Source organism: Glutamicibacter sp. BW77, from assembly GCF_002332285.1.
Classification (GTDB): Bacteria; Actinomycetota; Actinomycetes; order Actinomycetales; family Micrococcaceae; genus Glutamicibacter; species Glutamicibacter bergerei.
This window is the reverse complement of sequence record NZ_NRGT01000075.1, coordinates 158173-215006: the sequence shown is the minus strand read 5'-3', so window position 1 is coordinate 215006 and position 56834 is coordinate 158173. Positions and strand designations below refer to the sequence as shown.

Below are 56834 nucleotides of genomic sequence, written 5' to 3'. Positions count from 1 at the left end.
TTGCAGGAAAATGAACTAGGGCGGTGACGGCTTCTCATGAAAACCAGCCAGTGCTACTTCTTCATTGACTGCGCAATCTGTGTCATCACATCAGCATCGGACAGCGTGGTGGAGTCGCCCACTTCGCGGCCTTCGGCCACGTCCTTGAGTAGACGTCGCATAATCTTGCCCGAGCGAGTCTTCGGCAGCTCCGGAACCACCAGTACGTGACGTGGTTTGGCGATGGGACCAATATCCTTGCCCACATGGTTGCGCAGGATTGCCACCACGTCTTCGCCCTCGGCAGGTTCCGTCTGCAAGATGACGAACGCCACCACGGCTTCGCCGGTAGTTTCGTCCTTCGCACCGACCACCGCGGCCTCAGCCACATATGGGTGGGCCACTAGCGAGGATTCGATTTCGGTGGTGGATAGACGGTGACCGGATACGTTCATCACGTCATCGACGCGACCGAGCAACCAAATATCCCCGTCCTCATCCTTCTTGGCACCATCACCAGCAAAGTACATGTCATCAAAACGGGACCAGTAGGTGGACTTATAGCGTTCCATATCGCCCCAGATGCCACGCAACATGGCGGGCCAAGGCTCACGGATGACCAGGAAACCGCCTTCGCCATCGGCAACGGACTGGCCGGCTTCATCTACCACGTCGATGCTAATTCCTGGAACGGCAACCTGAGCCGAGCCCGGCTTGGTCGCGGTGACGCCAGGCAGTGGAGTGATCATATGCGCGCCGGTTTCGGTCTGCCACCAGGTATCCACGATGGGGGTGGGGTTTTCCTTGCGTTCACCGTTTTTACCGTTGTTGGTGCCGATGACATCGCGGTACCACATCCACGCTTCGGGGTTGATTGGCTCGCCTACTGAGCCAAGCACGCGCAAGGAGGATAGGTCATATCCGTCTGGAATGTCGCGGCCCCACTTCATGAAGGTGCGGATCGCGGTGGGTGCTGTGTAAAGAATCGAGACCTTGTACTTTTCAATCAGTTCCCACCAGCGTCCCTGATGCGGGGTGTCTGGAGTTCCTTCGTAGATCACCTGGGTGGCGCCATTGATCAATGGCGCGTAAGTGACGTAGGAGTGGCCGGTAACCCAACCAATATCGGCGGTGCACCAGTACACGTCGGTCTCGGGATGCAGATCAAAGGTATCGCGGTGAGTGACCGCGCCCTGGACCAAATAACCACCGGTGGTGTGCACAATGCCCTTTGGGGTACCGGTAGTACCGGAGGTGTAAAGCACAAACAGCGGGTGTTCGGAATCGTGAGCAGGGGCCTCATGTTCGGTGCTGGCAGCGTCTACTACCTCATGCCACCACTTATCCAGCGGACCGAAGGCGGTCTGTTCGCCATTGCGCTTAACTACCACCACGTTTTCTACCGTGTGGCCGGGCTTTTCTAGCGCAGCGTCTACCGCTGGCTTCAGCGCGGATGGCTTGCCGCGGCGCCAGGTGCCGTCGGCGGTGACCACAAGCTTGGCATCCGCGTCGTCAATACGGCTACGTAGCGCGTCGGCAGAGAAACCGCCGAAGACTACCGAATGGATGGCACCGATACGTGCGCAGGCGAGCATGGTGATGACCGCTTCGGGGATCATTGGCAGGTATACCGCCACACGGTCACCCTTAACTACTCCTAAGGATTCGAAGGCGTTAGCTGCCTTCTTCACTTCTTCGGTGAGCTGCGCGTAGGTGTAGGTGCGGGTATCTCCTGGTTCGCCCTCGAAGTAAATGGCGACGCGGTCGCCGAGGCCGTTTTCTACGTGACGATCTAGTGCGTTGTAGGCGGCGTTGAGTTTTCCGCCGACAAACCATTTGGCTACCGGAGCCTCCGACCAGTCCAAGGTTTCGGCAAAATCTGTATCCCAGGTCAGTACGCTACGTGCCTGCTGCGCCCAGTAACCTAGGCGGTCTTCTTTGGCTGCCGCATACTGGCTGGCCTGACCGATGGCTTGGTCACTGAACTCTTTGCTCGGGGCAAAAGCTCGGGTTTCATGGGATAGATTGTCCAGGGTCTTGGAATCACTCACCGGTGATCGCTTCCTTTCGGTTAAACAAAATTTACTCTGTGACCAAAGTTACACGCCAACAAGCTAACACCTGTGGTTTGTGTCACCACAGAGGTGGCAGTGGGCAATTTCTGCGCTGAACGGTCATAGAGTGCGACGAAGTGCAGGTAAACAATGAAAAAATCGTCGGCTCATGGCACGATCATCTGGTGGCAACAAAAGTAAAAGTTGAATCTGAATTAGGTCTGAAACGGCGTGCACGCAAGATGCACCGACTCTTAGCCGAGGCATACCCGTATGCAGTCGCAGAATTGGATTTTGAGAATCCCTTCGAGCTGCTGGTTGCTACGGTACTTTCCGCGCAAACTACCGACGTACGGGTTAACTCAATTACCCCGGCACTCTTTAGCCGTTTCCCTGATGCGCTGGCAATGAGCCAGGCGGACCGCTCAGAGCTCGAAGCGCTCATCCGACCCACGGGCTTTTTTCGCGCCAAAACAGAATCGCTGCTGGGGCTTTCCGCGGCACTGGTCGAGCGACACGGCGGAGAAGTTCCTGCCAAGCTCGAAGATCTGGTGAAACTCGCCGGGGTGGGACGCAAGACCGCTAACGTGGTGCTTGGCAACGCGTTCGGCGTTCCCGGTATTACCGTAGACACACACTTCGGCCGGCTCGCTAATCGATTTGGCTGGACCGGACAGAGCGACCCAGTCAAGGTAGAGCATGAGGTCGGTGAATTATTTGAAAAGCGTGACTGGACCATGCTCAGCCACCGGGTAGTCTTTCACGGCCGCAGAGTTTGCCACGCCCGCAAGCCGGCGTGTGGTGCCTGCGTCTTGGCACAGCTTTGCCCCTCGGCAGGAATCGGTGAAGAAATTCCGGCCAAGGCCCAAAAGCTACTCAAATATGAATTGGCCCCCGGAAAAGAAGAACTACTGCAGAAAATGCTTGATGGAGCTACCCGTCGAGAACTGCGCGCCGAAGGATATGGATTAGACGCATGAGTGCACGCACAGAGTTGGCAAAGGTGATCGCCACCCACGAGCAAAGCAAGGGCTCCACGACCAAACTTTCCAAGGATTGGGTCTTTGCACAGCTGGATGCCAACAGCGTGCGTAAAGCGGCGGTACTCATCCTCTTCGGATCAGCCACCGCGGAGGCGGTGGGGGAAAATTCCAAGGCCCAAGACCTTGACTTGCTCTTTGTTGAACGCGCTTCAACATTACGCAAACACGCCGGGCAGGTCGCCTTCCCAGGTGGCGGTGTGGACCCGGAGGACGGTTCAGCGGTTGCTGCGGCCTTACGCGAAGCATGGGAGGAGACCGGAGTTCAGACCTCCGGGATTGAGGTGCTCGGTCAGCTGACCGAGACGGAACTTCCGGTATCGAGTTTCCTCGTCACGCCGGTGATCGGCTGGTGGCACACCGAATCCAAGGTTTACGCGGCTGATCTGCGTGAAAGTGCGGATGTGTTCCGCGTACCAGTGGCGCATCTGCTCAATCCGCATAACCGGCTGACCGCGGTAGTGCGCCGCGGTGCACAACGCTTCAAATCCCCGGCCTTCGAATATGAGGGCCATTTGATCTGGGGATTTACTGCCATTGTGCTTGATCGCTTATTTGATGAGTTGGGCTGGAACAAGCCGTGGAACAGGCAACGCGAAATCATGATGGGCTAGCCAGTTACTTGCCTTCAGCGTAGTTCTGCGAGATTCCGACACTGACCGGGAAGTTGGGGCTGTGCTCTCCAAAGAGAGTACGTCCGGCGAGCAATGCCGCGTGGCGCACTAATTCACCTAGCTGCGGAGCCAATTCCACCGGGCATTCAAAGACCGCTTCGTCATGAACAAAAAACACTTGCTGGCAAGTGTCGCCCCATCCGGCCTGCCGAATCAGATGCCGGGCGTGGCCTAGCCACACCAGAGCCCATTCCGCCGCGGTTGATTGCACCACGAAGTTCCGTGTGAATCTGCCGCGTGAACGTGCCGCCGCGTCCGCAGCTCGCTGCCCGGCCTCATCGTGGGTGGCTCGCTGGGCCTGTATCCAAGCTTCGTCCGCCGGTGGGCAGCCCCGACCTAACCAGCTTTGCACCCCTTGACCGCGTTCGCCGGCTTTCGCCGCCTGATCAACATAGGCCATCGCCTGTGGGAAGTTCTTCTTCAACGCCGCGCCTACCGCACCTGAGGTGCCACCACCGCCCCCGTAAATAACCGAGAGCATCCCCAACTTTGCCTCATTGCGGTCGGAGACAAGTTTCGCGTTGATAAGCCACTGATACAGGTCATCTTGTTGGCCTGCCTCTTGGAGCTGACGGTCTTGGGAGATTGCAGCAAGAATGCGTGGTTCAAGTTGCCGTCCGTCGGCAATGACAAAGGTTCGCCCCACGGGAGTTCGAACGACCTGGCGGATCGAGTGGGGGAGTTGTAAAGCCCCGCCGCCACTGGCAGCCCACCGACCAGAGGCGACCGTCCCTAAGATGTAATGCGGGTGGAAACGTCCCTCGGTGACCCATTGGTCTAGCCACTCATCTCCATGAGTACTAGCTAAGCGAGAAAGTTTTTTATACTCTAAAACCTGCTCGATAAGTGGATGTTTAAGTTGTTCTAATTCCCAGGCACGGACCGATTGAACCGCAAATCCCGCACGGTGCAGTGCACGAAGAAGTTCCTGTGGGGAATCGGGGTTCAGACCAGGACTGTTCAGCGCGTGGGCTAAAGACTGGGCTAACTGCGCTAGTTTTACCGGACGTGTCCCCTCGCCTACTGCGGGCCCCAGCTTCTCGCGCAATAATTCGCGATGTGCTTTTTCATCCCAGGCTAATCCCGTATGTTCCATTTCGCAGGCTACCAGCGCACCCACGGACTCGGCATGAATAAGTAGTTCAAGCCGTTTGCGCGCGGACTTCTCGGTAGGTAGCGCCTGGCGCTGGGCCAGATACATAGAAACGAGGTCATCGAGGCTTTCCCCGGTAACCGGAGAATCAAACAGTGCATCTTGATTTGGCCGGAGTATCGGAGCATTCGGGCTATCTACATCAAAATCATCTAACGCACCGGAGCTCAGTGGGCTGCGATGCAAAATCCTTTGGGCAAGCGAAAGAATATGTGCCTTGGCAAGGAAGACACCGTGCGCCAAAAGTGGCTGCATCCACGGGGTGGTGCGCAACATGATCCACCGGGGAGAATGCTCGTCTTCAATGGTGCGTACGGCCATTGGAAAATCCGTTGCGGACACCAACCTGGCCGGGATGACCGGTGCACCGTTGTGGGCCTGACGCAGTTCGAGGATGGCGTAGCCTTCGGGGTCTGCGCCGATAAAGGCAAGCATGCTCATGGCTCTATTGTGCATTGTCCAAGGACAATATCCCCAGTTTGCTAGGGGTGCGCCCGGCACTGTACAAAACGATGTCACCGTTCAACTATGAATTGGTTATCTTTCCCTGGTATTGGCATACCGCAGGTTCCAAGTGATTCACGCTTCGTGGCTACCGAACAAACGCTTCAGGACCAAAAACTTGTCCTGGTGAAACCAGAGCGTGAGCGGGCAGAAGAACTGGTGTGCACTTTGGTCAGTAACGATGTGCGGCTGATTGAAAGCTGTGCCTTGATCGCGTTGGGCGCCGCGGTGCGTATCCACCAGTGTGCCGAGCTGAAAGATCTGCCCGCTACAGGTCATGGCCCAGTGCTTTGGGGTGCTGATATGGCTGATGACGCGTTGGATTTTCCTGGACTATGTGACGTCATTCTTGGCTTCGAAGAAGATGACCAACAGCTCTGGTCGGTGGCAAGCAGGATTCCGCGCGCTCGGGTTGCCATTTTACCCAGCGCACACCATTGGTTGGGAGAATATCTAGGACTGTGGGGGATGCGATCGGGACAAGCTCACTGTCTGTCCTTGGCATCCCTTGCTGGAGGGGTAGGCACCAGCACCTTAGCTGCACTCATCGCCCATGCTGGCACGTTGAGTGGGCAAAAGAGCTTACTCATTGATTTAGATCCACATTCCACCGGGTTATGGCCTCGACTGACGTTGGACCCGCCTACAGGAATCGGGTGGGAGGAGCTTCGTAGTTCCGGTGGTGCACTTGCACCGCATCAACTAGTGGACACACTTCCATATTTGCAGGACACCGCCGTGCTGACATGGTCCCCAAACGCCAGTTGCGCCGGAGTGGATGAACAATTGGTGGTTCGCTTATTGGCCGCTGCCAGGCAAGGTTTTGACTTACTCGTCGTCGACACCGGACGCGCCTTACATCCACAACATGCGGTGATTGAACAGTTTATTGATCATGAAGTCCTTACCTGCGATGACAGTAGTAAACCCCCGAATACCTCCCACATTGTGTGCGGTGCGAGAAATCTACGGAACTCAATTCCGGCAAGTAGTGCATATCTAGGCCACTTTCTTAGCCTGCCAAAGATTACTCGCGTTCTTCAGCGTGGGGCGCTCTTTGATGTCTTGCGATCGCGAAAAGTCCGGCAGAATATCGCGGATCTGCGACTTTTACCGCAGAAAGAGGCGACTGAAACATGAGCCCGGGCAAACATAGTGCACAAGGCACGGGTCGTCCAAACCGGCGTGAAGTTGATGCTCGGATTCTCGAATCCGTACGGCAACGTGCGATGGCCAGCGGGGGACAGCTAGATGCTGTGGCGCTCGCCGGTGCCGTACAGGACTCTGGCGCTGCCTTGGGATCTTCTGGAGCTGCCGAATCGTTGAAGGCCCTTCAAGACGAAGTTACCGGGCTGTCCGTTCTTGAGCCATTCGCACAATTGCCAGAGGTCACCGATGTTCTGGTTGATGGGCAGGGCCGGGTATGGACCGACTCACCACGTGGTCTAGAACTGACCGACTATGTCTTTGGATCAGCAGAACAGGTGCGCAGGCTAGCCGTACACCTTGCGACGTTATCCGGGCGCCGACTAGATGATGCAAGCCCGTTTATGGATATGAGTTTAAAACACTATCGAGTCCATGCAGTTCTGCCTCCGATTGCGACCCAAGGACCCTTAATTTCGATACGTGTGAAGAAAACTCAGGCCTTAGATCTGAGCGGGGTGCTGGAAAATACTGCTAGTTGGTGGCGCCCTCTGCTCGAAGAAATCATGAGGCGAGAACTAAACTTTCTGATCACTGGCGGCACCGGCAGTGGCAAGACCACTTTGCTCCAAGCGATGCTTTCCTTAGCCCATCAGGGTCAACGCATCATCGTGGTGGAAGACTCCCAAGAACTCCAAGTCGATCACCACCACGTTGTAAGCATGCAAACCCGCGCAGCGAATGTCGAAGCCGCCGGCACCATCGAGCTACGCGACCTCGTGATCCAAGCCCTACGTATGCGACCTGACCGCTTAATTGTCGGAGAGTGTCGCGGAGCCGAAATCAGAGACTTCTTGGCAGCGATGAACACCGGACATCAAGGCGCGGCAGGAACATTACACGCAAATAATCCCAAAGCTGTTCCCGCCCGCTTGGCGGCCCTCGGTGCACTAGCTGGCTGGAACCTGCAAGCCACAGCCCTTCAGGCAAGCAGCGCACTTGATCTTGTGATCCATATGTCACGTGGCCCTCAGGGTCGGCGTGGCCCCGTGGCTCTAGGGATTTTGGGCACGGATCGGGACGGACATATGCGTGTGGACACGGTCATTGACACCCAACGAACTGATGCCATTGATAGTTCTTTTATGCCATTGCTTGAACAGAAAGTTGGGGCGAACACGTTGAAAGCGATTGTCGAAGCCTTAGCAGACGGCGCAAGGTGATTCTCGTGGTGATCTTTTTGTTAGGTGTGCTCGCTTTCTGGCTTTGGTTTCCGCGAAGTACCGAGCAGATCAAGTCCGGGACTATCCGGCGAAACTTCGACAGTCGAGGGCTTTTACGACGACGTGGCGAGCCAAAAAATTTGTTGGCTGAAGATGCCCGAACTATCCGTGAACTTGCAGCGTTGGTGCGCAGCGGACTGACTTTTTATCCAGCCGTTGACGCCCTACTAACCGCGGAACAAAGCCAATGCCCAGTGCATCAAGCGCTTCATCAATTACGAGCGATGCACCGACTTGGGGCCCACAAATCCTCCTCCAATAACCTTTCTGGCACCGAGCAATCGAGCGTGCGTCGCCTGCATTGGTGTTTACAAGTATCCGAACGTAGTGGCGCCAGCCTTGCCGAGGTACTCGAACGCTTGGCAGATGATTTGGAAGCTGATTTGGTTGCGTCTCAAGCTTTTGATGCTGCGATGGCCGGGCCCAAAGCAACCACCAAATTACTGACGTGGCTACCACTTGTGGGATTTGGTGCAGGAATGCTTTTGGGGATTGACGTACTCGGGGCGCTGAGCACATCGTGGGCGGCCCAACTGAGCGTGGCAGCCGGCCTGACCCTATGGTTACTGAACCGGCTGTGGTGTCGATACCTGTTGCGCACGACAACGAAAGCAGCACTGCAATGATTCTTTTCGCATGCTGTTGTGTTCTCGTTGCGGTACTGCTCCTATTCATCCCCTCAGCGAGCAAGGCACCGGCAAAAAACCTGAAGAGGGAGCGCAACAAGACCACGGAAGCTCACAATCACCCTTCCGAATTGATTCTGGATGTCAGCGCGAGCTTGCTGGATTCTGGCATGCCAATCAAGGAAATTCTGGACACGCTTGGCCGAAGCGTGCCACACAGCGAGCAGCTGTGCACGGTGGCGCGTTGTTTGGAAATGAACATGGAGTGGGACAAAGCCTGGCATTCGGTCCCGCCGTGGCTGCATCCCCTTGAAAAGGCTTTGCGTTTCGCTCACGTGACAGGGGCACCCACGGCAAGCCTATTGCGCAATGCGGCGTCCCTAAAGCGCCGCGAACGAAGCCAAAGAGTCGCCCGTCTTGGAGCACAATTTGGCACCAGACTTGTCCTGCCATTGGGCGCGTGCGCTCTGCCAGCATTCATTGCCTTAGGCGTCGTGCCGCTGATTATTGCCCTGCTGCCGGGGTTGTAACGAAGTAATCCCCAGCTTGGACGCAACCTAGGACGCCACCCGTAAATCTCACTCAAGCTGAAATCACTACCCCCAAATAATTCGCATTTGGGAACCAATGAAAGGACACATCATGAAACGACTGGAATCTTTAATTTCCGAGCGTCTCGCCGACGAAGAAGGTTCAACTACCGCAGAGTTCGCCATGGTTACTCTGGCCGCCGTGGCATTCGCAGGATTGCTGATCAGCATCTTATCTAGTGGGGATGTGCGTGGCATGCTCATGGGGCTGATTAGCAAAGCGTTGTCGCTCTAGGCCATGAACCTCAATGATGAGCGAGGCAGTAGTACCGCAGAATTTGCGGTACTACTGCCGGCCGTCGCCGTATTTTTATCGTTGTTATTGTGTCTCGGGGTGCTGGGTATGAAGCAAATCCAAGTGCAACAGGCCGCTGCCGCCATGGCTAGAGAGTTGGCACGTGGTGAGGAAAATTCGGTGGTGCGCTCCAGCGGTGTCAGATTGGCCGGTCACGACGCAACGTATTCGGTGTCCACCGCCGGCGGATACTCGAATGTTCACGTCACCAAGTCAGTAAGTATCCCGTTGCTTGGAGACGTACAGGTACGAGGCGAGGCAAGCGTGGTGTTGGAATGAGCGGGCTACATTTTCTGAAAGACGAGAGCGGCAACGGAACCGTGACGGTTACCGCTCTGGTCGCCGTGGCGATCATCCTGACTTGTGCAGTACTGCTTTGGACTGCGGCCACTCACGCCTCGATGCGCGCAGCATCTGCAGCTGATTTGGCTGCCTTAGCTGCCGCGGATACCGCCAGGGGACTGCGCGCGGGAGACCCCTGCGGTATCGCCGGGAGTGTTTCGGCAGAAAATGACGCCCTGCTCCAGTCCTGCGCGGTGGAAGCCGACGGGACTTCGGTGCGCGTCACCGTGAGCGTTCCAATGAACTTCACTGCCCTGGATGTGCAGTTGTTTGATGCCACGGCGCGCGCCCGCGCCGGAGCACCACCATTAGATCAGCGGTGATGAGCCGGTTCAATATCCCGCAGCACAATATTGAGCAAGAGTACCGCCCCGTGCTTGTCCAAAGGATTATTTCGATTTCCACACTTTGGCGACTGGACACAACTGGGGCAACCATGTGCGCATTCACAAGAGGTAATGGCGTCACGAGTCGCACGGACCCAATCGAGGAATCGTTCGAAACCGCGTTCAGCGAATCCAGCGCCTCCCGGTTGCGCGTCATAGACGAAGATCGTGGGATGACCGGTGTCCATGTGCAGTGCGGTGGACACCCCACCGATATCCCACCTATCGGAGGTAGCTACCAATGGAAGCAAACCGATCATTGCATGTTCGGCTGCATGCAGGGCTCCGGGGAACTGATCCACCGTAAGCCCTGCCTGGAGCAGGCGTTGCTCGGTGAGCGTGAACCATACTGACTTCGTGTGTAGCTCGCGGGCTTCTAATTCCAACGGTTCTTCGGAGAGCACTTCATTGGAGGCGACCGATTTACGTTGAAAGGAGACCACTTGCGTGGTGACGGTGACTTCTCCGAAGAATACGTTTAGTTCTTGATGTTTACTGGTGCGTTCCTCAGAATGCACAGCTACCGTGGTCAGGTCACGAGCGGTGGTGTAATAGTCAGGGTTCACGCGGCTGACTACGACCACATGATTTTGTTCGTCGAGTTCTTCGACATGGTAGCTTGCACCTTGATGAACATAGATGGCTCCCGGGTGAGCCTGATAATGCGTTTGAGGTGAATCCATCGTTCCCAGCAGGGCACCGGTATCAGCATCGGTAATATCGACCGGGCCCCCGCCATCGGCGCGTATCGAAAACATCGAAGCAGCATGTTGCGGATGAGTCCAAAACCATCCAGCCGGACGCCGACGAAGGTATCCACGCTGCACCAGCGAGTCCAATAATTCTTCGGTCTGTGGGCCAAAAAGTTCTAGCTCTTCGGGACGCAACGGATGTTCTTGCGCTGCGGCACAGAGGTGTCCGCTGAGGACGTACTTATTCTGTGGATCAAATACCGTCGCTTCGACTCCGAGCTCAAAGATCGCCTCGGGATGATGAACCAGATAGGTATCTAATGGATCTTCGGCGGCCACAAAAATTGCAAGAGCATCTTGTCCGCTACGCCCGGCACGGCCAATTTGCTGGAAGAACGAGGCGCGAGTACCAGGCCAACCGGCGACCACCACAGCATCCAAACCAGCGATGTCAATCCCGAGCTCTAAGGCAGAGGTGGAAGTCACCCCAAGCAGTTGACCGGAGCGTAGTTGCTTTTCAACTTCGCGCCGCTCGGCCGGTAGATACCCTGAGCGATAGGCTGCAAGCCGCACGCTAAGTTCCGGGGCAAACTTCTCCAGGTGCTTACGTGTTAACGTTGCGATGGTTTCAGCACCACGACGAGACTTGATGAAAACGATGCTCCGCACATGCTCAGCCATCAAATCTGTGAGGATCGAAGCGCTTTCGGCAATGGCCGTACGGCGAACTGGCGCCCCGTTTTCCCCAGTTCTATCGGTTAACGGTGGCTCCCATAGTCCGATGACCAGCTCACCTGACGCCGAGAAATCGTGGGTGACCGCGGTAGCTGGCGCCCCAATAAGCCGCGAAAATGATTGTTCCGGATCCGAGCTAGTGGCGGAGGCTCCGATAAATATCGGGTCGTTTCCGTAGTGAGTGCAGATGCGTCGTAGCCGGCGCATCAGGTTCGCCACATGCGCACCGAAAACGCCACGATAGGAATGTGCTTCGTCGATGACCACGTAGCGCAGTCGTTTGAAGAAACGTGACCAGGCCTGATGATTGGACAGGATCCCGCGATGCAACATGTCCGGATTGGTGAACACAAAATTTGCGTGTTGCCTGACCCAAGCGCGGGTGCCTTGGTCGGTATCGCCGTCGTAGCTGGACGCGCGAACCCCGGGCACGGCTAAGGCTTGGACTGAAGCTAATTGGTCTGCCGCTAACGCCTTGGTGGGGCAGATATACAAGATCGTTCCCTGGGCTGCAGCGTCATTCGCCCCGGTTTCTCGGGTGCGGTATAACAGATCGATGCCCGGCATCAGATAGGCCAGAGATTTGCCTGACGCGGTGCCAGTAGAAATGATTGTGTGGTTTCCAGCATGAATTGATTCTGCCGCTTGCACCTGATGAAGCCAGGGGTGCGCAATGCCAAGACCTTCGAAGGTTTCGCGTACCGAATCGTGGAGCCAGAGCGGCCAGGGCGCGGTGATTTCGTCTTTTGCCGCAACGGTTCTGCGGTGAATCACCGCTTCGGGATCGTTTTGGCGGTTAAACGGATCCAACAACGCATGTACTGACTTCACTTATAGGGCCTCTCGGAGCAGCGAAGAGTTGTTAAAAGCCTATCGCCGTCGAAAATGTTCTCGACGGCGATAGGTAAAAGCGTGTGAAGCTTACGCTTTGAACAGGACAACCTTGCCTAGCGAAGTCCAGCCCAGAGATGCGTAGAGCTCTTGGCCATCAACGGAAGCGATGAGGAGTCCTTCCTCAACATCGTGTTCCTGAGCCAGTGAAGCCAGCGCGCGCATAATCAGCGTGCCAAGGCCCCGACGTCGGAAATCTGGTCCGGTGATGATGCGGTCGAAGATCGCGAAACCGTCTACTGCCGAGACATGCCCCGACGCGGCGACGACTTCCTGATTATCTTCTGGATGAAGAGATACATAAGCATGGGTTCCGTCACGTTCAATCTGGAACACAAAGCCGTCGGCAGGAAGCGGTACCTCGACGTCGTGTACGGCCAGCTCGGTCACCATGAGTACTTCATCATCTGCAGATACCTGAAGACCAACTTCATTGGCGGTATTCAGCAAGTCATCAACAGAGTCGTTAAAGGCGGTAAGGCGGCGCTTTGGATGCTTCTTAAGCGTCTCAGCGACTGCTGCTAGCTCTTCCTTGGAAGGCTCATAAATAACGTATTCCCAGTCCCCGGTGGTGTCATGGCGTAGGGCAGCATGGACGCGCCCTTCATGGCGGATCTCGTATCCACGGACGCCTGCCCAACCATCGACCCAGGTACCAATCAGTTCATCGCTTGCGTTTGATGCCATGTTTTGACCCTACCCTGTCTTACCTAGGAATTAGCTGACGTTGAGCTAATCGTTGCTTACTTGAAACTATAGTCAATGCTGATAGCCGAGCAACGATCGAAATGAAGAATGTGACTTTCATCTTTTGCTCGGCGTTTTGAACTAAAAAGCTACTACCCTTATATGGTGTCCATTCATCGCATTGTTTTGTATTACGCTTTTACGCCGCTTCCAGACCCCGAAGCTATCCGCCTATGGCAACGCTCGTTGCTTGAACGCTGGGGCTTGCGCGGACGGATTATCATCTCCAAAGACGGCATCAACGGTACCGTTGGTGGTGAGATTTCTGCTGTCAAGAAGTACGTGAAAGCTACACGTGAGTTGCCTGCTTTTAACAAGATGGATATTAAGTGGTCCGAAGGTTCTGCAGAAGACTTCCCGCGTATATCCGTTAAGGTCCGCGACGAGATTGTTACCTTCGGCGCGCCGGGCGAACTAGAAGTAGACGAAAACGGCGTAGTTGGCGGCGGTGTACACCTGCGGCCCGAGCAGCTCCACGAGCTAGTGGAGACCAAGGAAAAGTCCGGCGAGAAGATTCATTTCTTTGACGGACGTAACGCCTTTGAAGCGCAAATTGGCAAGTTCAAGGATGCCATCGTTCCGGATGTCGAAACTACGCGCGAATTCATGGATGAGCTGGACTCAGGCAAATACGATCACCTGAAAGATCAGCCGATTGTCACCTACTGCACCGGTGGTATCCGCTGTGAAGTGCTTTCGGCATTGATGGTCAAGCGTGGGTTCCAAGAGGTTTATCAGATGCAGGGCGGAATCGTCCGCTATGGCGAGCAGTACGGTGACAAGGGGCTGTGGGAAGGGTCCCTGTACGTCTTCGACAAACGCATGCACACCGAGTTTTCCGAGGATGCAGTCACCATTGGTCAGTGCGTTGGCTGCCAAGGCGCCACAAATAAATTCGAGAATTGCTCGAACCCTACCTGCCGTAACTTGCGCCTGTTCTGTGAAGACTGCGCCAAGGACGAGGAACTTCGTCGGTGCCCTGACTGCACCGAGTCAGCTATCGAAGCATAAATAGTAAGCACAAAGCAGCGAGCGCAATGAANNTTCATTGCGCTCGCTGCTTTTAAACTGCGCTTAGCTGTTCGGCCACAAATCTAGCGATGCGTCGACCACTAGCGTTTCTTCTTCGAGCGTTTCATAAACACTAAAGCCACGTGCCTGATAGTTGGGGATAGCTGCTTCGCCATCCAGCGAACAGGTGTGCAGCCACACACGGCTCACCGGCGGGAGAATGTTCTCTCGACGAGGAATATCCCACGCCCTGCGGTTGGCTTCACTCAACAGAATTCCGCCCAGACCTTGCCCGATGGCCTCAGGAAATAGTCCGAAGTAATAGATCTCAACTTCACTGCGGCCCGCGCGGACCTCGGTGACCAGCTCTGCGTAGCCTTTGGGTGCGCCATCTTGGTAGAGCACATAGGTTTCCGAACCCGGTTTACGCAAGCTAGCGTCCCAGTCAGTACGGCTGATGCTCAGCCGGTCGGCCCAGTTCAGCTGGCTACCTACACACTGATAGAGGAATCGCGAGAATTCGGGCGTAATCTGCTCCACCTTCTCAATTCTGGCGTTCTCCGGCAACTGCCGGGTACTCGGGCGCATTTGGGATGGTGTGAGCTGTTGCAAATAGGTGATGGTCACAAGTGGCATACCGAATATCTTATGGCGGGAGGCGTTGGGTTGCGCAGTCTTGTAATGCTGGGGGACTCGTTAGACTGAGAGGTGTGAATGCCGCTGATTTTTCTGCCATAGAAGATGCCCCAAATAGTTATGACCTTGTGCTGGTGGACAAACTCCACACAGACTTAACCGAGATAAATTTTGGTTTTGATGCCATCACCGAATTGCTTGGTGTCGATGCGGTGGCCGCCTATGGGCGTGATCAGATCCACCCGGCACTTCGCGTTCTTGATAAGCAGCCGGTGGACAGCGCCTTGGGTTGTGCTATTCGGCTATTCCAACTGGGGCAAACCGAATCCGCTGGCGCGCTGGTTGAGGCATTTCCCACGGTGCGTGTTGAGGGGTTGCTGAAGCTGGGGCTAGTTGAGTCTTGGGCTTCGGGGTACCGGGCCAAGGTGGCGCTGGCGGTACATGCCTCCGATGCCGATGGGGAGATGTGGGTGGCCCACGATCTCGGATCCCATCAGCGTCCTGGAGTTTTGCGCACCGACCACGTTCTTGGAATCGGGCACGCCTCGCGTACGCTCGCGCAGATCACCATCCGCCACGAGGTGGACCGGGCACTGGATCTAGGCACGGGCTGCGGAGTGCAACTATTTCATTTGCTCTCGCATGCCAAACATGTCACGGCAACGGATCTTTCGGCGCGTGCATTGGCGTTCACTCGCTTTAACCTGATGCTCAACCACCGCATCCTCAAGCTGGATCCACAACGCCTCGACGAGCGCGTCACGCTGCTCCAAGGAAGTCTCTTTGATCCTGTGGCGGATCAGTGTTTTGACTTGATTGCCAGTAATCCACCATTCGTAATCACTCCACGTAAAAAGTCAGAACGCGAACAAGACCGATTCACTTATCGCGATGGCGGGATGGCTGGAGACTCGTTGGTGAGCACCCTCATTGCTCAGGCTCCGGTGCACTTGAATCCAGGGGCGCATATGCAAATGCTTTCCAATTGGGAGATTCCTCGCCTAGATGCGGAGTCGAATGAACCATGGGAGCGCCGAGTCTCCGGATGGTTCGCAGATGACTTGGACGTTTGGGTGATTGAGCGGGAGCAGACCACCCCGAGTGTCTACGCAGAAACCTGGCTACGTGATGCCTCGCAGAGTGAAGATAGTGCTGCTTACGCTCTGGCGTATGATGCCTACCTTGACGACTTTGAATCTCGTCAGGTGGGTGCCATCGGTTTTGGCATGGTGTATTTCCGCCGACCCGCGCACGGTGAGGTAACGCTTCGACGCTTCGAACAGATCCCGCACCAAATGGAGCAGCCACTGGCTCCCTCCTTGGATCGGGATATCCAGATGGCCGATGCTCTGCGTGAAGCGGGAGAAGCTTGGAAGCAATGGCACCTGCTGGTGGCCGATGACGTCACCGAGGAACGCCATCAGCGCCCTGGCGCCGAACACCCCGAAGTGATTCTTCTGCGACAGGGTGCAGGTGTGCGTCGAACTGAGATTCTGGACTCGGCGCAGGCCGGTTTCCTGTCTGCTTGCGACGGAGAATTGTCTGTAAGGCAGCTAGTTGTGGCGCTTGATTCATTAATCGGTGAAGGTGATGAATCCTTCACTGAAAGACTATATGAAGCAATCGCCCGCCTTCTTCGGCATGGAATGCTTCGTAAAATGTGAAACAAAGGCTAAACTTTTTCGTTATGACACGGAACACAGTCGAAGATGATGGTGCGCAACGCGCCGATGCGGAATATCAAGCCCCACAAGTTGTCTCGATCACCGACCCGCAGGCTATTCGCGCGCTGGCCCATGATGCTCGACTGATCGTACTCGACGAGCTCTTCGCCTCACAAACCACGCGTACCGCCACCGAGCTGGCATCGATGTGCTCATTGACGCCTAGCGCCATGAGTTATCACTTGCGAGCCTTAGAAAAATACGGATATGTAGCGCGCGCTGCCAGCGAGGGCGACGCGCGCGAACGTCGCTGGCGCGCCGCCGGTGAGCGTTTGGAACTAAACACTCAAATTGACTCGACGAATGCGAAGACCGCCTATCTTAACGTGCAATTAAACGCGTTCCGCACTCGGCTCAACACAGAAGTTGAACGCAGAGAGGCTGAAGCCAAGGCAGGAATCATGCCTGCGGCGGACCGTCCACCCATGCTGACTAGTGGTTTAGTCTTCCTTCCTGAGGCTAAACAGAAGGAGTTTAATCGGCGTTTATTGGAGCTCGTTTATGAGTATGAGGCAATGGCCACGGCCGAAGAACGCAACATCGACTCAAAGCGTATGTTCTACTTAATCTCATTACTACCCGAGTACCAGCACCTGGGTAGTGAGGTGAGCTAGAGAAAAGTTGGGCAGTTCTTCGGTGTAAGATCATCGGGAATTGTGACTGTCATCTGGTCGCAATCAATGGTGCTGCGATTGCCGCCCGAGAGCAACCTAGAGGGGAACTCTCGGAACCGCGTTGTATAAAAGGAGAGCTGTGCCCGCAAAGGCCAAGGAAAAGACCGGTAAGAAACTCGTCATCGTGGAGTCTCCTGCCAAGGTAAAGTCGATCGCCAAGTATTTGGGCGAGGGCTTCGACGTGGACGCTTCGGTGGGCCACATCCGTGACCTTCCGCAGCCCTCCGAGTTACCGACCGAGTTAAAAAAGACCTCGGTAGGTAAATTCGCGGTCGACCTGGATAACGACTTCGAACCGTATTACATGGTGTATCCGGATAAGAAGAAGCGTGTTGCCGAGTTGAAGGCAAAGCTCAAAGACGCCGACGAACTTTATCTCGCAACAGATGCGGACCGCGAAGGTGAAGCCATCGCGTGGCATCTGCTCCAGGTGCTTAAGCCCAAAGTTCCGGTACGCCGTCTGGCCTTCACCGAAATCACCAAGGAAGGCATTGAGCGTGCCTTGGGCTCAATGCGCGAGCTGGACACCGACCTGGTTGACGCGCAGGAAACCCGTCGTGTCCTAGACCGCCTCTACGGTTACGAAATCTCCCCGGTCCTCTGGCGCAAAATTGCCCGCGGTTTGTCCGCCGGCCGTGTGCAGTCCGTGGCCACCCGCCTGGTCGTGGAGCGCGAACGTGAACGCATGGCGTTCATCTCTGCCGGGTACTGGGACATCAAGGGAAACTTCGCCACCGCCGGTTCGGAATCCTTTGCTGCGAAACTTTCTTCAGTGGATGGCAAGCGTGTGGCTTCGGGACGTGACTATGATGACCGCGGTCAGCTGAAGTCCACGAAGAACCCACTGACGCCACTGAACCAGGAAGCCGCCGAGTCCTTGGTTGCTAATCTGGCTAACTCTGACTTTGCCGTCACCTCGGTCGAAGACAAGCCGTACACCCGTCGCCCGGCTGCTCCTTTCACTACCTCCACCTTGCAGCAGGAAGCCAGCCGCAAGTTGCGCTGGAGCTCAAAGCTGACCATGCAGATCGCTCAGCGTTTGTACGAAAATGGTTACATCACCTACATGCGTACCGACTCGGTCTTCCTCTCCAATGAAGCCGTGCGTGCCGCCCGTGCACAGGCCACCGAGCTTTACGGGGCAGACTCGATTCCGTCCAGCCCGCGCGTGTACAAGGGGAAATCTGATTCCGCGCAGGAAGCCCACGAAGCAGTCCGTCCGGCCGGTGACATGTTCCGCCGTCCAAAGGATGTGCGTTCACAGCTTTCCAAGGATGAATTCGTCTTGTATGAGCTGATCTGGAAGCGCACCGTCGCCTCCCAGATGGCTGACGCCAAGGGTTTCACCGCAACTATTAAACTTTCCGGTACCGCCAGCGATAGCCGCGTTGCCGAGTTCTCCGCCTCGGGCACCGTGATCACCTTCCGTGGTTTCCTTTCGGCCTACGAAGAGGGCAAGGACAGTGAAAGCGATGCGGCAGAAAAGGCCGAGAACGCCGAAGCACGCCTGCCACAGCTCACCGTGGGACAGGGGCTGACCGGTGATGAACTGATCGCGCTGGGCCACGAAACCACCCCTCCGGCCCGGTACACCGAAGCGTCTATCGTTGCTGAGCTTGAAAAGCGCGAAATTGGCCGCCCGTCGACCTACGCGCCAACGATCTCCACCATCATGGATCGCGGCTACGTGACTAAGCGTGGTGGCGCCCTGGTGCCAAGCTGGATCGCGTTCTCCGTGATTCGACTGCTCGAAGAGCACTTCGCAAAGTACGTGGACTATGACTTCACCGCGCGCCTAGAAGATGACCTGGACGAAATTGCTCACGGCAACCGGGCACGTACCGACTGGCTGAACATGTTCTACTTCGGTGGCAAGGGCGAAACTCGCCCTGAAGGTCTGAAATACGTGGTGGATAACTTGGGTGATATTGATGCCCGAGCTATCAACTCGATCAAGATCACCGACGACATCACCTTGCGTGTGGGCAAGTTCGGCCCGTATCTCGAACGCGCCCTTCCGGAAGGCGCCGAGGAAGGCACCGATCCGCAGCGCGCCAACGTTCCTGAGGAACTGGCACCGGATGAGCTGACCGCGGCGAAGGCCGAAGAACTGTTCGCCACCGCCCAGGTATCCGAGCGTGAGCTGGGAATTGAAGAGGCCACCGGGCGAAAGATTGTGGCCAAGGATGGCCGTTACGGTGCCTACGTCACCGAGATCATCCCGGAAATGACTGAAGAAGAAATCGCCGCGCAACCGGTGGAGTACTACAAGAACGGCAAGCCAAAGCCGCCTAAGAAGCCGGTGAAGGTTAAGCCACGCACCGCGTCGCTGTTCAAATCCATGACCGTGGAAACTGTCACCTTGGATGAGGCGCTGAAGCTGATGAGTCTGCCACGCGTGGTGGGCGCTGATGCTGAGGGCGAAGAGATCACCGTGCAGAACGGCCGCTTTGGTCCTTACCTGAAGAAGGGTAGCGATTCGCGTTCTATCGAGAGCGAAGAGCAGATCTTCAGCATCACCTTGGACGAAGCACTGGCAATTTATGCACAGCCTAAGCAGCGTGGAGCTCGGGCCGCGGTGCCACCACTGGCAGAATTTGGTGTTGACCCGACCAGTGAGAAAAACATTGTGGTCAAGGACGGCCGTTTCGGTCCGTACATCACCGATGGCATCACCAATATCACGGTGCCTCGCGCCACCTCGCTGGAGGAGCTCACCCGTGAACAAGCCATCGAAATGTTGGCAGATAAGCGTGCTCGCGGTCCGGTGAAACGAACCGCGAAGACGGCTACTGCGAAGAAGCCCGCTGCTAAAAAGGCTCCGGCCAAGAAAGCTCCGGCTAAAAAGGCTCCGGCCAAAAAAGCCACCGCAAAAAAGAGTGAAAAGTAGACCTTGTCTGCTGAGTTGAGGAGCGCATCATGAGGCTTGGCGTATTGGACATTGGCTCAAATACGGTCCACCTATTACTGGTGGATGCCTACCCGGGTGCCCGGCCGGTATCTTATGCCTCGCATAAGCGGCCGTTGTCCTTGGTGCGTTACCTCAACGAGTACGGTGCAATCACCGAAGAAGGCCAGCAGGAGCTGATCGCCTTCATCAAGGAGGCCGCCGAATTCGCGCAGAGCCACCGAGTCGAAGACTTTATGGGTTTCTGCACCTCGGCTATTCGCGAGTCATCCAACGGCGCGGCGGTTCTTGAACGAGTCACTGCCGAAACCGGGGTGAGCCTGATGGAGCTTTCCGGTGAGGAAGAAGCCGGAATGACCTTCTATTCGGTGCGCCGTTGGTTTGGTTGGTCTTCTGAATCGATCCTGAACTTGGATATGGGTGGCGGTTCACTGGAGCTCGCGGTGGGCACCGACGAGTTCCCACAGGTCGCCTACTCGGTGCCACTGGGCGCGGGCCGGCTGACCCGCGAATGGTTGCCCAATGATCTACCTTCGATCAAGGAAGTCAAAGAGCTACGCACCTACGTTCGTGATGTGCTGACGGACCCCACCACCGAACTACGCCAATACGGCAAGCCCACCTTGGCTACGGCCACGTCAAAAACTTTCAGATCACTGTCGCGAATTACCGGGGCCGCCCCCAGCGGTGAGGGGCCTTACGTTAAACGCGTATTGCACCGTGACTCGCTGAAACTCTGGGCCAACCGATTGACCGCGATGAGCTGGGAAGAGCGTGCCGAGCTTCCTGGGGTCTCGGAAATTCGTGCACCGCAACTGCTTGCTGGCGCTATTGTGGCCCATGAAGCGATGAGCGCACTTAAATTAAAAAGTGTCCGTATCTGTCCTTGGGCGTTACGTGAAGGTTTAATGCTGCGACGATTTGATCACGTGATGTTTGACTCTTCGACACCGCTCAGTAGTAGCGTGGGGGTAGGAGAGGTTGCGTTAGGCTCACTCAAGACCGTCAGTCTGAGTGAACCTTCGGCTTAATACTTCATTGAAAGATGCGCCGGCAAGCGACGGCGCGGCGAGGAGGGGTCGAAGATGCAAGACCAACAACGGGTGCCTCGGGTACCGGTGACACTATCTAGTGCCTCGGTTTATCCGCTGACCGTGCATGATGCCTTCGCGATGGCTAAGGACGTGGGTTACGACGGGCTAGAGGTATTAATTACCGGTAACCAAGCGAGCCAGTCCGCCACCGCACTGATGGCCCTCATGGATAAGTACCAGTTGCCAATTATGGCGATTCACGCACCAACGTTGCTGCTCACCCAGCAGGTCTGGGGTTCGGCGTGGGCGAAGATTGAGCGCTCGGTAATCCTGGCACAGGCCGTCGGAGCGAAGGTGGTTGTCGCGCACCCGCCATTTCGTTGGCAGGGGACCTACGCGGAGAGCTTCGTCGAGGGCGTGCGTCGCATCACCGCATCGACGGGGATGAAGATCGCCGTGGAGAACATGTACCCATGGCGTAGCCGGGGACGCGAATCCTCCAAAATGTACCTGCCACACTGGAACCCGGTTCCGGAAGACTATAAGCATGTCACCTGGGACTTCTCCCATGCGGCGATCGCCAATATGGACTCGCGCCAAGCGCTTGAAGACCTAGGCGACAGATTGACTCACCTGCACCTTTGTGATGGGTTGGACAATGGCAAGGACGAACACTTGGTGCCTGGATTAGGCACCCAGCCGGTGGCCGAATCACTGAACTTCTTGCGAGATTCACAGTGGGAAGGCGTGGTTGCGGTGGAAGTATCCACACGCAAGGCCAAACATGCTGGACAAAAGGAAGAATGGCTCGGACGCACACTGGAATTTGCGCGCGAGCATCTGACAATTAATCAAGACTCTGAACGGGTGACAAAATAACTATATGAGCGAAGCGACAAATCATCTCAAGCTTGCATTTTTAGGTACCGGCTCCATGAACGGCGCGATTCTGCGCGGAATTCTGGGCGCTGGGCATGACCCGAAAAACATTACTGCCACCCTGCGCAGCGATAATCGCGCCGCGCAATTGCGTGAGCTAGGCATCAACGTGCTGATCGGGAATGAAGACCCGGAAGCCAATAAGAAAGCTACGGCCGCTGCAGACATTGTGTTCCTCGGTGTGAAGCCGGTGGGCATTACCGCACTGTGTGATGAGATTTCTTCGGCATTAAACGAATCAACCGTCGTGGTGTCGGTGGCTGCTGCCATCACCTTGAGGACCATGCAAGAACACCTTCCTGCCGGCCAGCCGGTAGTGCGATCCATGCCAAACACGCCATTGATGGTCGGTGCTGGCGTGGTCGGTCTGAGCGCCGGTGAAGCGGTCAGTGACCAGCAAATTGAACGAGTTGCTGAGCTATTCTCCGGTTCCGGCGACGTACATGTGATTGATGAGTCGCAGCAAAACGCACTGTCGGCTATTTCCGGTTCCGGCCCGGCGTACGGCTTTTATCTTGCCGAAGCGATGGCCAACGCAGGTATCACCATGGGACTTGACGAAAAGCTCGCTACTGACTTGGCTCGTGCCACCGTGGCGGGTGCCGGAAAGATGCTTGCGGATCCGGAAGCTAACCCGGCTCAGATGCGTCGTGCGGTGACCAGCCCGAAGGGCACCACCGAACAGGCGATTCTGACCTTTGACGAGCAGGGGATCCCGGCGATCATTGAAGCCGGCGCCAAGGCCGCTGCGGCTCGTGCTGCGGCTTTGAGTGATGAACTGAGCTAAACACCTGAAGCGTTAAGTACCGATGGCGTCAGAACCCCAGCCAAGGGGCACTGACGCCATCGGTGTATCTGCTAGGCCTTAGGGGCGAGCAGCGAAGCGTTCAAGTAGGTCTACATGTCCGGAGACGATCAGTACGTCGCGGCGGGTGACCATGGTATTTGGTACCGCGTAGGTGAAATCTTCGCCGGGGGACTTCACCCCAACGATGGTGACCCCGTACTTGGAGCGCACCTGGGACTCGGCCAGCGTGAATCCCTGTGTCTCCTTGGGCGGGTACATCTTCACGATTGCGAAGCCATCATCAAATTCGATGAAGTCCAACATTCGGCCACCGACCAAGTGGGCGGCACGAACTCCGGCGTCTGCCTCGGGATAGATCACATGGTTTGCGCCGATGCGAGTGAGGATCTTGCCGTGCGAGGGAGTAATCGCCTTCACCCACAGGTGTTCAATGCCTAAATCGACCAGATTCACCGTAATCAGCACGGAGGACTCAATCGAGGTACCCACACCGACCACCGCAGAACTAAACTCTTGAGCGCCAAGTTGGCGTAAAGCATCGATATTGGTGGCGTCGGCCGCGACCACGTGGGTGAGCGTGCTGGCCCACTGCTGAACGAGTTCGGGACTACGCTCGATGGCTAGCACCTCGCGGCCCTGTTTCACTAAGGTCTCCGCAACCGAGGCGCCAAAACGTCCCAGACCAATGACGAGCACCGGGGCGTTGTGCTCAATGTTTTTCTCAGCCAATGATCGGCCTTTCTTCGGGGAGGCTATACAGCGTATCGCGATGACGCATGGTCAAGGCGCTGGCTAGGGTAATACTTCCAATGCGTCCGGCGAACATCAATGCGCTGAGCACGTATTTACCGGCTGGGGGCATCTCTGCGGAAACTCCCATGCTCAGCCCCACCGTACCGAAAGCAGAGATTGATTCGAACAGTGCCCGGGAGAACCCGACCTGCTCGTCAATGGCTAAGAGCAACCCGGTGGCCACCATGACCAGTGTGGCGCCCATGGCCACTACCGACACGGCCACGCGCATGGTGCCCTCGGGAATACGCCGCCCAAAGGCCTTGGCATCACGTTCACCACGGACCTCGGCCATGATCGCTAAGAACATCACCGCGATGGTGGTGACCTTGATGCCGCCAGCGGTGGAGGCCGAGCCGCCACCAGCAAACATGAGCGCGTCAGTGACCAACACGGTGACTTGTCCAATGTCATTTTGATCCACCAGGTTAAACCCGCCAGAGCGGGTCATCACCGAAGCAAAGAGGCCGTGGATGAATTTGTCTCCGGAATTCAGCGAGCCAATGGTCCGTGGATTGTTCCACTCGACCAGTAGCCACAACGCGGTACCTGCTACAAGCAAGATGAGCGTCACCAATATGGTGAGTTTGGTGTGCAGGTTCCATTTTTTGACGTTGAAGCGGTGGGCCAGTAACACCATGATGACCGGGAAACCTAAGGATCCTAGGAACACGCCAAGCATCAGTGGGCCTAAGATCCACAGGTCGGTCTCGTAAGGAACTAACCCGTCGGAGTGCGGAGTGAAGCCTGCGTTGTTAAACGCGGAGACCGCGTAAAAAACTCCGTGCCAAATGGCGGAGAGAAAGTCTTCACCCAGCAAAATAAAGCGTGGAATGAGCAATGCCGCAATGAGCGCCTGCAGGCTGACCGCCGTGAGGATCACAATACGCAGCAGGGAACCGACCTCACCTAAAGCGGAGGCTGCATTGGTATTCATGGAGTTCTGCGCCATAAGTTTGCCACGCACGCCGAGCTTCCGAGAGACCGCAAGAGAAAAAATTGAAGCGAGGGTCAAAATTCCCAGGCCACCCATGAAGGTACCGATGAGCATCACCAATTGCCCGGCAAAAGACCAGTGCACCGCAGTTGAGACGGTCGTCAGTCCGGTCACACAGACCGCCGAGACCGCGGTAAACAAGGCGTCATGCAACGGTGTGGGCTCTCCGCTGGCCGAGGAAAAGGGCGCGGCGAGCAATGAGGTGAATAGGGTGATGGCGACCAGAAAGGCACCCAAGGCTAAACGAGCGGGGGAGCGGACGGTGAAATCGGCGATGCGTACCCGCAACGCCAGCCACTGTTTACGGCGTTGGCCGCGCGACTCAGCAGCCCTTGCCGGGTGACTCGGTTCGCTTTGGGTGCTCATCGCGTTAAATCGCCATTTCGTGGTGTGGACTGTTCTCCTTGTAATTTACGCGGTCAAAGCACAATGTGCTCGTCTTGGGGCCTCGAAACACGAGCAAAATGCCCAAAAGGCAATAAACGGGTTAGTTGAATCACCATCAGGTAGCCTACAAAGGTGTTAGAACCTCAACATGCGCCGCAACCAACGCTCGTGCTCTGGGATGAGCAATACCTGAAATACAAGTTCAGTGACTATCATCCAATGCACCCATCGCGGCTAGAGCTGACCCATCGACTCAGTGAAGCCCTCGACGTTTACGCCTCTCCCAACGTGAGCCTGAGCGCTCCGGAGGTTGCAGAGGAACACATCCTCTTGACGGTGCATGACCAGGACTATTTGGATCAGGTCAAGGCGGTCAGTGAAGACCCCGGCTTGCAAGCCGTGGACTTTGGTTTAGGAACCGAAGATGACCCAGTCTTTGCTGGCATGTATGAGGCGGCCGCGCGCATTGTCGGCGGTTCGGTGATCGCAGCGGACGCCATCATGGATCAGTCGACGGTTCGCGCAGTGAACTTTGCCGGCGGTATGCATCATGCCAAACGCAACAAAGCCAGTGGGTTCTGCATCTTTAATGATGCAGCCGCAGCCATTCACCGGATGCTTGAACGTGGTGCCAAACGCGTGTGTTACATCGATGTGGATGCGCACCATGGTGATGGCACCGAATCAATCTTCTGGGATGACGAGCGGGTTCTGACGATCTCCATTCATGAATCCGGGCTGTCGCTCTTTCCCGGCACCGGGTTCGCCAACGAAATTGGCGGCCCACGTGCCGAAGGTAGTGCGGTCAATATTGCCTTGCCGGCGATGACCGGGGACGCCGGATGGATGCGAGCCTTCCACGCAGTCGTCCCACAGCTGGTCCGCGCATTTGATCCGGAAATTATCGTCTCTCAGCATGGTTGTGATGCACACCGCGATGATGAGATGACTAATCTGAAACTTTCGGTAGATGCCCAACGCCAAGTTGCCTTGGATATCGCGCAACTGGCCGATGATGTGTGTGATGGACGTTGGCTTGCGACCGGAGGCGGGGGATATAACGTCACCGCGGTGGTGCCGCGAACGTGGACACATCTGACCGCAATCGCCGCTGGGAAACCAGTACCACTGAGAACTTATGTGCCCGAGCAGTTCCGCCGCTATGTCCTTGAAACTTACGGACGAGCGATGCCATATCTCATGGGTGATGACGCACAATTATGGTGGCGAAATTGGGAGGTCGGCTATGATCCCGCGGATCCGGTGGACCGTACGATTATTGCCACGCGCAAAGAAGTCTTTCCGCTCTATGGTCTGGACCCCTGGTTTGACTAGAATTTTTGACCATCTGTGATCAATCTGAAGCCTTGACCGTGGTGGGAAATCTGCTGCTGTCAGGTCATATGCCGATAGGGTTATGTCTGTGGCTATTGATGAAGTGTTTTCTGCGTTGGCAGAACCAACCCGACGTAAGATCATCGAAGCGCTGAAGGCCGAACCCATGGCCGTCGGCGCACTGGTGACACAACTGGAAATTTCGCAACCGACGGTCTCTAAGCACCTTAAGGTTTTGCGCGAAGCAAATCTGGTGACCATGAACGCCCAAGGACAGCGGCGTATTTATAGCGTGCAGTGCGAAGCCGTTGAAACTTTGGTCGCTTGGTGTGCCGAGATCCTGCCGGCCTTGGAACCCGTCCCCGAGATGGTGTCCGTGGATCTGGACTTGGTGCAGGATCCGCAAGATGCCAATGCACTTCCGGCTGCCGCGCATCAGCTCGGCCGCAGTGTAGGGCGGGGCTTGGAACAAGTCACGGGCAGAGCTCAAGAGATCTTGGAGCGTTTCCCTCGTTTTGGTCGTCGTCGATAACCCTTTGACTTCGGTAAAGACTGTCTGAGCCGTTCTTCTACGCGACTTTTACGTTACGTACAAGTACGCGTTTTATAACAAAGAATTTTCGCTAAGAATGTCAGACATGGCATTCTCTTGCGTGGGGCAGTGTTGCCGGGCCGGTGGTCTTTTGTGCGCCCCTGCTGCCTGCCCCAAGTGATGAGGAGAGAAACTTGGACAAGCAACTAGCGACTATTCGCGACGAAGTCTTCCGCCGTAACCCCGGTGAGGCAGAATTCCATCAGGCAGTGACCGAAGTTTTCGAGAGCCTCGAAGCTGTGTCAATTAAGCATCCTGAGTACGCAGAGGCTGCTATTCTTCAGCGCCTGTGTGAGCCAGAACGCCAGATTATTTTCCGCGTTCCTTGGGTAGACGACGCTGGTCGTGTCCAGATTAACCGCGGTTTCCGTGTTGAGTTCAACTCTGCTCTGGGCCCATACAAGGGCGGACTGCGTTTCCACCCTTCGGTGTATCTGGGTATCGTCAAATTCCTTGGTTTTGAACAGATTTTCAAGAACTCCCTGACCGGTATGCCAATCGGTGGCGGCAAGGGCGGTTCCGACTTTGATCCACGCGGTAAGTCCGATGGCGAAGTGATGCGTTTCTGCCAGTCGTTCATGACCGAGTTGTACCGCCACATTGGCGAGTACACCGACGTTCCAGCCGGTGACATTGGTGTCGGCGGTCGAGAAATCGGTTATCTCTTCGGCCAGTACAAGCGCATCACCAACCGTTACGAGTCTGGTGTACTCACCGGTAAGGGCTTGAGCTGGGGCGGTTCCCTGGTTCGCCCCGAGGCAACGGGCTACGGTGCGGTGATCTTCACCAACGAGATGCTCAAGACTCGCGGTAAGAGCTTTGACGGTCAGCGTGTGGTTGTTTCGGGCTCGGGTAACGTAGCCCTGCACGCCATCGAGAAGGCTCAGGATCTGGGCGCCAAGGTAGTAACCGCCTCGGACTCGGCCGGATTTATCGTTGACGAAAACGGTATCGACCTTGAGCTGCTGCGTCAGATCAAGGAAGTTGAGCGTGGCCGCATCAGCGAATACGCCGAACGCCGCGGAAGCAAGAAGGTCTCCTACGTAGCCGATGGCAACGTGTGGGATGTTCAGGGTGCTGTGGCGCTGCCATGTGCCACACAGAATGAACTTGGTGTTACCTCAGCGAAGAAGATGATTGCCGCTGGCACCATCGCCGTCGCCGAAGGTGCGAACATGCCAACCACGGCAGAAGCTACCTCGGTCTTCCAAGACGCTGGCATCCTCTTCGGTCCGGGCAAGGCAGCTAACGCCGGTGGCGTGGCGACTTCCGCGCTGGAAATGCAGCAGAACGCTAGCCGCGACTCGTGGACCTTCGAGCACACCGAGCGCCGCTTGACGGAAATCATGGTGGGCATTCACGAACGCTGTGCAACCACTGCTGATGAGTATGGTGTGCCGGGCAACTACGTGGCTGGCGCCAATATCGCCGGTTTCGTGAAGGTTGCCGACGCAATGCTGGCCCAGGGTCTTATCTAAGCTTTTTGGTTAAAACGCACTTTTGGACGCCTGTCTCCCACCTTTTTTGGTGGCAGACAGGTGTCCAAAGCACTTTAAATGTCACAATCGAGATCTAAGCGTGGTTCTGGTGTGTTCCGTGATGCAAAAGTTACGTAAGTGCGACTAGACTGGAACCGAGCGAACGTGAATATGATTGCAGATGTTGATCCCAAGTCGTATTTGTTCACGCGAGCAAAATACACGACGAATCAGAGATCAGCGTCAGGAGAATTTCCCCTATGGCGGATAAACAGAATTTTGCAGGAGCCCGTTTCATGACGGTCGCCGAAGTGGCCGAAATGATGCGTGTTTCCAAAATGACGGTTTATCGCTTGATTCATGCAGGCGACCTGCCTGCTGTTCAATTCGGTCGCTCCTATCGTGTTCCTGAAAACGCAGTGGAAGCATACCTGCAAGCTGCGGCGATTGATCCGCAGCGTGGAACGGGTTCCCTCGGTCGATAGCCGCGCGATGGTCAGAGCATGACCGAAAAGCGGGTAATCTGTTAAGGAACGTTTAACGTCCGGTCAACCTTGTGGCTTAGAATAGTTTCAAGGCCTACATTTTGGTTGACATATTTAATTAGTTTGTGAGGAACCACTATGGGCTCTGTTATCAAGAAGCGCCGCAAGCGTATGTCGAAGAAGAAGCACCGCAAATTGCTTCGTAAAACTCGTCACCAGCGTCGCAATAAGAAGTAAATCTGCTTCAAGCAGCTTTTGCCTCATGGCAATTATCGCCACCGTATCAAGGTTTGACCTTGACGGTGGCGATTGCTTTTTCTGGAACTATCGGCCGCGCCGAGCGAGCAATGACCGCCTGGCGGCCCACAGCGCGCCTAGAACGCCCGCAAGGCGCAAACTGATCCGTGCTGCACGCTGACCGGTGCGGAAGTCGTAGACTTGCCAACCACGGCGTTTAGCGTAGGCACGGAGCCGGGCGTCGGGGTTGATCGCCACCGGGTGGCCTACGGCCTCTAACAGCGGCACATCGTTATAGGAATCAGAGTAGGCCCACGATTTCGAAAGCTTGATCCCGCGTTCTTTAGCTAGCAATCGAATAGCTTGTGCTTTTTCGGCTGCATGCAGGATCGGGGTGGCCAACGCACCGGTGTATTTTCCGTCTTTACGCTCCACAACCGTCCCCAAGGCACCGGTTAATGTCAGCCTTTCGGATATGACGTTCGCTACTTCCAGGGGAGTTGCCGTCACTAGCCACACCTCACGCCCTACGGCTAAATGCTGATGGGCAATCGAGACGGTACCTTTCCAAAGTTTTGGTTCGATGTACTCGTCATAGATCTCTTGGCCAATTTGGGCCATCTCGGCCACGGAAATACCCTTGGCCATGAGTAAAGCACGGTCACGAATCTGGTGGATGTCGCCAATATGCTCGCCACGGGCGGCAAAACGTAACTGCTTGAGAGCAAACCATAAAATTTCACGAAACTGAAAGAACCGGCGCTGATGCATTTTTCGGGCCAGCAAATATAGGGTGGCACCGCGCACCATGGTGTTATCCACATCGAAGAAGGCGGCAACGACATCGTGTGGCGTCGTGGTGGGCTGCTCGCTGAGGTGCTCTGATGACTGCATTTGATTCAGTTTATTTCATTCTCGACTTAGACGCTGGTTGCGGCTCGTGAGATTATTGAAGGGTGAGTAAATTGCATGAGATTCAGTTGTTGGTGCGTCAAGGATGCCACCTATGCGCGGCGGCCCGAGCCACGGTCAAAGACGTCACCGAACGAATGAACATGGAGTTCTCAGAACTCGACATTGATGAGCACCCAGAACTACTGGCCAGGCACCACGAAGAGGTGCCGGTGTTGCTCATTGACGGTCAAGTGCGCGACTTCTGGACTGTTGACGGCCAACGCCTCGAACGTCTGCTGGGTAGCTAACCGTATGAAGACCCCAGAGACATGTCCTGCGCTCACAAAACCTGTTCGAACTGCTGCTCATGACTGAGCCTGAGCCGCGGGTATTGCCCGAAGCAACATTGACCCGATTGACCCAATACCTGCGCGCCCTGAACGCATTCGAAGCGCAAGGCACCGAACGCACGAGTTCTGGTGTGCTGGCCAAAGAAGCCGGCGTTAATCCGGCGATTCTGCGTAAAGATCTCTCACTGCTTGGGTCCTATGGAACCCGCGGCGTGGGATATGTGGTGACCGAACTGGCCGAACATATCAACCGGACGCTGGGATTGACCAAGGACTGGCGGGTAGCCATCCTTGGTGCAGGTAACCTGGGACGCGCCTTGAGCGGTTATGCCGGCTTTGCCAGTCGTGGATTCAAGGTCCGAGCAATTCTTGATACGTCTACGAACTTAATCGGCAGTGGCGTCGGAGATCTTGTGGTTGAGCCAATTGGCACCCTGGGCGAGGTGATCCGCCGAGAACAAATCAATATTGCGGTTCTCGCCGTTCCGGGGGAGGCCGCCCAAGAATTGATTGATGCACTGGCAGCGCATGGGGTGAAGTCGGTACTCAGCTTCGCTCCTCGCCCCTTGCGAATTCCCGCTGGGATGATTGTGCGCCGCGTGGATCTGTCAACCGAATTACAGATTCTGGCCTATCACGCGGTTCAAAGCTAAAGGCGAAGCCTAAAGAAACAACCTAGGTCACGACTTNNAAGTCGTGACCTAGGTTGTTAAGGCTGAATCAGAATGCCCGTACGGCTTAGCGGTAACCGGCGCGGCGGGCCATGCGGCGCGCAACGATGTACTTCGAGGACTCAGGCAACCAAGCAAAAACTACGCCCCCGATACCGAGCAGCACACTGAGGGTGAATACCACGTTGACCATCATGGTGTCCGAGGAGTTCGCGTACATGCTGATCATTGGCAGGTACATCAGCAAACTGATGATCGAAAGAACAGCAAAGATGGTGGCGATAATACGCATCGCGCCGACGCCACGACCAACAAAAAAACCGACCAAGAAGTAAGCCAGCAAGCTGATAATCATGCCAACGATGGTGAAGCTGGTCATCGATGAGGAGATCTGAGCCATAAATGCGTCGGGATTGGCGAGCATTTTTTCAAGCTCTGCATTGACTGCGGGGTCGCTGTTCGTCTCCATCGAGGCACGCATCTGCTCTTCAAATAGCGTCCACTGAGAAGTGATGACGTTACCAATGAGATTGGTGCTGTTGATGAGCCAGCTTGATGCGGCGTTAAACACTCCGGCGAGCATGATCAATATAAACGCGATCTGCAGCGTTTTGGGACGCTCGGTCGGTGGTTGCACCGGCGCGTATCCACCTTGCTGCGGATACTGCTGGAACTGTGGGGGCTGCTGTTGCCCCGCATTTTGGCCATAAGGGTTGGGCTGACTGCCGTATGGATTCTCGCCGTAAGGGCTCGGGTTCGAATTTCCGGAGCCCGCCGCAGGGTTGTACGGCTGGCCCGGCTGGTTTGGATCGTTGGTGCTCATAACCATCCTTTGCATGTTGCTGAGCTATCAAATTTCTCTATCTTCTAGCCTAGTTGGTGGCGATTGTGATCAGGCCCTCCGAAAGGATGGTTTTTTGATATGGGAATCCCATGCGGATGCTGTGAATACTTGATCGTGGCCACAATTTTCATCTTTTAGGTTGATTGTTTGAGAGACTGTAACCATGCCAGTTTCAACCGTTCATTTGTTGCGCCACGGGGAAGTTCTCAACCCGGACCGCGTGTTGTATGGCCGCATCCCAGGATTCGGACTGTCCGAACTGGGATTCCAGATGGCAGACCGCGCCGGAGAATACTTCGCCAAGCGGCAGACCGAAGGCGCAAACGTAGTTCGTTTAGTCGCCTCCCCGCTAATCCGGGCCCAGCAGACCGCGCAACCAACCGCGCAGGCACTGGACTTACCAATCATCACCGATGAACGAGTCATCGAAGCCGGAAACAGGTTTGAAGGTTTAGCGCAGATGAAGTCGCAGCTGAAAAACCCGCGCTATTGGCCGCTACTGCGTAACCCACTGAGACCCTCGTGGGGTGAACCTTATGTGGAGCAGGTTGCTCGAATGCGCCTGGCCATGGACGAACAACGCCACGCTGCCCTCGCCGAACACGGAGATGGTGCAGAAATCATCATCGTCAGCCACCAGCTGCCTATCTGGGTTACCCGCCGTGACGCAGAAGGCAAACGTCTTTTCCACGATCCGCGAGCACGCGAATGCACGTTGACCTCAATTACCAGTTTTGAATTTGACGGAGACGAACTTCGCTCCGTGAACTACACCGAACCGAGCCCAGACCTGCTGGCTGGCGCGGCGAACATCCCTGGAGCTTAAAGTTGATGAATGAGTCCTCACAGAATCCTCGCTTCCTAAATCGACGCACCATTTTGCGCTCGATGTTGGTTGCTGCGGTCGCTGTGCCACTGGCCGCCTGCACGGTCACCGAGGATCCGCTTGCTAAACAGGCGCGCTCCGGAGACAACAAGAACTACATTGCCGGCGACGGCGCCGTGGAAGAATACACGGTCGAAAAACGTACCGAGCCAATCGAGATCAACTCCAAAACCTACCAAGGCACCACCGTTGATCTCAGCGCGATGCGCGGCAAACCAGTGGTCATCAACTTTTGGTACGCTGCCTGCGCCCCGTGCCGCATCGAAGCACCACATCTGAAAGAGCTATCCGAAGAATTTGGTGACAAGGTTCCATTTATCGGGGTCAACGTCCGTGACGAAGCCGAAGCATCACAAGCCTTTGAACGCAGCTTTGAGATCCCCTACGAGTCGATTCAAGACACCGATGGCCAGATTCAGCTGGCAATGACCAAATATGTTCCGTTACAGGCGGTACCTTCCACCTTGGTACTTGACCGTAAGGGACGAGTCCGTGCCCGTGTTATCGGCGCGGTTGACCCTAGGATCCTGAAGACACTGATCGATACAGCACTCACCGAAGAATTGTGAGCAACCTGTTGACTACGTCGAATCCCTTTGCCGACATTGTGCTGGACGGCTCTTTGCTGTTGGCCGCGCCGGTGGCTTTATTAGCGGGTCTCGTTTCATTCCTATCTCCCTGTGTACTTCCGTTGGTCCCCGGATATCTTGGCTACGTCACTGGGCTGACCGGCGCTGACTTACGCGAACACCGCCGTGGGCGGGTACTACTTGGAGTGCTGCTCTTTGTCCTTGGATTCTCGGTGGTTTTCATTGCCATCGGAGTACTTTTTAGCCAGGCTGCTGCTTGGTTGAGATTTGAAGGTGCCTGGGTGACCCAGGTATTGGGCCTTGTGGTGGTCATTATGGGTGTCGTCTTCATGGGCGGTATTTCATGGTTGCAACGTGACCGCAAGATTCACCGGAAGCCTCCGGCGGGCCTGTGGGGAGCACCAATTTTGGGGTTCACCTTCGGGCTTGGCTGGGCCCCCTGCATTGGTCCTACGCTCAGTGCCGTACTGATCATGTCGACAGGAACCGATCCGAATGTGGGTCGTGGAACGTTATTAACCGCGTTTTATTGTTTGGGATTGGGGCTTCCCTTTATTGGGATTGCCCTAGGACTACAGCGTGGCATGCGGGCGCTGGCGTTCTTCCGCCGCCACCAACTGCTGGTCATGCGTTTGGGTGGCGGAATGCTGATTCTGCTTGGTGTGGTCATGATGACCGGACTTTGGGGAAGCTGGGTCGCAGAACTACAAAACTGGTTTGCCAATGAAGTGAGGTTGCCGATTTAATGGCGAAAAATAAACGCACTGCTAAAGGCCGCAGCGATGCACCAGCCTTGGGCTTGCTTGGGTCCCTACGGTGGATCTGGACGCAACTGACCTCCATGCCGACGGCGCTCTTCTTGCTGCTGCTGCTCGCGGTCGCAGCAGTTCCAGGATCAATCTTCCCGCAGCGTTCAATGAACCCGGAGACCGTCAACGAATACCTGGAAAATAACCCGGTCACCGGCCCCTGGCTTGACCGGTTCCAGCTTTTTGATGTGTATTCTTCCGCGTGGTTCTCAGCGATTTATATCTTGCTGTTTATCTCGTTGGTCGGTTGTATTATTCCGCGGGTGAAAAAGCATGCGCAAGCCTTGCGTACCCCTCCGCCACGTACCCCTTCCAGGCTTGACCGTCTGCCCCAGTACACCTCCCTGTCGCTGGTTGAAAATGAAGTAGATACTCCCAGCGATGATGAAGTCATCGATGATGCCTACAAGGTGCTGCGTAAACGTGGTTACCGAGTCGAACGTCGCTCCGATGCGACCGGTCGTTCGGTGGCCGCAGAGCGTGGCTACACTCGTGAAATTGGAAACCTAACCTTCCACATTTCGCTGATCGGTGTGCTTCTTTCGGTAGCTATTGGTGGCGCCTTCGGTTACAGCGGACAGCGAGTCATCGTGGAGGGGGAGACCTTTGTGAACTCCCTCGTTTCCTATGACGCGTTCACCCCTGGGACAAATTTTGATGCCGAGAATCTCACGCCGTACTCGGTGAAGCTCAACAAATTCGACATTGTTTTTGACCGTGAGTCCGAGACCCACTTTGGCCAGCCGTTGGACTTCACCGCCCATGTGGAAACCCGGCGTTCAGCCGATGCGGAGCCTGTCGAAGAAGACATCAAGGTGAACCATCCGCTACGCATTAACGGTGCCGATGTCTACCTAGTAGGTAACGGCTATGCACCGGTAGTGACCGTCAAGGACGGCAATGGCGATGTGGCTTTCTCCGGACCGGTAGTTTCCGTTCCGCAAGACTCGGTGTATACCTCGATGATGGTGATCAAGGCTCCGGACGCGAAACCAGAACAGTTGGGATTCCAAGGATTCTTGTTGCCCACCGCACTGGTGGATGAAACAGGGTTTGGTATTTCAGGTGACCCGAACGCGATCAATCCGCAGCTGCACCTGAACTCCTTTGCCGGAAATTTGGGTCTGGACGACGGGGTACCGCAGAACGTCTACGTGCTTGATACCGACAACCTCACCGAGGTGAACTCACGGAAACTAGACGCCGGTGGCATCGTGTTGGAAGCCGGACAGACCTATGAGCTCCCCGACGGCAAGGGCAGTATCACCTTCAATGATCTGAAGCGCTATATCGCCGTTGACGTGAATTATGATCCGAGTAAAACACCGATCGCCATCTTCGCGTTTTTGGCTCTGGCCGGACTGGCAGTTTCGCTGTTCACCCCGCGTCGTCGCGTCTGGGTGAAGCTGAAGAATGACAATGGCCAGCGCAGTGTCGAATACGCGCTGTTGGCCCGCGGCGAGGATCCACGTCTTGAACGTGAGTCCACAGAATTGCACAATATCTTTGATAGCAAGTGGCCATTGGCCAGTCAGAAGCAGGACCAAGGAGAAGTAAATGCCTAACGGCTCAAATCTCGCGCCAATCAACGAAACACTGGGCAATTACAGCCAGCTGTTTATGTTGCTTTCGGCCTTTGTCTATATGGTTGCCTTCATCCTCTTCGCACTTGATCTGGCCAAGAGCAACAAGACCATCAGTGAAATTGATGCGGCAGCGCTTAAGCGCGACTCCGAAACGCTGGTGGGTGCGGCAGCGACCTCCGTGTCGACTTCACGAAGCACCAAGCGTGGGGCACCGGCGCCACGAGCGGACAACGTCAGCGAAAACGTTGTCAACGACAAGATGAACTACACCGAACACTCCTCGAACCGAAATATGGCTCGAATTGCCTTGGTGCTCACCTGGCTTGCCGTGGCCATGCATGGTTTCGCGGTCATCGGCCGAGGTGTGGCAGCACACCGTGTGCCGTGGGGCAATATGTATGAGTTCCTTTCCACCGGCGCATGGGTGGTCGCCGTGGTTTACCTGGTGGTGCTGTTCTTCAAGGACCTGCGCTTCATGGGTAGCTTCATCATCGGTCTAGTGACCTTGATGCTCTGCGGTGCAACGATTGGCTTCCCAACCCCCTTGGGCCATCTGGTGCCAGCCTTGCAGAGCCCATGGATCGTCATCCACGTATCTATCGCGGTACTTGCCTCGGCATTGTTCTCCATCAGCTTTGCCATGAACGTTCTGCAACTGATCCAGCACTCGCGCATGAACAAGATTGCAAGCGGTCTACCGGACAAGCTTCCATTCATGCGTCTGGTTCCTGGCGCCGGTGCTTTGGAAAACTTCGCCTACCGCATCAACACCATCGCATTCGTGATGTGGACCTTCACCGTCATGGCAGGAGCTATTTGGGCAGAAGCTGCCTGGGGCCGCTACTGGGGCTGGGATCCAAAGGAAGTCTGGTCATTCGTGATTTGGGTGGTCTACGCGGGCTACCTGCACGCACGTGCCACCGGCGGCTGGACCGGTCCTCGCTCGGCCTGGTTGTCCATCATCGGCTACGGCTGCGTGATCTTCAACTTCACCATCGTGAACATCTTCTTCAACGGACTGCACTCCTACGCCGGAGTCTAAAGTCTGCTCGATTAGAGTTCTAGAGATCCCCGAGGGAAAAGCCTGACTGGCTTATCCCTCGGGGATCTTTTCTTTCCCGCCTAGTAGGGGGACCCGCGTGCACTTATCGTCCGGCTCGTAAGAGGCCCGACCTACGGACGAGATACCTTCGATGGCTTAGATACGTGGGTGCCTGCGTGAAACGGCCTTTAAAAGCCTTGTAGGGCCCGGCGTATGCCGGGCCCTACAAGGTGACGAAGCCAAAGGTTCTAAAGATCTTTGGGCTGAGTATCTGAGTCGTCCGAAGAATTATCCTTCTTCGGCTTCTTCTTATCGTCTTCTTTTCGTTTGAGTTCTTCCTCACGTGCCTTCAGCTCAGACTCACGCTGTTGCTGGCGACGCCAGATTTCAAGTTGACGCAAGAAATCCTCGTCGTCATCTGGGGCGCTTTGTTTGTTAGCGGGGCCAGATGAAGCGGCCTGTGGGCGTCCTAGAACAAACCACAAACCCGCCCCGATCAGGGGAAGCACGATGATAATGATGATCCATGCCGTCTTAGGCAAGGAGCGTACCCGATGTCGTTCGGTGCGAGCACACTCGATCAATGTATAGATCATGAGTGCCACCGAAATGAGTGCAGCAAAGATAATAAAGCGGACCATGACTCTAGTCTAGTGACAATCTGGCTCACAGGTTCATCGGTAGACTTTAACGTATGCAGTTTCTGAAATATTCGGTGATTCGGTTGGGCTTGTTTCTCGTTGTCTTCTTGGCACTGTGGAAACTGATGCTCTGGCCGATCTTCACCGCAGGCCTCATTGCCCTGGTAATCGCTTTTGCCGTGACCTATTTGTTCTTTAACAAATTACGTCTGGCAGCCAATGATGACGCACGCAAGGCGTTCGCCAAAACCTCAGCGTCGAAGACCGATTCTCAGCTGGCCGAAGAAGCCATCGAGGACGCTTACGATGAAAAACTCCGTTCAGACGACAAATAAAAAAGAAGCCTTCCAAATTCAAAATTGGAAGGCTTCTTCGTTATAGCCAGGTGTTCAGCACGATGGCTAAGGTAAAGAGCACGGCATAAACCACGTTGACGATGCCGGTCTGTTTGAGCACCACAACCAGCTTCGGTAGCGACTGCTCGCGAAGCATCACCCAGCTCGGTGCCGCGGCCGGAACGAAGGTCAGCAGGATCAGCCACATCCACGGATTAGATCCGGTCAATAGCAGTGGCAGGACGATGGCGACACTGAGCATCAGCACATAGCTCAGGCGAGCCAGCTGCTCGCCTAGACGCACCGCCAGCGTGATTTTTCCAACCTCACTATCGGTGGGAATATCTCGAACGTTATTTGCCATGAGCAAGGCACAGCCAATAAAGCCGGTGCCGATGGCACCGAGCAGTGCCGCGAACGTGAGCTGACCACTTTGGGTATAAGTGGTTCCCAACGTGGCAACCAGACCAAAGAAAATGAACACGTACACGTCGCCCCAGCCACGGTAACCGTAAGGGTTCTTCCCTCCGGTGTAACCCCATGCGGCGAAAATCGCGGCCACACCGACTAAGAGCAGTGGCCAAGTTGAGGAAAGTATTACTAGCAGCAGGCCGAAGATCGCGGCGAGCCCGAAGCACCCAAAAGCGGCATTTCGTACCTGTGTGGGAGTGGCTAGCTTGGAACCGGTCAAACGCACCGGACCGACGCGTTCATCATCGGTCCCGCGGATTCCATCTGAGTAGTCATTAGAGTAGTTCACGCCGACTTGGAGCAGCAGCCCTACTAAGAGGGCGAGCACAAAACGGAACCAGGAGACTTGGCCAGTCTGACCCACTGCAGCCGCGGTGCCGATGACTACCGGGGCAATAACGATGGGTAGGGTGCGCAGGCGCGCGCCAGCGACCCATTGGGAAAGCGTTGCCACTTCTCGTTCCTTTCGGCGTGGATAAAAAACTCGTACCCTCTAGTTTCCCGCGAAACCACGGGCAAGGCGAATCGGATCAGTGTGTGGCGAGCAGTGCAGCCAGAATTTTACGCCGATCAAATTTCCCGTTAGGCAATTGGGGAAGCCCCGCCGGGTAGTGCTGTACATATTTGGGTACCGCAGCTGAACCAATAGTTTGGCGCACAGCGTCGAATGCTTCTGCCGTATTTGTGGGGCCTGAATAGGCCAAACCTACACTTTGACCCCATTGCGCGTCGGGGACCGGCAGGATCAGGCTCTGCGTGAAGAACTCATCTAGCAGCCCCTCAATCTTCCCTGCGGAAAGTTTGACGCCGCCGGTATTAATCACATCGTCGATACGCCCTGCAATTTCTAAACGATTTCCACGCACGGTGCCTAGATCATCGGTCAGATACCAACGCGACCCCTCATGAAGGATAAAGTGCTCGGCAGTAGCTTCGGGATTATTTGCATAACCATCGGCAAGCATTGGGCCGGAGACCATAATCCTGCCTTCACGTTCGGCAAGCTTGACCCCTGGAAGCGCGGTGCCGTTGTACACCAAACCGCCGGAGGTCTCTGAAGAGCCGTAGGTTTGGAAAATTTTCAAACCTAGATGACGTGAATTCTGGAGCAGGTCTTTGCTGGCACGCGCCCCGCCAAGCAGAATCGCATCAAATCGTTTCAACGCCGCCACCGTGCGTGGCTCTGGGTTGTCGAGCAACCGCGCCAATTGGGTGGGAACCAGCGAGGTCAGCCGGCGGCTCTCCACCATTTGTTCGGCCGCGTCCACGAATTTCTCCGCGGAGAAGCTACCGGATAGGTCCATACTCACCGGGTTGGTGCCGGCGAACAGCGAACGGGTGAGCACGCTGAGCCCGGCCACGTAGTGCACCGGTAAAGCCAGCAGCCATTGCCCCTCGAACCCTAGATATTCGGCGGTGGCTTGAGCGCTAGCTGCCATGGCTGTCAGGCTCAGCACCGTGCGCTTAGCCCGGCCGGTTGACCCGGAGGTGCGGACCACCACCATGGTCTGTGCAAAGCCCGGTAGGTCTTCGTCACGCAGATGTTTGATCTGCACGCCATCAGCTGACGCGGGATCCGCGAACACTTCTATTGCGGGCCCGGAGTCATTGGCGTTAGCGGCCAAAGATTGCAACAGGACATGGTGGGGTGCCAGCATACGAAGAACTTCTCCTTGGCTTAGAAGTAGTACGGGTGGTTGGACCAGTCTGGGTCGCGCTTAGCTAAGAACGCGTCGCGGCCTTCCACCGCTTCGTCGGTCATATAGGCCATGCGGGTAGCTTCTCCAGCAAAGACCTGCTGACCGGCCAGTCCGTCATCGGCGAGGTTAAACGCAAACTTCAGCATTCGGATGGCCTGCGGGGACTGCTTGGCAATATCGGCTGCGTATTCCAGCGCCACTTCTTCCAGTCGCTCGTGTGGAACTGACTCGTTCACCGCGCCCATGCGCACCATGTCATCTGCCGAGTATTCGCGGGCCAGGAAGAAAATCTCGCGGGCGGTCTTCTGACCCACCTGGCGGGCTAGTAAGGCCGAGCCGTAGCCGGCATCAAATGAACCAACCGTTGCATCGGTCTGCTTGAATTTTCCATGCTCAGTGGACGCGATGCTCAGGTCAGAGACCACGTGCAAGGAGTGTCCGCCACCGGCTGCCCACCCATTGACCACACACACTACGACCTTTGGCATGGTGCGCATCAGGCGTTGGACTTCTAAGATGTGCAGACGTCCGGCACGGGCTGGATCAATGGATTCGCCGGTCTCACCTTCAGCGTAACGGTAGCCGTCACGACCACGGATACGCTGATCTCCGCCAGAGCAGAACGCGTGTCCACCGTCCTTCGGGGAAGGTCCGTTACCGGTGAGCAAGACCGTAGCCACGTTACTGGTCATGCGTGCATGATCCATTGCACGGTAAAGCTCATCTACAGTGTGCGGACGGAAAGCATTGCGTACCTCTGGGCGGTCAAAGGCAATACGTACCGTCGGCAGGTCACGGACAATCGTTCCGGCTTCATCACGTTGAACCTGACGGTGGTAGGTGATGTCGGTGAAATCGAACCCTTCGACAACGCGCCAACGCACGGGATCAAAAATGTCGGAGACCTTTTCGGGCAGGACTGAATTATTTTGGCTACTCACCCTCTAAATGCTAGTCCAACGCTCACGGAACTTAGCGTAGGCGTCCGCATCCGGCGATATTGAGCAATGATCTCTCACCTCAATGATTGGTGCTTTGCGGTCAGATGGGAGTAAATTTGCCCCGTGCCTTCCGCCAACGTGTAGTAGCTGGCAAGTGAAGGTCCTATTTTCAGGAGTGTAGTTAAGTGTCGTCAAGCCAGCACCAGCAGGGCACAAAAAACGCTGAGATTAGTTCCGAAGGTTATAAGAAAACTCTGGGCCGCCGACATGTGCAAATGATTGCCATTGGCGGAGCTATCGGGGTGGGCCTGTTTATGGGCTCTGGCGGACGACTTGCGTCTACCGGGCCTGCACTGATCTTCTCCTACGCCTTAGCTGGTGCTATCGCCTACCTGCTGATGCGCGCCTTAGGCGAGCTGATCATGTACCGGCAAACCTCTGGTTCCTTTGTGTCTTACGCCGGGGAACTTTTTGGTCCCAAGGGTGCCTTTATTTCGGGTTGGATGTACGTGCTGAACTGGGTGATGACCGGAATCGCGGAGCTGGTCGCGATCGGGCTGTACTTCCAATACTTTTTCCCACAGCTTCCGGTGGAAGTTTCGGCAATATGTGCGCTGGCAATGCTGGTGGCAATTAACCTGTTCAGCGCCAAAGCCTTTGCAGAATTCGAATTTTGGGCAGCTTTTATCAAGGTCACCGCGATCTTGTTGTTCCTCGCCGTAGGCACCTACATGGTGGTGACCAATGCGCAGGTGGGGGAGCACACCGCCTCGGTCTCTAATCTTTTTATTGGTAATGAAAACGGCGAGGGCGGCATGTTCCCGCGTGGTTTCTTCGTTTCCATCCTGGTGCTGAACTCGGTGATCTTCGCCTACAACGCCATTGAACTGGTGGGTATTGCCGCCGGAGAGATGGAAAATCCGGAGAAAGAGGTGCCTTCGGCAATTCGCGCGGTGGTCTTTAGAATTCTCGTTTTCTACATCGGTAGCGTCAGCTTGCTCGCGATGGTCTTGCCGTGGAACGAATATGAGGCTGGGGGCAGCCCGTTCGTGACGGTATTCGACAAGATGGGCCTAGGCTGGATTGGTTCGGTGATGAACCTCGTGGTGATCACCGCTGCACTATCCTCATGTAATTCGGGGCTGTATTCTATTGGTCGAATCTTGCGCACCATGAGCGGCAACGGTCACGCACCACAGTGGTTATCCAAGATGAACAAACGTTTTGTCCCGTCCACAGGAATTCTCACCGTAGGCGTGATCTACCTGTTCGGTGTGGTGCTTAACGTCTGGCTTGGTGGCACTTTCGCCTTCGACCTGGCTCTGAACACCGCATCAATCGGGGTGCTGTTTACCTGGGCGACGATTTTCGCCTGTCAGCTGATGCTACGTAAGAAAAAGGGAAAGATCTCAAAACTACCCATGCCTGGTGCACCGGTGACCGGATGGATTGGTCTGGTGTCCTTGGTGATCATTACCGCGCTGATTGCCTTTGACACCTTGACCGGTGACGACGGCGAGGTCTTCCCTATCGGGCTTTACACCATTGCGGCCATCCCGGTGTTTGCGATCCTGTTGTTTATTGGATGGAAATTTGTTGGCAAGAAAGCCAACGGCCCGGTTGATTTCTAGGATCTACTCTTCGGCAGATAAAGCTAGGGGCTTGGGTCCCGCCAGCGATGGCGGAAACCAAGCCCCTAATTTTGTGTCGGTGTTGCTTACTTTTGCTCGGTAGTCTTTTCATCCGCCGAGACGGTGGCCAGAATACCGGTATCCAGAGCATCTGGAATGTCGGTGCCGCGCAAGGAAGCACCAGCGGTTTCCGGCATGAAACGGATCGCGATGAAACCGATCACACAGGCGATCATCATGTAAACCGCCGGGAAGAGCAGGAACCCGGAAGCATCAATTGCCGCCTCGTTCACAATGGCCGCGGTACCACCGAAGATCGCCGTGGACACGTTGTAGGTGATGGCGAACCCGGCGAAACGTACGTGGGATGGGAACATCGCTGGGAAGGTCGCGGTAATCGTTGCCAACTGCGGAATGTACAACAAACCGAGGACGGCGAAGCCAACAATCGCCCACAAAAAGCTTTGGCCCATCAGCCAGAACATTGGCAGTGCGAAGACAAAGAGCCCAATCACCGAGGTGTACCACATGGGTTTTCGGCCGACCTTATCCGAGAGCGAACCGGCAAACGGGATCACCGCCATCATCGCCACCTCACCGATGAGGATGGTGGCCAGAGAAGCACTTGGGGCCAAACCGATCTGCGTTTCCAGGTAGGTGGGCATATAGCTGAGCAACGTGTAGTTCACGACGTTCAACGCGATCACCAAGCCACTCATCACCAGCATGGGGCGCCAGTAGTCAACGATGAGCTGCTTGAGCGTTCCACCTTCTTGAGTTTCTCCGGCTGCTTCCATCTCCTGGAACACCGGAGTGTCCTCGAGTTTGCTACGTAGGTAGAGGCCAATGAGGCCCATTGGAAGTGCGAGGAAGAATGGAATACGCCAGCCGAAGTCCATCATCGCTTGCTCGCCGAGAATCACCTGCAAGAACAGCATCACCGCGGTACCGAGGGCGAAACCGCCCAAGGTGCCAAATTCAAGGAATGAGCCAAAGAAGCCACGCTTTTTATCCGGGGCATACTCGGCCATAAAGGTGGCTGCGCCACCGTACTCGCCACCGGTGGAGAAACCCTGGACCATGCGAAGCAAGATCAGTAGCACCGGAGCGACAACGCCAATAGATGCATACGTTGGCAGCACACCGATGAGGAATGTTGCCAGCGACATCATGATGATTGTCAGTGCCAGGATCTTCTTACGTCCGAGCTTGTCGCCCAGTGGACCCCAGACTAGCCCGCCTAGCGGGCGAACGAGGAAGGAAAGCGCAAACGTGGCCAGAGCCATGAGCGTTCCACCCTCGGTGGGGAAGAAGTGTGCGGTGATATAGGTGACCGCCACGGCGTAAACGCCATAGTCGAACCATTCGGTCATATTACCCATGGCCGAGGCTGCGGTGGCTTTACGCACTTCTCTTCGTCCATCGGCGGTGGTCATATCGGGGCCGATATCGTGACTGAGATCAGGAGTGAAATGATCGGTAGATTGATTACTGTTTTGGTTGCTGTTTCCCGGTGGCATGAGTGCTCCGTAACTCTTCAGCTTTCCGTCGACCAGATGCCCAAAGCCTTCCGAACTACATGGCCTTGGTGACGGTCCACGATCTGGAATTTCCCCCAGAGTCGGTCAGTTACCAAAGATTACGTTAGTGTCATTCGAGATTCAACCTCCTGACATGGATATCTACCCGCAGTGGATATTTATAGGAAGCAGAAAAAGCTTTGAAGTGAGCAATTTAGGCCATTACCGACGTAGCTTTCTTGACGCTGAGCGAACATTTCTGTGATTCTATTAGTGAACGAATGGTCGGTAAGTTAGCGTGGTGGGTGTCACTGCGCCAGTACGGATAGCTTTCCGGGTACGTTTGGCGCGAAAGAGATGCCAGAACTGAACCCGGAGTACGAAGGAGTAATCATGGCTGAAGCATTCTTGGTGGGCGGAAAACGCACCCCGGTTGGTCGTTACGGTGGAGCGTTGAGCGGGGTTCGGCCCGATGATCTGGCCGCCCTCACCATCCGCCAGCTCATCGAAGATGCCGGCATTGATCCGGCCATGGTTGACGAAGTGATCTTTGGCAACGCCAATGGTGCAGGCGAAGAAAATCGCAACGTGGCCCGCATGGGCTGGCTGCTTGCCGGATTCCCCGACAGCGTTCCAGGGATCACCGTGAACCGACTCTGTGCCTCAGGCATGAGTGCTATTACGATGGCCAGTCACATGGTCAAATCCGGTGCCGCAGACATCGTTGTGGCAGGCGGTGTGGAATCTATGTCCCGTGCCCCCTGGGTTATGGAGAAGCCTGACAAGGCGTTCGCTAAGCCCGGTGCGGTATTCGACACTTCCATCGGCTGGCGCTTCAACAACCCAAGTTTCCTCTCCGGTGAATTATCCCGCGACGGTAAGGCCACCTTCTCGATGTCGGAAACCGCCGAGGAAGTTGCCCGCGTTTACAACATCTCCCGTGAAGCGGCAGACGAATTCGCCGTGCAGTCCCACACGAAGGCCATCAATGCCATCGAAGCCGGACGCTTTAAGGACGAAATCGTTGCGGTGACCGTCAAAACCCGCAAGGGTGAAACTGTGGTGGACACCGACGAAGGGCCACGCCCCGGCACCAGCATGGACGTACTTTCCGCGCTGCGCCCAGTGGTCAAGGGTGGAACAGTGGTGACCGCTGGAAACGCCTCCACACTCAACGACGGCGCCTCGGCAATCCTCGTTGTCTCCGAACGTGCCATCGAACGTTTTGGCCTGAAGCCCCGCGCCCGCATTATTGACGGACAGGCAGCTGGCCTGGCCCAAGAAATCATGGGTATGGGCCCGGTTCCTTCCACCAACAAGGTGCTTGACCGTGCCGGCCTGTCCATCGGGGATATCGGCGCCATGGAAATCAACGAGGCCTTCTCCTCACAGTCCTTGGCAAGTATGAGCGAACTTGGGGTGAATCCTGAGATTGTGAACCGTGACGGTGGAGCGATTGCACTGGGTCACCCGCTGGGCTCTAGTGGTTCGCGTATTGTGATCACCTTGCTTGGCCGAATGGAACGCGAACTGACCGGTGCCCAGCGCAAGCTCGGTGTCGCCACGATGTGCGTCGGTGTCGGCCAGGGAACCGCACTGCTGATCGAGGGTGTCTAACCCATGACCATGAATGCTAGTGACTTTAGTACCCTGAAGATTTCAGAAAGCAGTGACCGGCTCTGGGTTAGACTCCACCGCCCAGAGGTGCGCAACGCCATCGACCAGCAGATGGTCGATGAGCTACACGCGGTATGTAGCTATCTGGAGCGTGTTCCTAAGATTCTCATCTTGGCTGGAACCCCAGGGCAAGCTCCAACCAAGGACAAACCGAAAGGTTCCAAGGGAATCTTTGCCTCTGGTGCAGATATCGCGCAATTGCGTGAACGCCGTCGCGATGATGCACTGGCCGGGATCAACTCCTCGATCTTTGACCGGATCGCAAAGCTGCCCATGCCGGTGATCGCCGCCCTCGATGGGTACGCACTAGGTGGGGGAGCCGAGCTGGCTTACGCCGCAGACTTCCGTTTGGGTACCGAGGCACTACGCATGGGCAACCCGGAAACTAACCTGGGTATTATGGCCGCGGCCGGAGCAACCTGGCGGTTGAAGGAACTAGTTGGCGAGCCAGTGGCCAAGGAGATCCTGCTAGCAGGCAAGGTACTTACCGGCAGCGAATGCTTAGCCGTAGGACTGATTACCGAGCTACACGACGCAGCAGAGCTGGACACGGCGGTGGATGCACTAGCCGACCGGATCGGTGCACAAGATCCCTTGGCGGTACGGATTACCAAGGCGGTCTTCCACTCTCCACGTGAAGTTCACCCGGTCATCGACACGCTCGCGCAGGGCATGCTCTTTGAGTCCCAAGCAAAATTTGACCGGATGCAATCGTTCCTTGACCGAAAGAAGAAGTAAGCACATGAGCAATGATGTGATCCCAAATAATTTGCCAGAGCACGTTGGAGTGCTCGGTGGCGGGCGCATGGGCGCGGGTATTGCCCACGCGTTCTTGATCAGCGGAGCCAAGGTCACGGTGGTTGAACGTGATCAGCCTTCGGCGCAGGCCGCTTATGAGCGCGTCGCGCAGTCGGTAGATAAGTCGTTGGCTCGCGGCGGGGTATCAGAGACCCGTGAGGTATTGCTGGCACGGTTTGCTACCAGTACCGAGTACGCCGATTTTGCGGCGGCCGGATTAGTAGTTGAAGCGGTTCCCGAAATCTGGGATCTGAAGATTTCTTCCTTGCAAGCGGTAGAAGCGGTGCTTAGCCCACAGGCCATTCTTGCGTCGAATACTTCTTCGTTGTCTGTGTCGGGACTCGCCGAAAATCTGCAGCGCCCAGCAAACTTCATTGGTCTGCACTTCTTCAACCCGGTACCGGCCTCGACACTTATCGAGGTTGTTATCGGCAAACAAACCGACGCGGCTCTGGAAACGGCAGCGCGCGGTTGGGTTCAGTCCCTGGGCAAAACCGCAGTGGTGGTCAATGATGCCCCAGGCTTCGCGTCCTCACGTTTAGGTGTGGCTATCGCCTTAGAAGCAATGCGCATGGTTGAAGAAGGTGTGGCCAGTGCCGAGGATATCGATAACGCGATGGTGCTTGGCTACAAGCACCCTACTGGTCCCTTGAAGACCACCGACATTGTCGGCCTGGATGTGCGCCTAGGTATCGCCGAATACCTGCATGAGACGTTGGGGGATCGGTTTGCACCACCACAGATCCTCAGGGATATGGTGGCCGAGGGCAAGCTGGGGCGCAAGAGCGGCCAAGGCTTCTACAGCTGGTAGGAAACCCGCCATATAACCTTCAGCGACAATGGCCTCCGCCGGTCAGGAATGACTGGCGGAGGCCATTGTCCCTCTGGATCCTAGAAGAGATGTCCTAGCAGTGAAGCAAAGAACTCATCTGGATCATGTGACAGTCCCTTGGAATCAAACCACTCGCACAAATTGACGCAGTCGCGGTGCAAGAAGTCCATGCCTTGCGGATTGCCCGCCAAATCCACGCACTGCGGAACATCGATGACCACTAGGCGCTCGCCGGAAACCAGGAGGTTGTAGGCGGACAGGTCGCCATGGGCAATGCCCAATCCAGCGAACTTCTCAAGGGCGTCAGTGAGTTGATCCCATAGTGCGGGAAGCCGTGAATCAAAGCGCGCAAGCTGTTGCAGGCGGGGTGCTGCCGCCAGCGAATTGTCCGGGTCGGCAATGAATTCCATGAGGATTTCGGTGCCGTCAATCTGTACCGGATACGGCACCGAAATGCCGGCTTCGTAACAGCGCAAGAGGTAGGTCCATTCCGCGTTGGCCCACTGCAAAGCGGCGATGTCCCGGCCGTAGGCGGAATTGTTGCTGATGGCTCGATTATCGCGCGAGCGCCGGGCAGACCTGCCATCGCTATAAGCTTGCGAACGGCTGAATTGAAGGTGGTCGCGGGAGCGATAGCGTTTGGCGGCCAGGAGCAATACACGCACCCGTTCCGCAAGTCGCTGGCCGAGCTGCAAGTAGGCGATGGCTTCGCCTCTGATCTGCGCGTAGTGAACCTTGAAGAGATCAGCGAATTCGCCAAGAAAACTGGCGACACCTTCTACGCCCACACCGATGCAAAGGCAGCCGAAGCGAACCCGTTCTTCCCGGGAATCGTCGCCCACGGGTACCTGCTCGTGTCGTGGGCTGCCGGCCTCTTCGTAGAGCCAGCGCCGGGGCCAGTGTTAGCCAACTACGGATTGGAATCCCTGCGCTTCATCACCCCGGTGGCTGCCGGAGATTCAATCCGCGTGACCCTGACGGCCAAGAAAATCACGCCGCGAGTCACCGATGAATATGGCGAGGTCGCATGGGATGCGATCTTGCACAACCAGAATGATGAGATTGTCGCGACCTACGATGTCTTGACCTTGGTGGAGAAAGAAAACCTCACCTACGCCAACTTCGAAGGCTAAAACGCAACTTCAGCAAGGGTGGATGCCGTCAACCACGGCATCCACCCTTTTGCGTGCTCGGAGCCAGGACAGCTTTGCCGGATATCTATGAAAGCGTTTCCAATTTTGGCAAGATTTGACGCGGAGTGAAAAAATTTTAGGGCAATTTACGTGGACAGTTTCGCGGGTTTAATGTATTTACAGGAATTTACTTATTGGAGAGAGCTAAGAAAACGCTTACAGTTGTGTGACAGGTCACGCGTTGATGGGGAACGTGTGGTTGAGCGATCCCGACGCTGTCGCGTCGAGCTATCGCAGCCCGATCATCACAATATAAGGAGTTTTTCTGTGGAACTTTTGCCATCACGCGCCAAATCAACACAACGCCGGCACGGAGCCAGGACGGTGAAGCCGGTGGCAGCACTCGGCGCCTCGCTCGCCCTGCTCGCCGCACCGTTGTTCGCAGCACCCGCCCAAGCCGCCACCCCATCCAACGACGGCAAGGATGTCATCCTCAACCTGTTCCAATGGAACTGGAATTCGGTAGCCCAGGAATGCGAGTCCAGCATCGGCCCAGCAGGATATGGCTACGTCCAGGTCTCGCCTCCAGCTGAGCACCTGCGCGGCACTGAATGGTGGACCTCGTACCAGCCGGTGAGCTACAAGGTGGACTCGAAACTGGGCAACCGCGAGGAATTCTCCGCCATGGTCAAAAGCTGCAACGACGCAGGCGTGAAAGTGATCGCAGACGCCGTGGTCAATCACATGACCGGAGCCGGGCAGTCCGGTACTGGAACCGCAGGCTCGGCTTTCTCCGATGGCAACTTCCCAGAGTATTCGGCCCAGGACTTCAACGATTGCCACACCAACATCGACAACTATGCCGACCGCTGGCAAGTGCAGCACTGCCGCCTCGTGGGCTTGCAGGATCTGAAAACCTCCAGCAGCTACGTCCAGCAAAACATCGCCGACTATCTCGATGACCTCGTCTCGCTTGGGGTATCCGGATTCCGCATCGATGCCTCGAAGCACATGCCCGCAACGGACCTCGAAGGCATCAAATCCAAGATGAAGAACCCCGGCGTGTACTGGGTGCACGAGGTGATCGGGGCGTCGGGTGAACCGATCCAGGAAAGCGAGTACCTCGGCAGCGGCGACTCGCACGAATTCGACTACGCACGACAGCTCCATCATGATTTCGACGCGCAAATCGCCAACTTGCGCTTCATCGGCGACGGCAAGCTCACCAGTGACCGGGCCGGGGTTTTTGTCGCCAACCACGACACCGAACGCAACGGCGAATCCATGAACTACAAGTGGGGCGCCAAGTACCTGCTGGGCAATGTTTTCATGCTGTCCTGGCCCTACGGGTCACCCACCGTGTATTCCGGATACGAGTTCACCGACAAGGATGCAGGCGCTCCGGGCGTCAGTGACGCATCGGTACCCAATGCCGACTGCGACTCCTCCGCCTGGACCTGCGAACAGCGGCAAGATGAAATCACCGGAATGGTGGGCTTCAACAACGCCGTCGGCGACGCGGCTGTCAGCAATTGGTGGGACGATGGCGGCAACCAGATCGCATACGGCCGCGGCGATAAGGGCTTCGTAGCCATCAACAACACCTCGGCGGCAACCACCCGCGAATACACCAGCTCGCTGGCCGAGGGCACCTATTGTGACGTGGTGTCCGGAGGCGATTGCTCGAAGACCATCACTGTGGGCGCCGACGGCAAGTTCACCGCGACACTGCCTGCCTACGGTGCCTTGGCCCTGCACATCGGTGGCGTATCCGATGGCGGATCAGGAACGCCGGATCCGGTCGAGGACACCGCTGATGTCAGCGTCGCGGTCACCGCCCAAACCGTCATGGGGCAGAACATCCGCATCGTCGGCAACCAGCCGGAACTAGGCAGCTGGGATCTGGCCAAGGCGCCACAGCTATCAGCTGCCAGCTACCCGAGCTGGAGCGGAACGGTGGACCTTCCGGCAGGAACGCAGTTCGAATACAAGTACGTCAAGTACGACCAGAGCGGCAATGCCACGTGGGAATCAGGGGCCAACCGCGTCGCGACCGTGAATGCGGACGGTTCCCTGAACCTGAACGACAGCTGGCGCAAGTAGCCACAAAAAAATGATCCCGCCCCAGTTCACACTGGGGCGGGATCATTCTAGGTTCAGCTACTTTTCGGTTTTGGCATTCAGCTTGTCCAAGGTTGCCTGCTTGGCTTTTTGCAAGGCCAGGCCTTCCTCGTCCAGCTCGACCTGCACCGGCTCGGCAGCCTGGGCAGGAAGACCGCGCCACAGGAAGTAGCCGTACGCGGCGGCCAGGGCGATGAAGACGTAGAGGCCAAGCATGCCCAGCATTGGCGAAATCAAGAAGTACACCACCAGGTCCGCGATAGCTGCCACAGCCAGCAGCAGCCAGCCTTCGCGAACGCCGCGCGCAATCATGACGAAGGAAGCGAAAATGGCGGCGTCAGCGAAATACATCACCCAGACTTCCGGGGTGGCGGTCAAGAAGCCGGAGTTGAAGAGGAAGGGGCCGAAGCGCAAGGCCACCAGCAGGATCAAGCCGACAACCATGCCCACGGCAGACCAGAGGTGGTCAAGGTGCGTTCAAGTAGTGCAATCTCGTGTGCATTTCCGGTCATCACCGACTACCTCCTTTAGGTGGTAGTGAGCCGCACCACCCTCATTTTAGGATACAGGCTAAGGGTTCGTGACGTGGGTCACGGGTCGAGGTAAGAGTAATGATCAGGACAACACAACGGAGTGCCACGCATGACTGCAACACTGACACGACCAGCGAACTCGCCGGTTCCCGAAGCAATCCCTGTCGTAAGTCCAGCGAAAGACATCATGGCAGATCCGGCAGCGTTGGGACTTGGCGCTTTTGCTTTGACTACCTTCGTTTTGAGTCTTGCCAATGCGGGAATTCTACCTGAAGCAGGTTCCGTGGTTCTCACCTTGGCATTGTTCTACGGTGGTATCGCCCAGATATTGGCCGGCATCATTGAATTTATCAAGGGCAATGTCTTTGGCGCGACGGCCTTTACCTCCTACGGAGCCTTCTGGTTGGGCTTCTGGTGGTTGGAAACCAACCCAACGGTCGCCGAAGCTGCCGGTTCTGTAGGTCTTGGCGCGTTCTTGTTGGCGTGGGCAATCTTCAGCGTGTACATGACCATTGCATCGCTGCGCACCAATGGCGTGCTGATTTCAGTGTTCGTTGTGGTCACCTTGACCTTCTTCGCCCTGTCGATTGGCGCCTTCAGCGGAGTCCACGCAATTCATGCACTTGGTGGTTGGTTGGGTCTGCTGACCGCATTCCTAGCTTGGTACGGTTCGGCCGCCGCCGTCATCAACGCCACGTGGAAGCGTTCGGTGCTTCCAACCTGGGCTAAGTCCTAACGCTGGGCGGCTGGAGCGCCGCAAAATCCGTCCCGAAGCTCGGCGAGCAATGGGGCGGATCCTGCGTTAACGGGCAAAATTAGGCGAACATGCTCGCCAATAACGAGGTGAACAGTGAATCGGCGTCTCTCGGCAGGCCTTTGGCGGTAAACCATTCGCACATGTTTACGCAGTCGCGATGGAGGTAATCCAAGCCTTGCGGATTGCCTGCCAAATCAACGCACTGCGGCACGTCGATAACTACTAGGCGCTCGCCGGCGACAAGTAAGTTATAGGCCGAGAAGTCTCCATGGGTTAGTCCCAATGTCACAAACTTCTCCATGGTCTCTGCCAGTTGATCCCATAGGGTGGCCAGCCTTGGGTCGTGGCGGGCCAGTTGTTGTAGCCGTGGTGCGGCGGCCGAGGGGTTCAGCGGATCTTCGATGAATTCCATGAGGATTTCGGTCCCGTCGATTTGTACCGGGTAGGGGACCGGGATGCCTGCTTGATGGCACCGGCGTAAATATGACCATTCGGCGTTAGCCCACTGCAGCGCGGCAACTTCACGCCCGTAGAGAGAATTGTTGCTGACGGCGCGGTTATCGCGCGAGCGCCGTGCGGCACGCCCTTCGGTATAAGACTGCGAGCGACTAAATTGAAGTTGCTCGCGGCGTCGATAGCGTTTAGCTGCAAGAAGTACGCTGCGTTGAGTGGTGGCTCGTTCAACAAGGAAGACATCGCCTTCCTTGCCGGTTTTGAGAACGCCTAGCTCGGTATCAATGGCCGCCGCATCCTCAATGATCCAAGCTGGGTAGGGTTGCGGGCCACGGGCAAGTTTTTCGATAAAGGGCCAGCTGGAATAGCGTTGCTCGGAGCCTAAATCATCGATGGTGGATTCGTTCCAAACGCGCGGTGAGCGCCGTGTGCGAACGTAGGATTGTGAGTCGTCTAGATTGGCGAACTCTGCGGAGTATGAAGACACGTTAAGTCCTTGAAAAGTAGGGGTGTTTGCTTGATTGGGGACAAAGCACTCATTGTTACCCCTCCTTCTCGTAGACTAATTGGCATTTACCAATGACTTGGACTCTACAGTACCGATTCTCTGTGATGCAATGGGTTCTATGAGATCTGTTCCTGAATATCGTCCACTGCCAAACGATATGTTTTGGGAGGGCGCAGTTAATGCGCGCTGGATTACCGGGGCGTTCTACCGCATGGGACGTCATGAATGGCTCACGGACCTGGGCTGGCAACAAATGCGCGGGGATGGAATAGCTCGCGTCATTGACCTGCGCAATCCCGGGGAAATCAAGCGCCGTGAACATGATCCGGTGCTGGACCATGAAGGTGTCGAAGGAGTGCAGGTTTTAGAGCTGCCCTTGGAAACCTCGGACAATGAGCGCTTTGCTTCGGTTGCGGTACCGTATATGAACCACACCAACATGTACCGGCTTGTGTGTGAAGAATTTGGGGATCAGCTGCGCGCGGTCTTCGAGGCGCTGAGCGAAACAGCAGAACACGGTACGGTCATTCATTGCTCCGCCGGACGAGACCGTTCAGGACTTATCGCAACGCTGCTCCTGGACCTAGCGGGCCGCCGCGAAGACATCGTGGCGCATGATGAGCTGGCGGTACGCGGCATCAATGAATGGCACCGCGTATCCCCTAGAAAACACCCCTATGAGTCGTACCAAAACGAACCTGAACTGCGTCGCAACATCGCCGAGCGGGCGCAGGGGCTACAAGAGTTCCTACAGTGGTTGGGCAGCGCTAGAGATTTCTTATCCTCCTGCGGCATGCAAAGCGAAGACCTAGATCAACTACAAAATTTGGTCCGGCAACCAAAGCCGTGACAGTTACTCACGGGCGTTGTATGCTCGCGGCATGAGCACTCATCTACTACACCATGCGTTCAACTACATCGAGCTGACCGTCACTGACATGGAAGTGGCCAAGGCTTTTTATACGCGAGCATTCGGTTGGTCCTTCAAAGATTATGGCCCCAACTACGCAGGAATTCTCTCTTCCACCATCGACGGCGAGGAAGTTGGCGGACTAGCGCTCGCCGAACAGCCACGGCCCGCCGGGGGACCGCTGGTCCTGCTGTACTCCAAGGATCTAGATGTCACCAAGCAGGCGATCTCCGTAGCTGGCGGCCGCATTGTGCAGGGGCCCTATGAGTTTCCCGGTGGACGCCGATTGCACTTTGCAGACCCCAGTGGCAACGAACTTGGAGTCTGGTCAAAGAGCTAAAGTTGACTTAGTGCTTTGGCTTGTCAATCACTAGATTGGTGATCCGCATAGTGCAGATTCTACGTTCTTGCTCATCGGTGATCACCACGTCGTGACTTGTCATGCGCCGACCCAATTTAATCGGCGTGGCGGTAATAAAAATATAACCTTCGGTGGCCGAGCGGTGATGGGTGGCATTAACGTCCACGCCGACCACTACCTTGCCGAAGGTTGAGGCATACTTCACAGCGGCCCATGAACCTACCGCTTCGCCGACCGCCAGCGAAGCGCCGCCATGCAACAGGCCGAAGGACTGGGTGTTTCCCGCTACCGGCATGCGCGCTACAACTTTCTGCACGGATTCTTCGAGGATTTCAACTCCCATCTTCTGATCTAGTGAGCCAAGCTCGATGATCCATGGCTCTAGTACTGGGTTGTTTGTTGACTCTTTTGTCATTGTTTCGTCTCCTGAGTGTCTTCGATCACGCGGTGCTGTTACTGTTAATGGTAATACTGACCGATCGTTCAGGAAGGAATTGTGTCGATGTCGACATCCCAGATTGGTGTGGTCCCAAGTTTCATTGCCGGGCAATGGCAGACCCCCGAAGCAGCCGGAGGCACCGAGGTTCTCGATGCCAACACCGGTGAGCTCATCACCATCGTCACCGGTGGAAAACTAGATATCGCGGCAGCCGTGGCATACGGCCGTGGCGTAGGACAGCGTGAACTGTCCAGCCTTTCGCTACATGAGCGTGCCTTGAAGCTCAAAGAGCTGGCCATGTACCTCAACGAGCGTCGTAAAGACCTCTACGAGGTCTCCTATAAGACCGGCGCCACGAAAATTGACTCAATGGTCGATATCGATGGTGGCATCGGTGTGCTCTTCACCTTCTCTTCAAAGGGCCGCCGCGAACTTCCCAACAGCAATGTCATCATTGACGGTACCGCTGAACCACTGAGCAAGGATGGTTCCTTCCTCGGCTCACATATTTACACCGCCATTTCAGGCGTGGTCGTGCAGGTTAACGCGTTCAACTTCCCGGTCTGGGGAATGCTTGAAAAGTTTGCTCCGGCCTTCATCGCTGGTGTGCCAACCATCGTGAAACCAGCAACACCCACCGGCTACCTGACCGAAGTTGCCGTGCGCATGATCATCGAGTCCGGCATCCTGCCTGAAGGATCCTTGCAGCTGATTTCCGGCTCTGCCCGAGACCTGATGGATCACCTGGACTACCGCGACATGTTCTCTTTCACCGGTTCGGCCGCTACTGCCAGCCGCTTGAAGTCACACCCGAATGTGATTGACGGAGGTGTACGTTTCAGCGCCGAAACCGACTCGCTGAACGCCGCAATCCTGGGACCAGACGCGGTAGAAGGCACCGCAGAGTTTGACGCCTTCGTCAAGGTTGTAGTCACAGAAATGACCTCAAAGGCCGGACAGAAATGTACTGCGATTCGTCGCAACATTGTCCCTGCCGCACAGGTAGATGCGGTGATTGCAGCCGTTGGCAAACGTATCGAAGAGCGAGTAGTGCTCGGAGATCCGCGCGTTGAGGGCGTCACCATGGGCGCACTCGCCTCGGTGGAGCAGATGCACGATGTGCGTGCTGCGGTACAGGACATGATTGATGCCGGTGGCGAGCTAGGCTTCGGTAATTTGGACGCACCAGTAGTTCGCGTAGCACCGGAGCGTGACGCACTGGCCGCAGGCGGCGCCTTCATGTCGCCGTTGGTCTTGCGTTGGGCCGATTCACGCAATCCGATCTTGCATTCGCGTGAAGCCTTTGGGCCGGTCTGCTCGGTCGTTGGCTACGACTCGGTGGATGAAGCCATTGAATTGGCAGCTATGGGAGCTGGCTCGCTGGTTGCTACGGTCTGCACTAACGATCCAGCAGCCATGCGCACTCTGACCCTTGGTATTGCCGCTCATCACGGGCGTGTGCACATTCTGAACCGTGAAACCGCAGGCAGCACCACCGGTCACGGCTCACCGGTTCCACACCTGGTTCATGGTGGTCCGGGCCGTGCAGGTGGCGGCGAGGAACTGGGCGGTATCCGCTCGGTAAAGCACCACATGCAGCGTACCGCCGTGCAGGGCTCACCAAATATGCTCACCGCACTGACCGGCGTCTGGCACACCGGTGCCGCTCAGCAGCTTGCGGGCAGCGAAAAATTTGGCGCTCAGCCAGGTAACGTACACCCGTTCCGTAAGTCACTGGCCGAACTGAAAATCGGTGACGGTCTAGCCTCGGATCTACGTCAGGTAAATCAACAGGAGATCACTGCATTCGCCAACGAAACCGGTGACACGTTCTACGCACACGTAAATCCAAAGGCTGCTGAAGCCAACCCGTTCTTCCCGGGAACCGTAGCTCACGGCTACCTGCTAGTTTCTTGGGCAGCAGGACTGTTCGTGGAGCCAGCTCCGGGACCCGTACTGGCGAACTACGGGTTGGAAAACCTGCGCTTCATCACGCCGGTAGCCGCCGGAGACTCGGTACGAGTGACCTTGACCGCGAAGAAGATCACCCCGCGCGTCACCGACGCGTACGGTGAGGTCGCTTGGGATGCCATCTTGCATAATCAAAACGATGAGATCGTCGCAACTTACGACGTGCTGACGTTGGTGGAGAAGGAAGACACCACCTACGCTAACTGGCAGGACTAGTACTAGCCCGGTTGGTAACAAAAAGGCGGTGGCTACGGAA

Annotated in this window: 56 protein-coding genes and 1 pseudogene; 39 read left to right on the top strand and 18 right to left on the bottom strand. The window is 56.1% G+C overall.

Translation table 11 applies throughout. The features are described from left to right. Positions 1-53: 53 nt before the first annotated feature. Positions 54-2030, bottom strand: a complete 1977-nt coding sequence (gene acs / locus CIK74_RS15245) for an acetate--CoA ligase (RefSeq protein ID WP_096257037.1) — start codon at positions 2028-2030, stop codon at positions 54-56. A 245-nt stretch (positions 2031-2275) separates the two neighbouring features. Here acs and nth point away from each other — a divergent pair, with 245 nt between their 5' ends. Both nth and CIK74_RS15235 read left to right on the top strand, forming a co-directional pair. Beyond that, positions 2276-3013: an endonuclease III gene (gene nth / locus CIK74_RS15240; RefSeq protein ID WP_096257093.1), complete on the top strand. Its 738-nt coding sequence runs from the start codon at positions 2276-2278 to the stop codon at positions 3011-3013. Continuing rightward, positions 3010-3687, top strand: coding sequence for a CoA pyrophosphatase (locus CIK74_RS15235; RefSeq protein ID WP_096257036.1), 678 nt, complete (start codon positions 3010-3012; stop codon positions 3685-3687). The genes nth and CIK74_RS15235 overlap by 4 nt, the downstream gene beginning before the upstream one ends. Before the next feature lie 4 nt (positions 3688-3691). Here the strand turns inward: CIK74_RS15235 and CIK74_RS15230 are convergent, their stop codons facing one another. Further along, a complete protein-coding gene (locus CIK74_RS15230; protein ID WP_170947907.1) occupies positions 3692-5341 on the bottom strand; it encodes a bifunctional 3'-5' exonuclease/DNA polymerase in 1650 nt (549 codons plus the stop codon). A gap of 87 nt (positions 5342-5428) precedes the next feature. On the opposite strand from CIK74_RS15230, the gene CIK74_RS15225 reads away from it, so the two are divergent. From CIK74_RS15225 to CIK74_RS15195, 7 genes are all read left to right on the top strand, one after another. Next, complete coding sequence (locus CIK74_RS15225) at positions 5429-6544, top strand: hypothetical protein (protein WP_141392972.1); 1116 nt, start codon at positions 5429-5431, stop codon at positions 6542-6544. After that, positions 6541-7773, top strand: a complete 1233-nt coding sequence (locus tag CIK74_RS15220; RefSeq protein ID WP_096257033.1) for a TadA family conjugal transfer-associated ATPase — start codon at positions 6541-6543, stop codon at positions 7771-7773. Before CIK74_RS15225 ends, CIK74_RS15220 begins: the two co-directional genes overlap by 4 nt. A 5-nt stretch (positions 7774-7778) precedes the next feature. Beyond that, positions 7779-8459 carry a type II secretion system F family protein gene (locus CIK74_RS15215; protein ID WP_170947906.1) on the top strand — a complete coding sequence of 227 codons (681 nt, stop codon included), beginning with the start codon at positions 7779-7781 and terminating at the stop codon, positions 8457-8459. Next, positions 8456-8989 carry a type II secretion system F family protein gene (locus tag CIK74_RS15210; protein ID WP_170947905.1) on the top strand — a complete coding sequence of 178 codons (534 nt, stop codon included), beginning with the start codon at positions 8456-8458 and terminating at the stop codon, positions 8987-8989. The genes CIK74_RS15215 and CIK74_RS15210 overlap by 4 nt, the downstream gene beginning before the upstream one ends. 112 nt (positions 8990-9101) lie before the next feature. Beyond that, entirely contained in the window at positions 9102-9284 is a 183-nt protein-coding gene (locus tag CIK74_RS15205; RefSeq protein WP_096257030.1) for a DUF4244 domain-containing protein, read from the top strand. A 3-nt stretch (positions 9285-9287) separates the two neighbouring features. Further along, positions 9288-9623, top strand: a complete 336-nt coding sequence (locus tag CIK74_RS15200; protein ID WP_096257029.1) for a TadE family type IV pilus minor pilin — start codon at positions 9288-9290, stop codon at positions 9621-9623. After that, positions 9620-10009: an Rv3654c family TadE-like protein gene (locus tag CIK74_RS15195; protein WP_096257028.1), complete on the top strand. Its 390-nt coding sequence runs from the start codon at positions 9620-9622 to the stop codon at positions 10007-10009. The genes CIK74_RS15200 and CIK74_RS15195 overlap by 4 nt, the downstream gene beginning before the upstream one ends. On the opposite strand, the gene CIK74_RS15190 is transcribed toward CIK74_RS15195, so the two are convergent. Both CIK74_RS15190 and CIK74_RS15185 read right to left on the bottom strand, forming a co-directional pair. Then, positions 10000-12330, bottom strand: a complete 2331-nt coding sequence (locus tag CIK74_RS15190; RefSeq protein ID WP_096257027.1) for a DEAD/DEAH box helicase — start codon at positions 12328-12330, stop codon at positions 10000-10002. The genes CIK74_RS15195 and CIK74_RS15190 overlap by 10 nt on opposite strands. Before the next feature lie 90 nt (positions 12331-12420). Further along, complete coding sequence (locus CIK74_RS15185) at positions 12421-13077, bottom strand: GNAT family N-acetyltransferase (protein ID WP_096257026.1); 657 nt, start codon at positions 13075-13077, stop codon at positions 12421-12423. A 165-nt stretch (positions 13078-13242) separates the two neighbouring features. Here CIK74_RS15185 and CIK74_RS15180 point away from each other — a divergent pair, with 165 nt between their 5' ends. Beyond that, positions 13243-14148, top strand: a complete 906-nt coding sequence (locus CIK74_RS15180; protein WP_096257092.1) for a rhodanese-related sulfurtransferase — start codon at positions 13243-13245, stop codon at positions 14146-14148. Positions 14149-14211: 63 nt separating this feature from the next. Here CIK74_RS15180 and CIK74_RS15175 read toward each other — a convergent pair whose 3' ends face one another. Further along, positions 14212-14784, bottom strand: coding sequence for a GNAT family N-acetyltransferase (locus CIK74_RS15175; RefSeq protein ID WP_096257025.1), 573 nt, complete (start codon positions 14782-14784; stop codon positions 14212-14214). A 74-nt stretch (positions 14785-14858) separates the two neighbouring features. Here CIK74_RS15175 and CIK74_RS15170 point away from each other — a divergent pair, with 74 nt between their 5' ends. From CIK74_RS15170 to proC, 6 genes are all read left to right on the top strand, one after another. Then, positions 14859-16448, top strand: a complete 1590-nt coding sequence (locus CIK74_RS15170; RefSeq protein ID WP_096257024.1) for a methyltransferase — start codon at positions 14859-14861, stop codon at positions 16446-16448. Between the two features lie 23 nt (positions 16449-16471). Then, positions 16472-17122, top strand: a complete 651-nt coding sequence (locus tag CIK74_RS15165; RefSeq protein ID WP_096257023.1) for a helix-turn-helix domain-containing protein — start codon at positions 16472-16474, stop codon at positions 17120-17122. Positions 17123-17261: 139 nt separating this feature from the next. Then, entirely contained in the window at positions 17262-20072 is a 2811-nt protein-coding gene (gene topA, locus CIK74_RS15160; protein ID WP_096257022.1) for a type I DNA topoisomerase, read from the top strand. A 29-nt stretch (positions 20073-20101) separates the two neighbouring features. After that, positions 20102-21121: a Ppx/GppA phosphatase family protein gene (locus CIK74_RS15155; protein ID WP_096257021.1), complete on the top strand. Its 1020-nt coding sequence runs from the start codon at positions 20102-20104 to the stop codon at positions 21119-21121. A 54-nt stretch (positions 21122-21175) separates the two neighbouring features. Next, entirely contained in the window at positions 21176-22003 is an 828-nt protein-coding gene (locus CIK74_RS15150) for a sugar phosphate isomerase/epimerase (RefSeq protein WP_096257020.1), read from the top strand. A gap of 4 nt (positions 22004-22007) precedes the next feature. Further along, the gene (gene proC / locus CIK74_RS15145) at positions 22008-22850 is read left to right on the top strand and encodes a pyrroline-5-carboxylate reductase (RefSeq protein ID WP_096257019.1); all 843 of its coding nucleotides are present in this window, start codon (positions 22008-22010) and stop codon (positions 22848-22850) included. Positions 22851-22928: 78 nt separating this feature from the next. Here proC and CIK74_RS15140 read toward each other — a convergent pair whose 3' ends face one another. Further along, positions 22929-23567, bottom strand: coding sequence for a TrkA family potassium uptake protein (locus CIK74_RS15140; RefSeq protein ID WP_096257091.1), 639 nt, complete (start codon positions 23565-23567; stop codon positions 22929-22931). A gap of 25 nt (positions 23568-23592) precedes the next feature. Next, the gene (locus CIK74_RS15135; protein WP_096257018.1) at positions 23593-25026 is read right to left on the bottom strand and encodes a potassium transporter TrkG; all 1434 of its coding nucleotides are present in this window, start codon (positions 25024-25026) and stop codon (positions 23593-23595) included. A gap of 240 nt (positions 25027-25266) precedes the next feature. Between CIK74_RS15135 and CIK74_RS15130 the strand changes: the two genes are divergently transcribed. The 5 genes from CIK74_RS15130 (at position 25267) to CIK74_RS15110 (ending at position 29174) form a co-directional block, all read left to right on the top strand. Then, positions 25267-26382 (top strand): acetoin utilization protein AcuC, encoded by a 1116-nt coding sequence (locus CIK74_RS15130; protein ID WP_096257090.1) that lies wholly within the window; start codon positions 25267-25269, stop codon positions 26380-26382. 88 nt (positions 26383-26470) lie between these two features. Further along, positions 26471-26914 (top strand): metalloregulator ArsR/SmtB family transcription factor, encoded by a 444-nt coding sequence (locus CIK74_RS15125; RefSeq protein WP_096257089.1) that lies wholly within the window; start codon positions 26471-26473, stop codon positions 26912-26914. A 194-nt stretch (positions 26915-27108) separates the two neighbouring features. After that, positions 27109-28452, top strand: a complete 1344-nt coding sequence (gene gdhA, locus CIK74_RS15120) for an NADP-specific glutamate dehydrogenase (RefSeq protein ID WP_096257017.1) — start codon at positions 27109-27111, stop codon at positions 28450-28452. A gap of 260 nt (positions 28453-28712) precedes the next feature. Beyond that, the gene (locus CIK74_RS15115; protein WP_096257016.1) at positions 28713-28937 is read left to right on the top strand and encodes a helix-turn-helix domain-containing protein; all 225 of its coding nucleotides are present in this window, start codon (positions 28713-28715) and stop codon (positions 28935-28937) included. 138 nt (positions 28938-29075) lie between these two features. After that, the gene (locus CIK74_RS15110) at positions 29076-29174 is read left to right on the top strand and encodes an AURKAIP1/COX24 domain-containing protein (RefSeq protein WP_005504750.1); all 99 of its coding nucleotides are present in this window, start codon (positions 29076-29078) and stop codon (positions 29172-29174) included. A gap of 87 nt (positions 29175-29261) precedes the next feature. Here the strand turns inward: CIK74_RS15110 and CIK74_RS15105 are convergent, their stop codons facing one another. Beyond that, on the bottom strand, positions 29262-30068 hold the full coding sequence (locus tag CIK74_RS15105; RefSeq protein ID WP_096257015.1) for an HAD-IB family hydrolase: 807 nt from the start codon (positions 30066-30068) through the stop codon (positions 29262-29264). 62 nt (positions 30069-30130) lie between these two features. Between CIK74_RS15105 and CIK74_RS15100 the strand changes: the two genes are divergently transcribed. Together CIK74_RS15100 and CIK74_RS15095 are read left to right on the top strand one after the other, a co-directional pair. Next, entirely contained in the window at positions 30131-30376 is a 246-nt protein-coding gene (locus CIK74_RS15100) for a glutaredoxin family protein (protein ID WP_343251930.1), read from the top strand. A 59-nt stretch (positions 30377-30435) separates the two neighbouring features. Beyond that, complete coding sequence (locus CIK74_RS15095; protein ID WP_096257014.1) at positions 30436-31071, top strand: redox-sensing transcriptional repressor Rex; 636 nt, start codon at positions 30436-30438, stop codon at positions 31069-31071. An 85-nt stretch (positions 31072-31156) separates the two neighbouring features. On the opposite strand, the gene CIK74_RS15090 is transcribed toward CIK74_RS15095, so the two are convergent. After that, positions 31157-31912, bottom strand: a complete 756-nt coding sequence (locus tag CIK74_RS15090; RefSeq protein ID WP_096257013.1) for a hypothetical protein — start codon at positions 31910-31912, stop codon at positions 31157-31159. 184 nt (positions 31913-32096) lie between these two features. Here CIK74_RS15090 and CIK74_RS15085 point away from each other — a divergent pair, with 184 nt between their 5' ends. Genes CIK74_RS15085 through ccsB form a run of 5 tightly spaced genes read left to right on the top strand, consistent with a single transcriptional unit; the run spans position 32097 to position 36846 of the window. Beyond that, the gene (locus CIK74_RS15085; protein WP_096257012.1) at positions 32097-32759 is read left to right on the top strand and encodes a histidine phosphatase family protein; all 663 of its coding nucleotides are present in this window, start codon (positions 32097-32099) and stop codon (positions 32757-32759) included. 5 nt (positions 32760-32764) lie between these two features. After that, positions 32765-33388, top strand: a complete 624-nt coding sequence (locus CIK74_RS15080) for a TlpA disulfide reductase family protein (RefSeq protein ID WP_096257011.1) — start codon at positions 32765-32767, stop codon at positions 33386-33388. Positions 33389-33393: 5 nt separating this feature from the next. Continuing rightward, entirely contained in the window at positions 33394-34155 is a 762-nt protein-coding gene (locus CIK74_RS15075; RefSeq protein WP_096257087.1) for a cytochrome c biogenesis CcdA family protein, read from the top strand. Continuing rightward, on the top strand, positions 34155-35783 hold the full coding sequence (locus CIK74_RS15070; protein ID WP_096257010.1) for a cytochrome c biogenesis protein ResB: 1629 nt from the start codon (positions 34155-34157) through the stop codon (positions 35781-35783). Before CIK74_RS15075 ends, CIK74_RS15070 begins: the two co-directional genes overlap by 1 nt. Continuing rightward, positions 35776-36846: a c-type cytochrome biogenesis protein CcsB gene (gene ccsB / locus CIK74_RS15065; protein ID WP_096257009.1), complete on the top strand. Its 1071-nt coding sequence runs from the start codon at positions 35776-35778 to the stop codon at positions 36844-36846. The genes CIK74_RS15070 and ccsB overlap by 8 nt, the downstream gene beginning before the upstream one ends. A 248-nt stretch (positions 36847-37094) precedes the next feature. On the opposite strand, the gene CIK74_RS15060 is transcribed toward ccsB, so the two are convergent. Then, a complete protein-coding gene (locus tag CIK74_RS15060) occupies positions 37095-37487 on the bottom strand; it encodes a PLD nuclease N-terminal domain-containing protein (protein ID WP_096257008.1) in 393 nt (130 codons plus the stop codon). Positions 37488-37540: 53 nt separating this feature from the next. Here CIK74_RS15060 and CIK74_RS15055 point away from each other — a divergent pair, with 53 nt between their 5' ends. After that, complete coding sequence (locus tag CIK74_RS15055) at positions 37541-37822, top strand: DUF4229 domain-containing protein (RefSeq protein WP_096257007.1); 282 nt, start codon at positions 37541-37543, stop codon at positions 37820-37822. Positions 37823-37862: 40 nt separating this feature from the next. On the opposite strand, the gene CIK74_RS15050 is transcribed toward CIK74_RS15055, so the two are convergent. The 3 genes from CIK74_RS15050 to CIK74_RS15040 form a co-directional block, all read right to left on the bottom strand. Next, positions 37863-38747 carry a 1,4-dihydroxy-2-naphthoate polyprenyltransferase gene (locus CIK74_RS15050; RefSeq protein WP_096257006.1) on the bottom strand — a complete coding sequence of 295 codons (885 nt, stop codon included), beginning with the start codon at positions 38745-38747 and terminating at the stop codon, positions 37863-37865. 76 nt (positions 38748-38823) lie between these two features. Continuing rightward, positions 38824-39951, bottom strand: coding sequence for an AMP-binding protein (locus CIK74_RS15045; RefSeq protein WP_096257005.1), 1128 nt, complete (start codon positions 39949-39951; stop codon positions 38824-38826). A gap of 20 nt (positions 39952-39971) precedes the next feature. Continuing rightward, a complete protein-coding gene (locus CIK74_RS15040; protein ID WP_096257004.1) occupies positions 39972-40934 on the bottom strand; it encodes a 1,4-dihydroxy-2-naphthoyl-CoA synthase in 963 nt (320 codons plus the stop codon). 185 nt (positions 40935-41119) lie between these two features. Between CIK74_RS15040 and CIK74_RS15035 the strand changes: the two genes are divergently transcribed. Beyond that, positions 41120-42565, top strand: a complete 1446-nt coding sequence (locus CIK74_RS15035; protein ID WP_240520560.1) for an amino acid permease — start codon at positions 41120-41122, stop codon at positions 42563-42565. An 86-nt stretch (positions 42566-42651) separates the two neighbouring features. Here the strand turns inward: CIK74_RS15035 and CIK74_RS15030 are convergent, their stop codons facing one another. Further along, positions 42652-44001, bottom strand: a complete 1350-nt coding sequence (locus CIK74_RS15030; RefSeq protein ID WP_229677080.1) for an MFS transporter — start codon at positions 43999-44001, stop codon at positions 42652-42654. 477 nt (positions 44002-44478) lie between these two features. Here CIK74_RS15030 and CIK74_RS15025 point away from each other — a divergent pair, with 477 nt between their 5' ends. The 3 genes from CIK74_RS15025 to CIK74_RS15015 are packed head-to-tail and all read left to right on the top strand — an operon-like array spanning position 44479 to position 47371. Beyond that, positions 44479-45702 (top strand): thiolase family protein, encoded by a 1224-nt coding sequence (locus CIK74_RS15025; protein WP_096257085.1) that lies wholly within the window; start codon positions 44479-44481, stop codon positions 45700-45702. 3 nt (positions 45703-45705) lie between these two features. After that, entirely contained in the window at positions 45706-46500 is a 795-nt protein-coding gene (locus CIK74_RS15020; RefSeq protein WP_096257002.1) for an enoyl-CoA hydratase/isomerase family protein, read from the top strand. A 4-nt stretch (positions 46501-46504) separates the two neighbouring features. After that, entirely contained in the window at positions 46505-47371 is an 867-nt protein-coding gene (locus tag CIK74_RS15015; protein WP_096257001.1) for a 3-hydroxyacyl-CoA dehydrogenase family protein, read from the top strand. Between the two features lie 80 nt (positions 47372-47451). Here CIK74_RS15015 and CIK74_RS15010 read toward each other — a convergent pair whose 3' ends face one another. Next, complete coding sequence (locus CIK74_RS15010) at positions 47452-48057, bottom strand: RIO1 family regulatory kinase/ATPase (RefSeq protein ID WP_240520559.1); 606 nt, start codon at positions 48055-48057, stop codon at positions 47452-47454. Here CIK74_RS15010 and CIK74_RS15005 point away from each other — a divergent pair. Both CIK74_RS15005 and CIK74_RS15000 read left to right on the top strand, forming a co-directional pair. Further along, a pseudogene (locus CIK74_RS15005) lies at positions 48052-48525 on the top strand (MaoC/PaaZ C-terminal domain-containing protein); the annotation flags it as partial. The gene CIK74_RS15010 and the pseudogene CIK74_RS15005 sit on opposite strands and share 6 nt — an antisense overlap. A gap of 327 nt (positions 48526-48852) precedes the next feature. Then, positions 48853-50628 carry a carbohydrate-binding module family 20 domain-containing protein gene (locus CIK74_RS15000; RefSeq protein ID WP_240520558.1) on the top strand — a complete coding sequence of 592 codons (1776 nt, stop codon included), beginning with the start codon at positions 48853-48855 and terminating at the stop codon, positions 50626-50628. A gap of 57 nt (positions 50629-50685) precedes the next feature. Here CIK74_RS15000 and CIK74_RS14995 read toward each other — a convergent pair whose 3' ends face one another. After that, positions 50686-51090, bottom strand: a complete 405-nt coding sequence (locus tag CIK74_RS14995) for a nicotinamide mononucleotide transporter (RefSeq protein WP_096257000.1) — start codon at positions 51088-51090, stop codon at positions 50686-50688. A 198-nt stretch (positions 51091-51288) separates the two neighbouring features. Here CIK74_RS14995 and CIK74_RS14990 point away from each other — a divergent pair, with 198 nt between their 5' ends. After that, positions 51289-51915, top strand: a complete 627-nt coding sequence (locus CIK74_RS14990; protein ID WP_096256999.1) for a GPR1/FUN34/YaaH family transporter — start codon at positions 51289-51291, stop codon at positions 51913-51915. A gap of 79 nt (positions 51916-51994) precedes the next feature. Here CIK74_RS14990 and CIK74_RS14985 read toward each other — a convergent pair whose 3' ends face one another. Continuing rightward, positions 51995-52876 (bottom strand): RIO1 family regulatory kinase/ATPase, encoded by an 882-nt coding sequence (locus tag CIK74_RS14985; RefSeq protein ID WP_096256998.1) that lies wholly within the window; start codon positions 52874-52876, stop codon positions 51995-51997. Between the two features lie 139 nt (positions 52877-53015). Here CIK74_RS14985 and CIK74_RS14980 point away from each other — a divergent pair, with 139 nt between their 5' ends. Both CIK74_RS14980 and CIK74_RS14975 read left to right on the top strand, forming a co-directional pair. After that, positions 53016-53747 (top strand): tyrosine-protein phosphatase, encoded by a 732-nt coding sequence (locus CIK74_RS14980; RefSeq protein WP_170947904.1) that lies wholly within the window; start codon positions 53016-53018, stop codon positions 53745-53747. Between the two features lie 31 nt (positions 53748-53778). Beyond that, entirely contained in the window at positions 53779-54147 is a 369-nt protein-coding gene (locus tag CIK74_RS14975; protein WP_096256996.1) for a VOC family protein, read from the top strand. A gap of 7 nt (positions 54148-54154) precedes the next feature. On the opposite strand, the gene CIK74_RS14970 is transcribed toward CIK74_RS14975, so the two are convergent. After that, on the bottom strand, positions 54155-54583 hold the full coding sequence (locus tag CIK74_RS14970) for a hotdog fold thioesterase (protein ID WP_096256995.1): 429 nt from the start codon (positions 54581-54583) through the stop codon (positions 54155-54157). Positions 54584-54670: 87 nt separating this feature from the next. Between CIK74_RS14970 and paaZ the strand changes: the two genes are divergently transcribed. Continuing rightward, positions 54671-56794, top strand: coding sequence for a phenylacetic acid degradation bifunctional protein PaaZ (gene paaZ / locus CIK74_RS14965; protein WP_096256994.1), 2124 nt, complete (start codon positions 54671-54673; stop codon positions 56792-56794). Positions 56795-56834 lie beyond the last annotated feature (40 nt).

Coding starts and splice junctions, on each gene's coding strand:
- nth (WP_096257093.1), top strand. CDS start 2,276: ATGCACCGACTCTTAGCCGAGGCATACCCGTATGCAGTCGCAGAATTG.
- CIK74_RS15235 (WP_096257036.1), top strand. CDS start 3,010: ATGAGTGCACGCACAGAGTTGGCAAAGGTGATCGCCACCCACGAGCAA.
- CIK74_RS15230 (WP_170947907.1), bottom strand. CDS start 5,341: ATGAGCATGCTTGCCTTTATCGGCGCAGACCCCGAAGGCTACGCCATC.
- CIK74_RS15225 (WP_141392972.1), top strand. CDS start 5,429: ATGAATTGGTTATCTTTCCCTGGTATTGGCATACCGCAGGTTCCAAGT.
- CIK74_RS15220 (WP_096257033.1), top strand. CDS start 6,541: ATGAGCCCGGGCAAACATAGTGCACAAGGCACGGGTCGTCCAAACCGG.
- CIK74_RS15210 (WP_170947905.1), top strand. CDS start 8,456: ATGATTCTTTTCGCATGCTGTTGTGTTCTCGTTGCGGTACTGCTCCTA.
- CIK74_RS15205 (WP_096257030.1), top strand. CDS start 9,102: ATGAAACGACTGGAATCTTTAATTTCCGAGCGTCTCGCCGACGAAGAA.
- CIK74_RS15200 (WP_096257029.1), top strand. CDS start 9,288: ATGAACCTCAATGATGAGCGAGGCAGTAGTACCGCAGAATTTGCGGTA.
- CIK74_RS15195 (WP_096257028.1), top strand. CDS start 9,620: ATGAGCGGGCTACATTTTCTGAAAGACGAGAGCGGCAACGGAACCGTG.
- CIK74_RS15185 (WP_096257026.1), bottom strand. CDS start 13,077: ATGGCATCAAACGCAAGCGATGAACTGATTGGTACCTGGGTCGATGGT.
- CIK74_RS15175 (WP_096257025.1), bottom strand. CDS start 14,784: ATGCCACTTGTGACCATCACCTATTTGCAACAGCTCACACCATCCCAA.
- CIK74_RS15165 (WP_096257023.1), top strand. CDS start 16,472: ATGACACGGAACACAGTCGAAGATGATGGTGCGCAACGCGCCGATGCG.
- CIK74_RS15155 (WP_096257021.1), top strand. CDS start 20,102: ATGAGGCTTGGCGTATTGGACATTGGCTCAAATACGGTCCACCTATTA.
- CIK74_RS15150 (WP_096257020.1), top strand. CDS start 21,176: ATGCAAGACCAACAACGGGTGCCTCGGGTACCGGTGACACTATCTAGT.
- proC (WP_096257019.1), top strand. CDS start 22,008: ATGAGCGAAGCGACAAATCATCTCAAGCTTGCATTTTTAGGTACCGGC.
- CIK74_RS15135 (WP_096257018.1), bottom strand. CDS start 25,026: ATGAGCACCCAAAGCGAACCGAGTCACCCGGCAAGGGCTGCTGAGTCG.
- CIK74_RS15130 (WP_096257090.1), top strand. CDS start 25,267: ATGCACCCATCGCGGCTAGAGCTGACCCATCGACTCAGTGAAGCCCTC.
- CIK74_RS15115 (WP_096257016.1), top strand. CDS start 28,713: ATGGCGGATAAACAGAATTTTGCAGGAGCCCGTTTCATGACGGTCGCC.
- CIK74_RS15110 (WP_005504750.1), top strand. CDS start 29,076: ATGGGCTCTGTTATCAAGAAGCGCCGCAAGCGTATGTCGAAGAAGAAG.
- CIK74_RS15105 (WP_096257015.1), bottom strand. CDS start 30,068: ATGCAGTCATCAGAGCACCTCAGCGAGCAGCCCACCACGACGCCACAC.
- CIK74_RS15095 (WP_096257014.1), top strand. CDS start 30,436: ATGACTGAGCCTGAGCCGCGGGTATTGCCCGAAGCAACATTGACCCGA.
- CIK74_RS15090 (WP_096257013.1), bottom strand. CDS start 31,912: ATGAGCACCAACGATCCAAACCAGCCGGGCCAGCCGTACAACCCTGCG.
- CIK74_RS15085 (WP_096257012.1), top strand. CDS start 32,097: ATGCCAGTTTCAACCGTTCATTTGTTGCGCCACGGGGAAGTTCTCAAC.
- CIK74_RS15080 (WP_096257011.1), top strand. CDS start 32,765: ATGAATGAGTCCTCACAGAATCCTCGCTTCCTAAATCGACGCACCATT.
- CIK74_RS15070 (WP_096257010.1), top strand. CDS start 34,155: ATGGCGAAAAATAAACGCACTGCTAAAGGCCGCAGCGATGCACCAGCC.
- ccsB (WP_096257009.1), top strand. CDS start 35,776: ATGCCTAACGGCTCAAATCTCGCGCCAATCAACGAAACACTGGGCAAT.
- CIK74_RS15060 (WP_096257008.1), bottom strand. CDS start 37,487: ATGGTCCGCTTTATTATCTTTGCTGCACTCATTTCGGTGGCACTCATG.
- CIK74_RS15055 (WP_096257007.1), top strand. CDS start 37,541: ATGCAGTTTCTGAAATATTCGGTGATTCGGTTGGGCTTGTTTCTCGTT.
- CIK74_RS15045 (WP_096257005.1), bottom strand. CDS start 39,951: ATGCTGGCACCCCACCATGTCCTGTTGCAATCTTTGGCCGCTAACGCC.
- CIK74_RS15030 (WP_229677080.1), bottom strand. CDS start 44,001: ATGACCACCGCCGATGGACGAAGAGAAGTGCGTAAAGCCACCGCAGCC.
- CIK74_RS15025 (WP_096257085.1), top strand. CDS start 44,479: ATGGCTGAAGCATTCTTGGTGGGCGGAAAACGCACCCCGGTTGGTCGT.
- CIK74_RS15020 (WP_096257002.1), top strand. CDS start 45,706: ATGACCATGAATGCTAGTGACTTTAGTACCCTGAAGATTTCAGAAAGC.
- CIK74_RS15015 (WP_096257001.1), top strand. CDS start 46,505: ATGAGCAATGATGTGATCCCAAATAATTTGCCAGAGCACGTTGGAGTG.
- CIK74_RS14995 (WP_096257000.1), bottom strand. CDS start 51,090: ATGGTTGTCGGCTTGATCCTGCTGGTGGCCTTGCGCTTCGGCCCCTTC.
- CIK74_RS14990 (WP_096256999.1), top strand. CDS start 51,289: ATGACTGCAACACTGACACGACCAGCGAACTCGCCGGTTCCCGAAGCA.
- CIK74_RS14980 (WP_170947904.1), top strand. CDS start 53,016: ATGAGATCTGTTCCTGAATATCGTCCACTGCCAAACGATATGTTTTGG.
- CIK74_RS14975 (WP_096256996.1), top strand. CDS start 53,779: ATGAGCACTCATCTACTACACCATGCGTTCAACTACATCGAGCTGACC.
- CIK74_RS14970 (WP_096256995.1), bottom strand. CDS start 54,583: ATGACAAAAGAGTCAACAAACAACCCAGTACTAGAGCCATGGATCATC.
- paaZ (WP_096256994.1), top strand. CDS start 54,671: ATGTCGACATCCCAGATTGGTGTGGTCCCAAGTTTCATTGCCGGGCAA.